Raw genomic sequence first — 57,671 nt, 5'->3', positions numbered from 1 at the left:
TCCAGATGAAGTAGACGTTATGCTGCAATCTGAAAATGGATTGCTGGGCATCGGCAATTACCCACACGCTGATCATGTTGACCCAGATCTAATCAATGCAGGCAAAGAGACAGTAACAACGAAAACAGGCGCATCCTTTTTTGATAGTGCCGAATCCTTTGCTATGATCCGCGGCGGTCATATTGATCTAGCTATTCTAGGCGGAATGGAGGTCTCTGAAACGGGGGACTTAGCCAATTGGATGATTCCAGGTAAAATGGTCAAAGGCATGGGCGGTGCGATGGATCTTGTACAAGGTGCGAAAAGAATTGTCGTTATAATGGATCATGTAAATAAGCATGGCGAATCGAAGGTGAAGAAGAGTTGTACCTTGCCTTTAACAGGAGAAGCCGTTGTTCATTGCCTAATTACTGAAATGGCTGTATTCCATTTTACAGACCACGGAATGGAGTTAGTGGAGCTGCAGGAAGGCGTGACGATGGAAGAACTGAAGGTAGCGACAGAAGCTGACTTTATCGTAAAATCTTCATCGTTAAACGTTTAAATAAAGTTGGAAAGGCTGTCGGGAAAGCTCGGCGGCTTTCTTTGTGAATCGGGAGGGAGTGACTAAAAAAGAGGAAGAGTGACTAAAAAAGAGGAAGAGTGACTAAAAAACCAATACGAGTGACTAAAACCGACACCCAAGTGACTAAAAAGCCAGAAAAAGTGGCTAAAACCTGCATTCAACTGACTAAAAAACTAGAGAAAAATGATTGAAACCCGCATCGAGCAATTAAAATTCCATATCAAACAAGCTTGAAAACTAAAATCTCAGCAGGATTAATATAAACCCATCCAAAATCCCCCTCGTATCACAACAACCAAACAAAAAGGCTTAGCGCAAATTACTGGCGCTAAGCTCTTTTATTTAATCCTTCTTCAATTTCGCTGCCAAATAGTTTCCTAACGATTGGAGTCCTTGAACGAGAATAATCAATAGAATCACAGTGATATACATCACATCAACCTCGTACCTCAAGTGGCCGTAACGATAGGCAAGGTCTCCGAGACCGCCTCCGCCAACCAGTCCTGCCATGGCAGTTGCTCCGATCAATCCGATTGTAGCAATCGTTAAACCTAGTACAATCGACGAGCGGGATTCTCTGACCAGTACATGCCAAATGATATGTCTTGTTTTAATTCCCATTGCCTCATATGCCTCGATGACACCACGGTCCACTTCAAGTAGAGCGGATTCCATTAATCTCGCAATATAGGGAGCTGTATAAACGACAAGGGGGACGATTACTCCTTTTACACCGATGGATGTACCAACGATATACTTAGTGAATGGCAGAATGAAGAACAACAGAATAATAAACGGTACCGAACGAATAACGTTGATGACGATATTTAAAATATTATAAACAAACTTATTGCCTAAGGCTTTTCCTGGTCTAGTTAATACAAGGAGTATACCTAATGGCAAGCCAATTAATACGGAAATGGCTAAAGAGATGCCAACCATTTGAAAGGTTTGGAGGGTGGAAGTCCATAGATCAGCGCCCCATAGATCAAGAAACTCGTTTATTTTCGCCACTGATCTTCACTCCTTCCACATGTACATTCTGTTCCTTTAAAAATTGCACGGCTTTTTCGATTTCTGCTTGATCGCCTTTTAAATGGACTAAAAGCTGACCGAACGATTCATCTTTTAATCGCGTAATACTTCCGGATAAGATATTCGGATAAATATCAAACTTTTTGCTGATTAACGCCAGAGCTGGTTCTCCAGAGGATTCTCCAAAGAAGGACAGTGTAGCTACATGACCGGATTCATTTAGGTTTGTCAGCAATTCATCAGGGATATCGTGAGAGAACAAGCTATTCACGAAACGTTTTGTTGTCGAATGCTTAGGTGATGTAAAGACATCCTTCGTTTTGCCTTCTTCAATCACTTCGCCATTTTCCATGACTGCCACGCGATCACAAATGCGTTGAATGACGTTCATTTCATGAGTGATCAATAAGATTGTAATCCCCAGTTCTTTATTAATCTTTAATAGTAGATCTAGAATCGCTTCAGTTGTATCAGGATCAAGTGCACTGGTTGCTTCGTCACTGAGAAGAACTTCTGGCTCATGAGATAAGGCGCGGGCAATTGCGACCCGCTGCTTTTGACCACCAGAAAGTTCAGCTGGATAAGCGTTTTGTTTTTCACTTAGTCCGACGATATTTAAGTATTTCTCAACCCGTTCCTTCACCATCTGTTTACTCAAGCCTGTTAACTTGAGTGGAAGTGCGATGTTATCATAAACAGTTGCCGTTTTAAGTAGATTGAAGCCTTGAAAAATCATGCCGATATTACTTCGCGCTTCACGGAGCTTTCCAGTTGATAATTTAGTTAAATCTACATTCTTTACTTTTACAGAACCTTTATCAGGTGTTTCTAAAAGGTTAACACAGCGGATCAAGGTGCTCTTACCCGCACCGCTGTATCCGATTACTCCATATATTTCGCCTTGCTTCACTGAAAGCGAGACATCTTTTAGCGCGTAAATTGAACCTTGTTTAGCTGTAAAAGTCTTTGAGATGCCTGTTAGTTCAATCATGTGTAAAACTCCCTCCGTTAAGCAAATTTCCAGTCTTTCTTAATCCCAAGAAATAATAACAGACCCTTCAAATGTTTCTTCAATGAACTTGGCTACTTCTTCACTGCGATAGATGTTAGCTAACTTCTCGATGGCTTCATCATCTTTATCTGCAGTTCTTACTGCTGCATGGTTTACATATGGAGAATCCTTAGGTTCGATGAAAATCGCATCTTTAGATGGAACGAATCCTGCTTCGATGGCAAAGTTTGTATTAATAGCTGCTGCATCAAGTTCTTCCAGCTGGCGAGCGATTTGCGCTGAATCCAGCTCAATGAATTCATAATCTCCGTTGTTTTTAACGATATCTCTTATTGTTGAGTTAATGCCTTTTTCGGGGTCTAGTTCGATTAGCCCAGCTTGTTCAAATAGTAGCAGCGCACGTCCACTGTTTGTTGGATCGCTTGGCAAACCGATTTTTGCACCGTCTTTTAATTCAGCAACATCCTTTACTTCTAAAGCATAGATGCCCATCGGGAAAGTGACTGTATCAAATGATTTTACAAGATCTAGATTTCTATCTTCAATAAATGCGTTAAAGTATGGCTCTGTTTGGAAAATGTTGATATCAATGTCTTTTTCAGCTAAAGCAACATTAGGCATTACATAGTCTGTAAATACTTTAGGTTTAATGTTTAAGCCTTCCTCTTTTCCAAGTTCAATTACTTTTTCAAGAATTTGCTCATGAGGACCTGCGGTCACACCCACTACTAACTTTTCATCTCCGTATAATCCGCCTGTTTCTCCGCTGTCTGCTTCATCGCTGCCACAAGCAGCAAGTACTGATAATGCTAAAACGAATCCACTTGCTAATAACCATTTTTTCATGATATTTTCCTCTTTTCGTTTGTTTGTCTTTTGGATGATATTAATTAACTGATCTTAGAAAGATTCAATTTTTCCACTTTTAACATGGCGTCTTTAAGTGCATCTTCCGTGATTTCCTGTTCCATTAGATGAATGGATTCTTGCGGTAATATCATTTTTTGAATGATACAGCTTAATAGCACTTGATTTTCCACATCGATGGCGAGTTGCTGCAAGCAGCTGGGCAGCTCCCATACGCTGTAGTAGTCTAGTAATTTTTTTAACTCTTCGTCTTTTTTCTCTAATGCCAGCTGAACTAAAATGCCATATGCAACCAGCTCGCCATGTAAGAATGGTTTGACTTCTTTGGCTTCAGTTAGTCCATTATGCACAGAGTGTGCACCAGCAACTCTTCCAGCTTTCTCTCCGAAACCGCCGACCATTCCACCTGTCATAATGATGGCTTCAATCACTCTGACCAGTGCAGGGGATATCATTTTTTGATTCGCACTCTCAATGGCTGCTTGACCATCTTTAAGAAGGACGTCTCTGCAAATGGCTGCTGAAAATTGCGAAACCTTCAATGGTACTGGCAGCTCTTCATTTTTATAAAAAGAAGTGATTAAGGCTGCAGCTTCGTAATATTTAGCGAGAGTGTCTCCAATTCCAGCTTTTAAATATTGCACAGGTGCGTGAGCGATGATGGCTGGCTCAACGAGTACAAGAGTAGTAGCTAGAGGGAACTCGGTGTAATGAGTGAAAGCACCTTGTTCGTCATAAAACACACTGAGTGGTGTCCAGGCAGCACATGTTGCGGCAATGCTGGGTATCAGGATGGATTTAACACCGGCTTCAACTGCTGTCGCCTTCGTAATGTCCAGTGCGGTCCCGCCACCGATTCCGATCACCACGTCAGCAGATTGCAAATTCAGTTTTTCAGCTAACCGCTTAACGGTTTGCAATGTAGTATGGCCTTCAACAAATGTTAGCTGTGATTCTTCTAATCTCACAATATTTTTTGGCAAGTAAGGCTTTACGGCTTCCCATGCTTTTTTACCAGAAATTATTTGAATGTTCTTTACTTGAAGTTCCTCAATAAAGGTATTAAATTTTGCAAGAATTCCCTCATCGATTTGATAATGACCGGGAGCTCCTTTCACAATAGATGTTGGCATTTTTCTTCCCCTCTTCTGTCTGTGAAATTATGGCAATAAACAAAAAATGCCTCTCAAAAAGAGAGGCATAAGTATATTTAAATAATTAAGTACCTCTCTTATTTTTCAAAATACAATTGTATTTTGCAGGATTTAGCACCTGTTCATGAATAGAATCCACAAATGGTTGCCGGGCGTCACAGGGCCAGTCCCTCAGCCTCTCTCAATAAGAGAATAGATTTATTAAATTTTTATATTCATAATATTACTGTTATATAGAAAAGTCAATAATATTTTTGTGTTTTTGTAGTTTGGAGGTTTTTACAGTTGTATTTGCTTAATGATGTTGATGCTCTGTTGTTGGTTCATCGATTTCAATCTGATCGTTGGGATTGTTTGTTTGCAGTATACCAATTGTACAGATAATGGAGATGCTCAAAAGAAAGGAAAGGTAAAAGGGTGCGGACTTACTTTTTAGCACATTTTTTACTTTTAGCTCCTTGCTTATTAATAACATCATAGAGAAGACACTTAAAAGATAAATGATATCCATTGCAATAATCATCAAGGTTATCTCAGAAGGTGCAAGCATGATGCCGAGCATTGCTCCCATCATCGCACCCATTAGGCTGGCCGACTGTGCTTCAACCATTCCATTGATTCCGAAAGGCCTTCCAATTAAGGTGGCAATTGCTGCACTCATGAGGATCGCGATGATTGTGGAAAGCCCCATCTGCGGAATCCATAGTGCAACTACAAGACCGATTGTTAAACTGCCCGTCATCCCCAATACCATAGGAATGCATTTAGAGAATGTTTTTTTCACTGCATTATTCTTTGCTCTAGTGCTGATAAAAAAATAGATGCTGTAGGAAAGCACCATTAGAAATGTGATGAATAATAACATGTAAAAACCCCCTCGATTTTTTCGTCCCCTTTATTTATATTGAGTTAAAAAATTTATATTCCGCTATGTAAAAGGACAATTCATTAATTTTGTGAAAATATGGAACCTTTTGGTTGGTATATTCGTAATAAATATAGAAGAGAAAAAGAGGTGGTTGTTTTGTGGGAAGATATGAAGCGAGACATATTTTTTTAGCATTAAGTATTGGTATAGGAGTTTTATCAGCGTTATCTATCGCTTTTATTCCACAAATTGTGGGTACGATTGTTCACCATGATACTGGAATTTGGAAGGTATTCGTTCCCAAATCAGCACACTACATGTATGGAATCGGATTTTTCCTCATTACGATAGCCATGCTTATCATTGCGTTAATGAATGTGAAAAAGCTTTCAATTGTATTAGCTGTTGGACTGACTCTCGTAAGTATGATTCCTTTTTATATTGGTGCACAAGCCTATGTTGTTTTTTCGCATGATAAAATTTCCTTTTCGCAGCTTTTGTCCGGTGATAAATATGAATATTCATGGGATGAACTGGATGCTGTGCATTATTATGAACCGATTGAAGATAGAAGAGGTCGTTTCGAGTTTACATTTCATGATGATAATCATTTCTCATTAGAAGATAATTTGTATTTTAGTGATATTATCAATCCCCTCGTTTTGAAGCTTGATTCAATTAATTTGGCAATTACTAGAGTTGATGAGAAAGACACCTAATGGAGTAGAAAATACAGCCTTCTCCATTAGGTGTCTATTAAGCATGTTTATGTTGTTCCCAGCGCCGGAGTTTTTTTAATAATGTTGTATGGTGAATGAAATATATGAGGCGGTAAATGCTCTCGTTGGATGTTTCTTTCCGGGATGGATACGACTAAGCTTCCCATGATATTTTTTATCAGCATATATTTCCAGACCAATGGCAAGATTGCAGCACCCGCTTGGTTTCTGGTAAATGCTCTTTCTAATGCGGTATTGTTCTTTAAAGTACAAATCAATATCTTCTATTTACTCTTCATGGAGGAGTATCCAGCGTAATAACGGCAATGCGATAGAATAAATCCTCTCGAAATTCTCCATTTTTCATTTTTTTCTCTAAAGCTTGATTCGTTGCAGATATGATGGGGAACATTAATTGGTTAGGATTGTGTGCTGGCGATCCTTTGTATCTTTTTCCAGGACATGCAATCATTTTTCTCGTCGTAAAAGGGGGAATTATACTGACAATAGATAACTTGTTAAGCGGTGTCATGCCATTAGAGGAAATAAATGAAGGATTTGACCAGCTGGCTACTGGAGAAGTTAATCGAATGATGGTCATACCATAAAATCTTAATGCTGGTTAGGTCAGCAGCCTAATCGTGTTGGGTTATTCTTTTTGCCACTAAATATTTGTTTCTGTTTAGAATATCTACAGTTGTAATAAATAGAGCAAATCGCTATTTCATTTATATATCCGCCTTGTTCGAAAATAACCCTTGAATTTACCAGTTATCATAGGTATTTTTAGTAAAGAAACAACTATTCTTTTTATAACAAAAGGGAAAGCTAATCATTCTATTATGCAAAACCGATTCTCTCCATAAATGATGATAAATGCAGCAACTTTACAGAAGGGCATTCTTATAAGTTTATTTCTTTATAACTGGGGGAAAATGAGTTGAAGCATTTACGTATACGTCCCATTAGAAGAGAAGATGCCATTTCTATAAATAAAATAAGGCGACAGCCGTCTGTCATTAATCACACGATGTCATTTTCATCTGAGCGAATGAGTGCAACAGAGGCTTACATCGAAAGCTTGGGCACGGATGAACATTCTTCTTTGTAGCAGAGGTAGAAGATCATGTCCTAGGGTATGGTATGCTTGAAGTAAGAACTGGTAAATTGAGGTATAGCGGAACTATATCCATATCTATTGATGAACAATGGCAGAATAAAGGAATAGGAAGCCGTTTATTAGATGCCTTGCTTGAGCTGGCGGACTTGCATTTAGGATTGACCAGGATTGAATTAGAGGTAACGTCAGCGAATAGCGCTGCCGTCCATCTATACGAGAAACAAGGGTTTGAAAAGGAAGGTTTGCTTAGTAATGGAGGTTTTCATGATGTCATCATTATGGGAAGAGTGTTATAATCAGGGTTTTAATAGAAGAAGGCTCTGTTTAATATAGTGTTTTAAATGAGTTAATAATCAAGGGAGAAGAAAGTATAGGTATACTTAAGTATATTTTGCAGTTATATTGTCTTCCTTCCCACTAATAAAACCAATAATCAAAGGAGAACTACTGCTTTGTATCACACGATAATTGAACAGTTAAAAGGATACTTTAAAGGAATCGATCCAGCCGCTTTGAAAGCGGAGCAGATGGAATTTGAAGAGGAAGTTTTTGATATATTATTGGAGGAATGGGGAGAATCTGTTGGTTCGGTCCGCTTTGATGAGGTAGGGATTGCAGAATTCTTTATTTATACAGATGAAATCGATTCATTGCCTAGGACTGCATCGAAGTTTGAAATGATTATGCAGGCGGAAGGTTTTATTGAGAAATTCTATGATGAAGATTTTAGAAAAGGTCTCTATTTATCCGCATACATTGACTTAGGTGAGTATCACATCATTATTTATAATCGCAAGGATGATCAGCTTGATAAGGAGCTGCCGAATTCAGGGATTAGCTTTACTATGCTGCCTAATGGCTTAATCAGCTCAGTTGAAAGAGAAGAGTTGGGCTATGAGGTCCAATATCCGCAAAAAAGCATCACTGCCAGTATGGCGAAGGAAATCTATCTCGATCAATTGCAGCTTACCCCTGTTATAGCAAAGTATGCAAAAGATACATTCTTATCCGGGGATAATCAATATCATTATGTATATGAATTGGAAGATTATATTATAGAAGTCGACACAAATGGAAAAATACATACCACTGAAGTCTTAGGATTCCCGCAGCAAGTAATTGAACCGCTGCCCGCACTCGATTCATTCACAGATATCTATACTCTAGCTGGCTTAACAGAAGAGCATATGAAAGTGGCTGAAACGAAAAGCAGGCATGGCAGATTAGAAGTGTGGAGCCGTTTGAAGAAGGAGGAGCTTCGGGTAAGTGATGAAGATTTAGTAGATACTGAATTGGAAATTCCCGAAGTAATTAAATTTTTATTTCATCAAGATGGTAGGCTTTTGAAGCTTATGGGAGAAGAGGAGTCGCTGCCAGGAAGGACCATTTCATATGAAGAAGCACTTCATAATGCCATATCGCTTCTATCCGCAATTGCCGTACAGCCAGATATCACTTTTAAACTGCAGAAGTCTAATTTGACAAAGGAAGTGGAGGAGGATGATGCTCTCCGTCTATTCTACTTTACTTTTCTCCGTTATGAGCGTGGTGTTTGTATTGCAGATGCTACAGTCACAGTTGAGGTTGATGCAGATACAGGGCTTGTAAAGAAAGCAGACGTGGATCAAGAGGTTTTAATAGACTTCTCTCTTATTTGTCTAGAAGAGAACCTTTCCATCTTAGAAGCGAAAAAGATTATTAAGGAAGCTTTACTGATGGAGCTTTCGTGGGTGAAAGACTCGCAGCATCAGATCTACACGCTGTCTTATTTGCCTTCCTATCCTTTAACGACAGGGCATATAAAAATGATTCACACAAAAACAGGAGAACCATGGGTGATTGACACATCATGTATGGATCAATATTAAGGACGACTTTCGATTAAGAAAGTCGTTTTTATTTTGGTGAAGATAATTGACATTAAACAAACAAAATAATAAAATGTTTGTTATAAGACAAACAAAATGGAGAAATGATTACAATGAAACAATCCGAAGTATTCTGGAATGCATCGCTGAGTGAAATGAAACGAGGGTTCGTTGAAGAAAGCGAGAATTATATTTGTCTCTTATGTGGAAAGACGACAGAAAAAGGAATCATCTATGGGAAAGATGATATTTTTTATGATGCAGAAAAGTTTTTGAAAAAGCATATAGAAGACATACATGGATCGGTCTTTGAGTTTTTAATTGACCTTGATAAGAAGCTAACAGGGCTGACTGATCATCAAAATCGATTGCTTCGTCTTTTTTATGAAGGGAAATCAGATAATGATATTCGACAGTATTTAGGTATAGGAAGCGCATCAACCATTCGCAATCATCGTTTCGTGTTAAAGGAAAAAGAACGTCAAGCAAAACTGTATTTAACATTGATGGAATTGTTGAAGGAGAAGGATAAGCACAAACCGAGCTTCATTGATATCCATCAAACAGCTCGGATGGTGGATGATCGCTACAATGTAACGGAAGAAGAAAAAGACGAAATCGTGATGAAGTTTTTCCCTGAAGGTGTTCTGGCTGCGCTGCAAAGCTTCCCGCCAAAAGAGAAGCAAAGACTCGTTGTGTTAAGAGAAATTGCTGAACGTTTTATTCCGGAAAAGGAATACGAAGAAAAGGAAGTCAATCAACTATTAAGCGCTGTCTATCATGACAATGTTTTGCTAAGACGCTATTTAATTGAGTATGGATTAATGAATCGAAAATCTGACGGCAGCAAATATTGGCGGAATTAATAAGAAAGAGGGCAGGTTAAATGGATCGGAAAAAGGAACTCAAGCAATTGTATAAAGAATCGGAAATAGAGGCTGGAGTCTATCAAATCAAAAACAAACAAACTGGAAAAGTGTTTGTTGCAAGTACACCTAATCTTAAAACCTTGAATGGCAAAAAGTTTATGCTGAAAAACGGTACATTTATTAACAAGGAACTGCAGGCTGACTGGAATCGTGCCGGTGAAGATGCCTTTGAAATTACGGTATTAGAGGTGCTCAAAAAGAAAAAAGACGGTTATTTTAATGAAAAGATAGAGTTGGAGAAGCTTGAAGAAAAGTGGCTGGAACAGCTTCAGCCATTTGGTGATAAGGGGTACAATTAGAACCGCTATTCAAAGCGGTTTTTTTCGTTTGAAAAGAAAGGAATTTGGTTAAATATTTGAAGGCAGGCAAATTAAAGAGCGTTGTGCACGCCATGCAGGTTATCTATCCAAGCCCATAAGAAGTAAGATAAACAAGAAATATATGCATTAGACCCTCATTCCCTTAAATAATTGTATGCAAAAAAATAGGCGAAAAATAATCCATACTTCTATTGACCCTCACGCAACGTCATACTTTATAGTAACTATTGAAGGGAGGCAAAGACAATGATGAGAGTAAAGGAAGTAGCTGATTTAGTCGGAATAAGTGTGCGCACACTGCATCATTATGATGAAATTGGATTGCTCGCTCCTGAGGAGACGACTGAATCAGGCTACAGAATCTATTCAGACAATAATTTAGAAACGCTGCAGCAAATATTGTTTTTTAAAGAGCTCGGTTTCCCTTTGAAAAAAATAAAAAACATTATCAACAGTCCGGAATTCGATCGGCAGGAGGCTTTGGCTCTTCATAAAAAGATGCTGCTTGAAAAGCGAATGAGGCTCGACAGAATGATTGCGACAGTTGATAAAACATTAAAATACGCAGAAGGAGAGATTGAAATGTCGAATGAAGAAAAGTTCGAAGGCTTTAATTTTAGCCATAACCCATATGAACAAGAAGCGCGGGAACGTTGGGGAGATAAAGCGGTCGATAAAGTAAACGATAAATTTAAAAATGAAGAAGATCAGAAAAAATATGCAGATGCGTTCAATGATATTTACCGGAGACTTGCAGATATCCGTCATCTTTCAGCCAGCTCAAAAGAAGCGCAGGAAGGCATTAAGGAATGGTATGTTTTCCTGAATCAAATGGGCAGTTATTCATTAGAAGCTTTCAAAGGACTGGGACAAATGTATGTTGCAGATGAGCGGTTTACAAAAAATATCGATCAGTTTGGAGAGGGACTTGCTCAATTTATGTGTGATGCAATGTCCATCTATGCAGACCAAAATAAGTAAACAAATAACATTAGAAAACGAGAAAAAAAGGCTTGCAAATGTCCGCCCCTCGTTATAAGATATTGACACTAACATGCGAAAGGGTGGCCATAGAAAATGATCTTATAATCCTGTTCTCAAAAACATTCGTAATTACTACGGTGTCATTTTGAATGGGATTGGTCTGCAATTTTTCAAAGGAAAAGAGTGTTGATTATAAGTACAATTGCTTGTACTTCATCTTTTTCTATGGCTTAGACTGCCTCCTATCCAAAGTGACGGATAGGAGGGTTTTTTTGCGCAGATACTAACCGTGTCTGTGATTAATTTCATCTGCAAGGATAGAGAAAGAGTGGGATTTTCTTATGACAAGAGAACAGAAGAAGAAGTTATTTATATTAATGATCAATATGTTTATTACTATTGGAAGCTTTGGAATTGTCATACCCATCCTGCCTGCTTATTTGGCATCAATTAACCAAGGAGGAACGGCAGCTGGCTTAATGATAGCGATCTTCGCTTGTGCACAGCTGATCTTTTCTCCAGTTGCCGGTAAGTGGGCGGATCAGTATGGACGGAGAAAAATGATTATTTATGGCTTGATTTTAATGACAGCCTCCATGTTTATTTTTTACGGATTTAACTCAATCTGGGTACTTTATTTCTCACGCGTGATTGGAGGGATTGGGGCAGCGTTACTCGTTCCAGCAATTTTTGCTTACGTGGCTGATATCACTACAATTGATCAGCGGGCAAAAGGGAATAGCTATGTATCTGCAGCCATGTCATTAGGTGTGGTTGTTGGTCCAGGAATCGGCGGCTTTTTAGCTGAGCTGGGCTTGAAAATGCCGTTTCTTATATCGGCTCTTGTTTCACTGGTAGCTGTTTTATTCTCTATCATCGTTTTAAAGGAAAGCCGTACTGTAGAACAAACAGCTGCTATGGCAATCAACGACGAAGAACCGATGGTGAAAAAGATGATTCGCTCAGTGAAAATGCCTTACTTTATTCCACTAATCATTACTTTAGTGATGAGCTTTGGGCTTATGTCGTATGAGTCGGTATTAGGTTTGTTTGTTGATAACCAATTCAATGCCACGCCAAAAGATATCGCAATTATGATTACAACAACAGGTATCATTAGTGTCATCGTTCAGTTGTTTATTGTTGATCGATTAGTCACTCGTTTTGGCGAAGGCGCTATTTTGAATATATTTATCGCGATTGCAGCAGCAGGTTTCTTCTTATCCTTGTTTGCTTCAAGTTACGCGTTATTCTTTGGTGTGACCTTGCTCATATTCCTAGCAACCTCCATCTTGCGTCCAGTCTTAAATACGCTGATTTCTAAAATGGCGGGTAATGAACAAGGGTTTGCGATGGGGATGAATAATATGTATATGAGCATCGGTAATGTATTAGGGCCAACGATTGCTGGAATGCTTTATGATGTGAATATCGTCTATCCGTTTATATTAGGTCTTGCTTTCTTACTGGTTACATTGAGTACAACGATTGTATGGCAAAAGCGTTCACTGGACAAAAAAACAAAAGTGAAACTTCAAGGCTCATAAAATGCAAAAGTCAGCGCAGAGAAGCGCTGGCTTTTTTAGTTTAGGCTGTTCTCATATACTTTGTTGCTTTTCGCAGGTAGTCATTGATTTCCTCTCCAGGTGCTCGCTTTCCGCGGGGCGGGCGGTGAGTCTCCTCGTCCGCTTTACTCCTGCGGTGCGGGCTCTCATCTGTCCCGCTGCTCCCGCAGGAGTCTCGCACATCCTCTCCAATCAACTTTTTTATCAATGGTTTGTCTTATCAAAACCTACAAAAAAACAACAATCTTTTAGTTAATAGGGTTGCCGCGGCAACGACAAGAACGATCTTGTGGATTTATTCAGTTATGTTAAAAACCAACGTATCAAATAATTCATTATCTGTGTAAAGAAATATTGCCCATTTTCCCGGTTGTGGTATTTTTACGCTAGATGGCATATGTGCATCCGCACCATTATTGGGCCCACTAAGTTCCGTTGTCCAACCGTCTATTAAAATTTGATGTACAGTTTCGGTTTCTTTATGAAAACCGCCAACTGTTAACTTTGTTGATTCAGGATTTTTAACTCCCCAATGATGCCACATCCACTTCTGAACATCCAAACCTGGCATGTCAGAACCTATTACACTGTTTTTCAGATGAGAATGCGAGGGATTCTTATCTCAAATCAAGCGAAATCTGTTTTTCAGATGAGAATGCGAGGGATTCTTATCTCAAATCACGTGAATTCCGTTTTTCAGATGAGAATGCGAGGGATTCTTATCTCAAATCAAGCGAATTCCGTTTTTCAGATGAGAATGCGAGGGATTCCTATCTCAAATCAAGCGAAATCTGTTTTTTAGATGAGAATGCGAGGGATTCTTATCTCAAATCAAGCGAAATCTGTTTTTTAGATGAGAATGCGGGGGATTCTTATCTCAAATCAGGCGATATCCGTTTTTCAGATGAGAATGCGAGGGATTCTTATCTCAAATCAAGCGAATTCCGTTTTTCAGATGAGAATGCGTGGGATTCTTATCTCAAATCAAGCGAATGCTGTTTTTCAGATGAGAATGCGAGGGATTCTTATCTCAAATCAGGTGGTATCCGTTTTTCAGATGAGAATGCGAGGGATTCTTATCTCAAATCAGGTGGTATCCGTTTTTCAGATGAGAATGCGAGGGATTCTTATCTCAAATCAAGCGAAATCTGTTTTTCAGATGAGAATGCGAGGGATTCTTATCTCAAATCAAGCGAAATCTGTTTTTCAGATGAGAATGCGTGGGATTCTTATCTCAAATCAAGCGAAATCTGTTTTTCAGATGAAAATGCGAGGGATTCTTATCTCAAATCAGGCGATATCCGTTTTTCAGATGAGAATGCGAGGGATTCTTATCTCAAATCAAGCGAAATCTGTTTTTTAGATGAGAATGCGAGGGATTCTTATCTCAAATCAAGCGATATCCGTTTTTCAGATGAGAATGCGAGGGATTCTTATCTCAAATCAGGCGATATCCGTTTTTCAGATGAGAATGCGTGGGATTCTTATCTCAAATCAAGCGAATTCCGTTTTTTAGATGAGAATGCGAGGGATTCCTATCTCAAATCAAGCGATATCTGTTTTTCAGATGAGAATGCGAGGGATTCTTATCTCAAATCAAGCGATATCCGTTTTTCAGATGAGAATGCGAGGGATTCTTATTTGTTTCCAATCAATATTTTGGAAATCATTTTTTGTAACCAATTCAGGAATGTCTTCATCTGACTCTATTTCTTTAAGTATGGATTCTTTAGTGCAAGCCGCCATAACGAGGAGCAAACTGAATATAAAAAAATATTAAATCCATTCTTTTCAAAGAAAAACCCTCCTTTTTTATAAAAAGCACCCTCCTAATTATTTCTCAGCCCTCGGAAAAATGCGCTTTTCTTGAACTGCAATTCCATGAGCCTTGAAAACAAGCTTAATAAACAAGAATATAGATTGTTTATAAAGTTAGTTTTATTGCCTTTTTCTTGCCAAAAAAATCAAGAAAATTTAATGAACAAAACGTTGTTAATAGATTTAAAGGATTTTAAATGGTTATTCATTCAATTTCAGAATTTTTATGTAATATTATTAAAAACGCTTACAAAGGGGGAAATACAATGATTTCACTTAAAAAAGTTTCAACGCTTTTTCTTGCTGGCACACTTGTATTTGGATTGGCAGCTTGCAGCGGCAGCAAAGAGACAACCACTGGTGAAAAAGGTGAAGGTGGTACTGGCTATCCTAAGAAAGCGATTACAGTGGTAGCTCCTTCAGGTGCAGGTGGAGGCTGGGACTTAACTGCCCGGTCAATCGCTAAAGTATTAAATGAAACGAAACTTGTGGATCAGCCTATGACTGTAGAAAACAAGCCGGGTGGGGGCGGAGCTGTATTCATGGCTGAGTATGCTACGCAACAGGTTGAAAACAACGACATGCTGTTAGTCAACTCTCCTCCAATCATCATCAATAATCTTAAAAAAGAGGGCAACAGCCCATACGGATATAAAAATACCACGCCATTAGCTCAATTGACTAAGGATTATGGCGCTATCGTAGTTAAGGCAGATTCCGAGTTTAAAGACTTGAAATCAGTACTGGAAGTAGTCAAGAAAGATCCAAAGGAGCTTACTTTCGCAGGTGGATCAGCACCAGGTTCTATGGACCATTTAGTGTCCATTCTGCCAGCTTATGAGTATGGAGTGGATCCAACAAAGATTAAATATGTATCCTACGACGGAGGCGGTGAGGCAATAACGGCCTTGCTTGGCGGGAATGCGGATGTAATTGGTACAGATGCATCAAGCGTAAAAGAGTTCTTGAAGTCAGGCAAGGTACGAGTGCTCGCGATTACTTCACCAGAGCGCCTTTCTGGTGATTTTGCTGAAATCCCTACTGCAATTGAAGCTGGCGTGAATGCAGAATTTACAATTTGGAGAGGGCTGTTCGGACCGGAAAAAATGTCTGATGAAGCAAAAAAATATTGGGAGACCACGCTTGATAAGCTAGTCGATTCTCCTGAATGGAAATTAGAAGTAGAGACGCAAGGCTGGGAACTTGAGTATAAAAATAGTGCAGATTTCAGTAAGTTTTTAGATGAACAAGAGGCTCAGGTTCAACAATTATTGGAAGCATTAGGCATGCAGAAGTAAATAATCAGGGAAGGAAATTATCTTTCCTTCCCTGATATTTTTAATTGAATGGGAGGATATTTGATGGACATCAAATTCGATCGATTTGCAGCTGTTCTGTTTTTGGCTGTAGGTTTGCTCTGTGTGATAGGAAGCAGGGGCATAGCAAGTTCTTCATACGGCAGTGTAGTAGGACCTGATATATTCCCATTGATCCTTGGAATATTGCTCATGCTCCTTGCTATTCGTCTATTCTATGAGACATTTCAAGCTTCGGGCAGTACAGAGAAGAAAGAGAAGCTTCAATATAAGCCTTTTCTTATTATTTTTATAGCTTCATTACTTTATATTTTGACCTTGGAGACGGTTGGGTATGTCATTACGACCTTCCTATTTCTATTCGTTTGTTTTCAAACGATGGAACGAAGCAAGTGGGTGACATCATTCATCATTTCTGCTGGTTTCTCATGCTTTATTTATTACCTATTTGTCAACGTATTAAAAGGAACACTTCCAGGTTGGCCAATCTGGTTTAGTTGATAGGAGTGTTGGATAGTGGACACAATTGAATATTTAATGAATGGATTTGGCACTGCACTTATTTGGTATAATTTACTTTTTGCTTTTGTCGGAGTGTTAATTGGTACGGCAGTTGGGGTCTTGCCAGGTATCGGTCCGATGAGCGGCGTTGCGCTGCTCATTCCTGTCACAGCAACTATAACAGGCGGATTACCGCCGGAACAAGCTGCAACGAGTGCAATCATTCTTCTAGCAGGCGTTTACTATGGGGCGATGTATGGAGGTTCTACGACCTCGATCCTGTTAAATACACCGGGGGAGTCATCTTCTGTAGTCACGACATTGGATGGATATCAAATGGCTAAGAAAGGCAGGGCAGGCAGTGCACTGTCAATTGCGGCGATCGGCTCCTTCGTGGGTGGGGTAGTCACAATTATTGCCATGGTATTGCTGGCTGAGCCGCTATCAAATATAGCCCTCAAGTTTGGACCTGCCGAATACTTTTCCCTGATGTTATTAGGTCTGGCTGCTGTCAGTGGATTAGCAGGAAAATCTGTAACCAAGGCTTTAATGATGACAATATGTGGTCTCCTATTAGGAACGATCGGGATTGATAATGTTTCAGGGATTGCCCGGTTTACGTTCGATGTTCCTTGGCTCTATCAAGGTATAGAGTTTCTGACCATTGCCGTCGGTTTATTTGCCTTAGGTGAAGTATTTAAAACCATATTGGAAAAAGATGAGGAAGAGGAAGATATAGCAAAAATTAATAATTTGCTTCCATCTAAAGAAGAATTCAAGGAATCGGTTGGACCGATCGCACGTGGATCAATATTGGGATTCTTTATTGGAATTCTACCTGGAGCAGGGGCAACCTTGGCCTCATTTTTCTCCTATTTGACAGAAAAACGGATTTCAAAAACACCTGAAAAATTCGGTACTGGAACGATTGCAGGTGTCGCCGCACCAGAAACGGCGAATAATGCTGCCTCAGGTGGTGCTATGATACCGCTGCTGACATTGGGTATTCCTGGTTCGGGAACAACGGCCATTTTAATGGGGGCACTTATGATGTATAACGTCCAACCAGGTCCCTTATTATTTGATGATCATCCGGATGTTGCCTGGGGATTGATAGCGAGTATGTTTATTGGAAACATTATGTTGCTGGTTTTGAATCTTCCTTTAGTAAAAGTATTTGCTAAAATCATCCTTACACCAAAGAAATATTTAATACCGATTATCATAGCCATTTCTATTTTTGGGGTATATGCCGTACAAGTATCGACTTATGATTTATTGTTGTTGCTTGCTTGCGGGGTATTGGGCTACTTTTTAAGCAAGAATGACTACCCCATTGCACCGCTGGTTTTGGGCTTAGTATTAGGCCCAATGATTGAGAATAATATGCGCAGAGCATTGACTATTACTGATGGAGATTATAGCATCTTTTTCACTCGTCCGCTTTCGCTTACATTTTTGATCATTACCGTTTTGTGGCTGTTAGTACCGGTATTTATGAAAATGAAAGGGAAGAAAGTCATAATAAATGTAGAGGGATAAAAACTGAATATTTAAAAGACTCCTTTCTAATGGGAGTTTTTTTTTATATGATGATATATGAGGTGGATGAATGCGTTTACATACGAAATTAATGCTGGGCATTTCTTTATTAATTATATTAATAGGCTCTATTTTTGAGTTTTCTTTTACAAGTCTTATGGAGAAGACATTGAAACAGGAAAAAGGTGAACAGGCTTTGTCAGTTGCACAATCGATTTCCCATATTCCAGAGATTAAAGAAGCTTTTCTGACAGATGATCCTGCCATCATCATTCAACCCATTGCAGAACAGATACGCAAGCAAGTACGTGCGGAGTTCATAGTCATTGGGAACCGTGAAGAAATAAGATACTCACATCCCAATTCTGAACGATTAGGCGAAAAAATGGTAGGAGGGGACAACACAAAAGTATTTGAAGGAAAATCGATCATTTCCGATTCAGTGGGAACATTAGGACCATCTTTAAGAGGGAAGGCACCGATCTTTTTAGAAGGAGAGGTGATAGGTGTCGTTTCGGTCGGTTATTTACAGGACGAAATAAAAAAGGAAATTTCCAATATTCGCAGGCAAATGTTCTTGATCACATTTTTAGTCCTAATTGGAGGCGTTTTTGTTGCCTACTTCATTTCGAGGAATATGAGGAAAGCGACCTTTGGTTTGGAGCCAAAGGAAATTGCCTGGATGTATCAAGAAAAACATGCCATTTTAGAGTCAATACATGAAGCGATTATTGCCATTGATGTCTATGGGAAAATAACTGTGGTTAATGAAACGGCGCATAGGATTCTTCAAGTGGACAATGAGATTTTGCTCCGAGGAAGAAGAGTGGATGATCTGCTTGAAAATACAAGGCTGCTGGATGTCGTTAACACCGGCAAGGCGGAGTATGATCAAGAATATATGATTTGCGGCGAGGTTTACTTAGTCAATTCGATCCCTATTTTAAGTAAGAGAGGGATGGTAATCGGTGCAGTTGCCAGTCTGAGAAATAAATCTGAATTGGCGAATCTGCTCCAGGAGTTATCACATGTAAGGGCATATGCTGAGGGTTTAAGGGCTCAGACTCATGAATATTCTAATAGGCTCTATACACTCCTCGGTTTAATTCAACTAGGTTCATATAAGGAAGCCATCGATTATATCTCTAAGGAAGTGGATGTTACCCAGAGTTTAATCCGTTTTTTAATGAAGGAAATTCCCGATCCGATCATCGCAGGATTTATTTTAGGAAAAAAAAGCTTGGCGAGCGAGATGAAAATTAGTTTTGACATTGATCATCATAGTAGTTTTAAAGATTTGCCAGTCGATATAGACCGGGAAAAATTAGTGACGATTATCGGGAATTTGGTTAACAATGCATTTGAGGCTGTAAGAGAGAATGGAAAGGATTCTAAGGAGGTTACCCTATTTCTAACAGACTTAGGTAAAGATTTAATTATTGAAGTAGAAGACAATGGAAGAGGGATTGACTTAGTGCATAGCGAATCAATATTCCAAGAAGGATTCACAACGAAAAATACAAATACAAATGCAGGAATCGGATTAAGTTTAGTGCAAAGGGCAATTAGTGAAATGGGCGGATACATTACTTTCACTTCAGATAAAGAGGAGAATACAATTTTTACAGTGGCGATACCAAAGAAAAGAGGTGGGTAATGAATGAGAGATGGCCGTGTGATTGAAGTATTAATAGTGGAGGATGATTTACGGATTGCGGAAATACAGCGCCAATATATTGAAAATATTGATGGCTTCAAGACAATCGGTATTGCGACAAGTCATTTTGAAGCGAAAAAGTTTATGGATGTTTTTCAGCCCGACCTTATTCTGTTGGACGTTTACTTTCCGGATATGAATGGGATAGATTTATTAAAGGAAATAAAACAGCAGGATAAACAAATGGGTGTCATCATGATCACGGCAGCCAGGGAATTAGTTAGGGTACAGGAAGCCATTACAATCGGTGTATTCGACTATATGATCAAACCGGTTGTGTTTGATAGATTTAAACAATCATTAGCCAGGTATCAGGATTTTCATTATCAATTATTGGATTCTAAAGGTAATGCCTTCCCGCTTACACAACAGCAAGTAGATAAGTTATTACAGAAAGAAAAACGGTCAACAGATAAAGAGAAAGAAGAAAAATCAATGGTTCAATTGCCGAAGGGGATCGATAGACTCACTTTAGAAAAGGTCTTGGGTGTCTTGGGCAATACAGAGCAACAAGGATTGACTGCAGAAATCATTGCGGTGGAAATTGGAGTAAGCCGAACCACGGCAAGGCGATACTTAGAGTATCTCATGTTTGAAGAAAAAGTTGATGCGGATTTATCATATGGTCAAGTGGGACGCCCAGAAAGAGTTTATTCAGTAAGAAAATGAATGTATAAACCGCATTAAATTTGAAAAGGTGATGCTTAAATAGCGTCATCTTTTTAGTTTGTTAGTGAAGTGTAATTGAAATTAACTGCTTCTCAAATCTTTTTGTAGAATATCTACTCAAGCTGAACCCATGCCTATACAACAACCAACCTTAATGAATACAATAAGGTGAAATAAGAAGATCATTAAGGGGGGGACAACATGTCCGAAGAGAAGAAGAAAAAAGTCATCCATGTGGATAAATTAATCATACACGCAAAAGAAGTTGAAGTTAATCAAGAGAAACCATCTCATAAACCACCGCATAGAGAAGAAGTTCAAAGAGAAGAAAACCATGGTAAGGAACAAGAGACAGATCGCAATCGCGATCCATGGGGATTCTTTTTTGGTGGACGCAGACAGGCAGAGAGAGAGTTGGAGAGCTCTGAGCATGAAGAGGGATAATAGGTTAAAATCAAATCTCTGTATTAGTAAGGATTGATTTAAGATCACATTGTTGTTATGATGAAAGTAACTTTTAATGAACGGAGGTTTCCTAATGTCAAATTTTTGCAGACTACGCATCCAAAATTTGAACCAGTAATTTTATATGGTCAAATCTCTGTCTGTGTACAGAGTAACGGGATTGGTCTGCCTTGAAAAAGGAAACCTAATTTACAGTTTTCATGTAAAAAAGGGGAGACGTGTCTCTCCTTTTTTTGTTGTCTTTTTATTGACTCACGCACTCTCGAGGCTAGTGATTTTAGTCTGATCTGCGTCAATAAAGACGATATGAGCGCTGTATGATTGCATGAACACTACATCATTTTAGGGGAAATTGTTATTTTTTTGCATTTTTTTGCGAGGAATAGCTTTCCTATACCCACTTAATTATTTTTTGCATCCCTGATACTAAAAAAACACAGGCAGAGTCTGTGTTTTTTTTGTTGTCTTTAACAGGAAGGCACAGTATAAGAATTTAGTTAATTGGAGGAGATTGTATGAAAAGAAAAGCAATATTAGTTGGAGCAAATGTAAGCCAAACACAAGTGGATTTTGATTACTCTATGCAAGAATTAGAGAACTTGGCAGAGGCATGTGGAGTAGAGGTACTCGGGCATATCGTCCAAAACCTTCATCAAGTGAACAAAAAGCATTATGTTGGTGCAGGAAAAGTAGAAGAGCTCGGGCTGTTTATTAACGAAGCAGAAGCAAATATAGTCATCGCAGATGATGAATTGTCGCCTTCACAAATCCGTAATTTGGAATCGGCACTTGATTGTGAAGTAATCGATCGAACAATGCTTATTCTTGAGATTTTTGCTAACCGGGCAAAGACAAAAGAGTCGAAGCTGCAAGTAGAATCAGCAAGGTTAAAATATATGTTACCTCGTTTAGTTGGAATGAGGGAAGATCTTGGCCGCCAAGGCGGAGGTGTTGGCTTGAATAACAGGGGCTCGGGTGAAACAAAAATTGAGTTAGACCGCAGGAAAATAGAAGAGAAAATCTCCGCACTTAATAAAGATCTCGTCAAATTGGCAGACCATAGAAAAACACAAAGAAAACAAAGGAAGAAAAACGATATTCCTGTTGTCTCTTTGGTGGGATATACGAATGCGGGGAAATCAACTCTTATGAATGTAATGCTCAATACTTTACATGAAGAACCAAGCAAGCAGGTTTTTGCAAAGGATATGCTATTTGCAACATTGGAGACATCTGTTAGAAATGTGAAGTTAAAGGATCATCGGAGCTTTCTTCTAACAGATACGGTCGGTTTTATTAATAAATTGCCTCATCATCTAGTAAAAGCATTTCGTTCAACCCTGGAGGAGGTCATCGAAGCAGACTTGCTTCTTCATGTGATTGACTCTTCCAATCCTTATCATGAAGAGCAAAGGAAACTGACCGAAGATATATTATCGCAGCTAGGTGCAGGAAATATCCCAGTTGTTTATGTCTACAATAAAGTGGATTTAATTGGGAGAACAACCCCATTAGTTGATGAAGGCAAAGTTTATTTATCTGCAAAACAGCGGATAGGAATGGAAGAATTAACAGAAATCATCACAAATGAAGTATTGGCTGAACTGATGAAATGTGAATTTCTCATCCCTTACGTCAATGGGGAGATTGTTTCATACTTTACTGAAAATAGTACAGTGCTATCTACAGAATATAAAGAGGAAGGCACGCATATAATCGTTGAATGCCAGAAGGAAGATGCTGAGAAATTTAATCATTATCTTTTAAAGTAAACAAAAATTGGAGGTTGGAGATATGTCGAAAACAAATATGGAATTAGTTAATTTAGCCAAAAGACATGGCTTGAATATTAGCGTAGACTCTTTAAAAAAGAATGAATCAGGTTTGGATTTTTTAGTTGTAATGACAACTGACGAAAAGGGCGATAGATGGGTCCTTCGAATCCCAAGAAGGAATGATGTCATTCCAACGGCTAAAAAAGAGAAGAAAATACTAGAATTAGCTGGTCCTAAGCTTTCTGTTCAATCCCCAAACTGGGAGGTTTATTCAGAAGAGTTGATTGCATATAAGCTTTTAGAGGGTGTACCTGCAGGAACAATTGATCCTGAAGCTAAAGCTTATATATGGGAGCTGGATGAAAAAAATGTCCCGGACTCTTTTCATAGCAGTTTAGGGAAAGCTATGTCAGAATTGCACAACAGCATTTCACATGACGATGCAATGAGAAGCGGCATTAAGGTTCTAACTCCAGAGAATGTAAGAACTTCGATGGAAGAGCGAATGAGATTGGTAAAACAAGAATTTGGCGTGGGGGAAGAACTTTGGCAGCGATGGCAAAGATGGCTTCATAACGATTTACTATGGCCCCAGCACACAGCATTTATTCACGGCGACTTGCATGCAGGCCATATCCTAATCAACTCTGAGGCATATGTGACAGGGATTATTGATTGGACGGAGGCGCGTGTGGACGATCCAATAAATGACTTTTCCGTTCACTATGCAGCATTTGGTGAAGTGGCAGTAAAGAAACTGTTTAAAGAATATGAGGCATTTGGAGGGAAAACATGGCCAAATATGTACCAGCATCTACTCGAGTCTCAAGCAGCATATCCTGTCGGGATCGCAGAATTTGCTTTGAAATCTGGGTTAGAAGAATATATGAAAATGGCTAAAGAAACGCTACAGGTGTAGTCTGATTATCGAATAAAAAGAGTCCATGCGAATCAAGCATGGACTCTTTTTGTTGTTAATGAACATGCATAAATATGGTAGGTGAACTAGAAAAAGGGTGGGCAACCTCCATGGAAAAAGAATACAGCCACTACTTAACAAAAAGAAGAAAGTTAGGGAAGTAAAAACACAATTGTCCAAACACATGTCGAATTGAAAAGTTAGGAAATTAAGAAAACCTTCCAATACTTACTATTCATTAAGTTATTTCAAACGAAAATCCTAAAAAGAGGTTTACCAACTCCATGTTCGGGTATATTGATTCAGTGATTTAAAATTAGTTTTATGCATTAAAAGGTACGCTAAGCTATTTACATAATTAATTCCGTTTTTTTAACATAATTTCACTAATTTTTTTGCAAAATAGAGAGTGAGGTACGGATATTTCTTAAAAACACTTATCGAGTAAAGCTTAGACGGAGAAAGGAATATTCTATGAAAAAGGTTTCTAATGTATTTTGGATTTCTGTGGCTATTGTAATTGTATTTGTTCTTATTGGTGTGATTATGCCAGAAAGCTTTGAACGGGCGACAGGTCAGTTGCAGAGCTTTTTAACTGATACCTTTGGCTGGTACTATCTTATTCTGGTATCAATTCTTGTTGTATTTTGTGTTTTTCTTATATTTAGTCCTGTTGGTGCGATTAAATTAGGGAAGCAGGATGAGAAACCGGAGTTTTCAAGAGCTACGTGGTTTGCGATGTTATTTAGTGCAGGGATGGGTATTGGCTTGGTCTTTTGGGGGGCTGCTGAACCTGTATCACATTTTATGACTCCTCCGCTTTCAGATGGCGGGACGGATGCGGCCTATCGAGAAGCGATGAGATATACCTTCTTCCATTGGGGAATTCATGCATGGGCGATTTATGCGCTAGTAGCCTTAGTGCTTGCGTATTTTCAATTTAGAAAAGGTGAGCCAGGTTTAATATCTGCTACATTAAAACCGATTTTTGGGAAAGAAAGAATGGAAGGTCCTTGGGGCACTGTTATTGATGTATTAGCTGTTTTTGCCACAGTTGTTGGTGTAGCAACGACTTTAGGTTTTGGTGCCTCGCAAATAAATGGCGGTCTAACCTATTTATGGGGAATTCCAGATAGTTTTGGCGTCCAAGTAATTATTGTTGTGGTTGTGACCATCCTATTTATCTTTTCAGCATGGTCAGGCTTAAGTAAAGGGATTAGAATTTTAAGTAATACAAATATGGTTTTGGCTGTGGCCTTAGTTATTTTAATGTTTATTATTGGACCGACCATATTAATACTTAATATGTTTACAGATACAATTGGCGGGTATATCCAAAACCTTGTTCAGATGAGTTTTAGAATTTCTCCACTTAATGACGAACATCGGTCATGGATTAATGATTGGACGATTTTCTATTGGGCTTGGTGGATTTCCTGGTCCCCATTTGTAGGAATATTTATCGCACGTGTGTCAAGAGGGAGAACCATTCGCGAGTTCGTGATTGGTGTTCTATTGTTGCCAGCGTTAGTCAGCTTCTTCTGGTTCACAGTATTCGGAACTTCAGCGATTGAGGTTCAAAAATCTGGAGCAGTTGATTTATCCATATTCCCAACTGAACAAGTATTATTTGCCGTATTTAGCGATTTTCCTTGGTCTCTCCTACTATCTGTTATTGCGATTGTTCTTGTGGCTATATTCTTTATTACTTCTGCTGACTCAGCTACCTTTGTATTGGGGATGCAGACGACATATGGTTCATTAACTCCTCCAAATGCGGTGAAGATCACATGGGGAATTGCGCAATCGATAGTTGCGTTAATCCTATTATACAGCGGCGGTTTACAAGGTCTGCAGAATGCCTTAATCATAGCTGCCTTTCCATTCTCCTTTATTATGGTGCTGATGATGCTATCGCTATATCGTTCTTTAGTAAAGGAAAAGAAAGAGCTTGGGTTATACTTCAAGCCAAAAGTAAAAAGCAAACAGCCTAAATAAGCAAGTTTAGATGCCATCCCAAGAAGTGATTATTTGGGATGGCTCTCTTTTATTTAGTTGAATCACTGTTTTTGTAAGGATCCAGCTTTATTTTAGCTTTTTTAAATCCTTCGTAGCTTGAATAAGCAGAAGTCAGTATTACACTTGCAATTGAAATGCCGATTACTAACTGCGCAACACTTTCAACCTCAGCCAGCGTACTGTTAAAGATTTCTCCCATATAGTTGAAAAAGTCTGGATGAAATAGATTTGACTGGAGTATGATGAACAAAAACAATCCGGTATATAAAATGTGATATATCGTATTCACCATGGCTAAACGCTGTGTCCATTGCCCTTTAATCCATTTGAAAATGGTTAGTGCAATTTCTACACCTAGAAAGACAACAATAATTGGCCAGCATGATAAAAGGAGAGATTGATTAAATATGGGAGTAATTAATTCGAGTCCTGGCTGCCCTCCGGCTCCACGATAAACACCAATATAGTCAATAGCTGTAAAATAGACAGTGCCCCAAATAGCAGTCCACAAAAGGCTGCTAAATACCTCCCCTTTGTTAATCGCTTTTTTCTTAGGGATCACTGTTACGTTCTTTAAGTCTTCTGGTTTCCACTCTTTACCTGTACTTGAAAGCTGGTAGGGGGCTACCCCTGATCGTTCAATGATAAAGAAGACGAGAGTTATCCAAAATAATGCCTGTATACCAACATTTATCACGTTCCAAATGCCCTCACCAAAAAAATGAAGTAGAAAGGTCCAGTCATTTGCTGTTTTGGCAAATTGGATATAACTTTCAATGAAATAAATGCTTAAGGTGAAAAAAAGAACAATCGGCATCACCATCTTTAAAGTAGAGAGATAACCATCATAAAAGCCCGGTCCGATTAAGTAAGTGGGCTTATCTCGATATTCATCAGCCATTGCTGCAGGATCACCCAGCTCTGCTAATGCAGATTTTTCATCTTCCTCAGAATATTGGTCAGGCAGCATATCCAGTATGGTCGACTTCAACTCCAGTGCAATATCCTCACGAGTATTTTCAGGTAATCTTCTTGACACTTCATGCACATAGATATCAATCCATTTCATTTATTTTCGCTCCTTTCAAGAGAAGGTTAAGTTCACCTGACATCTTATCCCACTCATTTTTTAGTTCAATCAATACTTGCTTTCCTTTATCACTTAGCACATAGTATTTTCTTGGCCTGCTTTCCGTTGTATCCCAGCTGCTTGTGACAAGCTCTTGCTTTTCCAGGCGACGCAATAGCGGATAAAGGGTACTCTGTTCAATGGCTACACCAGATTGCTCTAAGCATTGAACTAATGAATAACCATATTGTGGAGAGTCTAGTTGACTGAGTACAGCGAGAGTCAATGTTCCTCTGCGCAGTTCTGTCGTAAAAGAATTAAGCAAATCATGCATTCAATACTCACCTCGTTTCTATAGTGTATATCATACAGTATTATCAAATCAACATTATTGTTACATAATTTTTGAAAAAATTTTTGGATTGCTTAAGGTTCTTGCTGAATTAATTGCACAAAAAAAGATTTGCACAAGGATATATATTCCATTTTGCTGAATTAATTGATGAATTCGCCGGAATGTTTGAGGATATGGCCGGAATAATCTCATTTCTGTCGGAATGTTAAAGGTTTTTGTCGGATTCATCTTATATTAGCCGTCTGTTAGAGGTTTTCACCGATGCTATTTTAAAAATTGGAGGGGTTAATGGCCATTATCATATTTTTATATCTCAAATCATTGGTAGATTGGGATAAGAAAAGACCAAATCAATTGGCGATTTGGTCTTCTAATAACGATGCCTGTTCCAGAATGACTCGTTAAGTTAATTGTTGCTCAGCAAATTCCCGATATAAATCATGATTGCTGATTAGTTCCCGGTGAGTACCAATGCCGGTGACTTCACCATTTTCGATGAAGATAATTTGATCTGCGTCAACGATTGTTGAAAGGCGGTGGGCAATGACGAAGGTTGTTCGTCCTTCCATTAATCTTGAGAGTGCTTGTTGGACAATTCCTTCAGATTGACTGTCAAGACTCGCGGTGGCTTCATCCATCATCAATATTTTCGGATCGCGTAAAAAGGCTCTGGCAATCGCAATTCGCTGTCTTTGTCCTCCGGAAAGCTTCACTCCGCGCTCACCAACTTCGGTATCCAGTCTGTTTGGAAAAGATTCAATAAATTGATCTGCGTAAGCCATTTTACAAACTGCCCATAATTGATCATCTGGTATATCATCTGCATGTTCAAGACCGTAGCAAAGATTCGCTCTAATTGTACCTGCCATCATAGCGCTTTCTTGCGAAACATAACCGATTTGACTGCGCCAGGATGCCAATGATAATGCATGAATCGATGTTCCGCCAATTGTAATTTCCCCGCCAGTCGGTTCATAATACCGCTCAAGCAAGCCGAACATTGTTGTCTTACCGCCCCCACTGGGACCAGCAAAGGCAATCATTTCTCCAGGGTTTGCATCAAACGATATATCTTTTATAACCGGTGAATCATCATCACTGTAGGAGAATGAAAGGTTTCTCACTTGAAGCGGTTCGTTGGATATATCCATTTGTTTTCCATCTTGCCCATTCTCCAAAGGGATATCAAGTATGTTAATGATTCTTTCTGTTGCTCCTTTTGCCTTCTGCAGCTGAGTGAAGAACATCGCAAATGACGTAATCGGAAAGACAATTTGAAAGAGGTAGAGCAAGAATGCGACAAGGGAACCGGTGGACATCGTTCCGTTGGATACACGAATGCCTCCATAAGCAATGATCATGACGATGACTACCATTACGACAAGATACATAAATGGACCGATAAGAGCAAAAATCTTCGCCTCTTTAAGACCGAATCCCAGCAGCTTTTTAATTCCGCCAAAGCCTTTGTTTTCTTCAAATTGTTCCGCATTGGAGGATTTCATTAAGCGGATCTCACCTAGTGTTTGCTGGATATTTCCAGAAAAAGTAGCTGTTTCATCTTGTAAGCCGCGAGATACTTTTGCCATCGTTTTTCCAAGCGGAATCATAATGATCAATGTGAAGGGCACGGCTAATAGCATGATTAATGTCATTTTCCAGTCCATAATTAACAGAATGGTTACGGCTCCAATAATGGAAATCAGACCTGAAATAAACTGAGGGAAATGCTGAGAGATTAGATCCTTAACAATCCCTGTATCGTTCACAACCCTGCTGACAGATTCACCGCTTTGCTGTTTATCAAAATAACTAATAGGCAAACGAATGAGCTTCGTCCACATTTTTTCACGAAGCTGGGCAACAATCTGCTGACCTGCAGCAGCTAACAAATAGGTTGACACGCCATCAATGACAGCTTGAAGAATAAAAACAGCTGCAATGAGGAATATGAAGGAGAGGCTAAGAGATGCCAGGGAAAAACCATCGACAAGCTCCCGTGTCAATAGTGGAATCGCCAGACCTACGATCGTCGTAATGACGCTGGCGATTAGCCCTACAATAATAGCGAACTTCGGTATTTTTGTAGATAAAATGAGTGAGAAAAATGGTTTTAAGCCATTCTGCTTTTGATCCATATAATTGTAGCTCCTGTTCTTTGTATTTAATAAGAAGTGAAGAGGAAAAATCTTCACTTCTTTATTTTTACATTGTTTGAAGGAATGAGCCAGTATAAGACTCTTTTGTAGCAGCAATTTCAATAGGTGTTCCTTCGGCTACAATTTTTCCACCTTCTGTGCCTCCATCAGGTCCGATATCAATAACCCAGTCTGATTCCTTGATTAAGTCGATAGTATGCTCTACAACTATGACAGTATTGCCAGCATCCACTAGTCTATTGAGAAGCAGGAGCAATCTTTTGACATCTGCGGGATGTAAACCGGTCGAAGGCTCGTCCAGCAAATATAGAGTGTGGCCAGAGGATTTCTTATTTAATTCCTTTGATAGTTTCAGCCGTTGCCCTTCACCGCCTGATAATGTTGTAACTGCAGATAGCCTAAACCAATCTCTGTCAACAGACGAGTCGTTTCAGCTAATTTCTTTTGATCTCCAAAAATCGGCAGACTTTCTTCGACTGTTAAATCTAGAAGAGATGAAATGGTGTGGCCATTAAAAGTTACTTGTAAAATTTCATCAGTAAACCTTTTTCCGCGACAGGCAGGGCATGTCACTTCAAGATCTGGAAGAAAGTGCATATTGATGGATACAAAACCAAGACCGGAGCAATTTTCACATCTACCGCCTGGGGTGTTAAAAGAGAAATCCTTTGGTTTAAGATTCAATTCTTTAGCTTCCGGCAAACCGGCAAATAAATTTCTCAATAAGGTAAAGGCATCTGTGTAAGTGGCAATATTTGATCTTTGCATTCTGCTGAGCGGAGACTGATCTACCTTGATGATTTTATTCACAGCCTCAAAGCCGGTGATTTTTTCATAGCTATGTGAGTGAGATCCATTATTGTCTCCAGAGGAAAGTACATCAAATATCAAGGTGGATTTTCCAGATCCTGAAACACCTGTGACAGAGATTAAGCAGCCAAGCGGAAAAGATGCCGTTACATTTTTTAAATTATGCTTTGTTGCATTATGCACTGTTATATATTTGCCTGTACCTTTTCGAACGGCCTTAGATATGCTGGTTTCAGATTTTAAGAACGGAGCGGTAATAGAGTGCTGCTGATTAAGCAGGCCCTTCCAATATCCTTCACCGATGACGGTTCCTCCTTGAATGCCTGCTCCAGGTCCCATATCAATGATGTGGTCGGCTTGTTTCATTACATCCACATCGTGTTCGATGACAAGCACGGTATTTCCCAAATCTCTAAGATCCTTCATGATATTCACTAATCCGCTCGTATCTTTCGGATGAAGACCAGCAGTGGGTTCATCGAGAATATAAAGAACTCCAGTTAGTCCAGATCCTAGAATTGAAGCTAGTCGGAGGCGCTGAGCTTCACCACCTGATAATGAAATGGTCTGCCTATCTAGTGTCAGATAACCTAGACCAACCTTGTTTATCCTGGTTGCTTTGACAATTAAGTCGTTTAGAAAGGTTTCAACAATTTCAAGTTTATCTGGAGTCAGGTTTTGCTCTAAATCAGTTAACCAAGTCAGCATGTTTTCGATAGATGTCCTTGATATTTCAGAGATAGACTTGTTAGCTACCTTTACTTGGCGAATTCCTTTTTTCAGTCGTTCCCCTTCGCAATCATAGCAGGTCTCCTCAAAGAAATAGGCAGCATCACTGGATTGTCCTTCTTTTTCCTTATATCTCCGCCACATACCAGGAAGCACCCCTTCAAATTTGCCTTTACTCACTGTTTTAGGAGCCTGTATATCAGGGAAATGCGCTTTGAACTCTTCACTTTCTACGCCGTAATAAAGGAGATCGTGTTGAACATTTGTGTAATCCTTTAAAGGAAGATTTGGATCAAATTCAAAGCCGTAGTATTTTGCGGATTCTGATAATATGGTCATTTGATACTCGCGATAGGATTCATACCAAAGCGTAACGCATCCTTCGCGCAAGCTCAGATCAGCCTCGAATACAGCCTCTTTGTCAATACTCACAACATTTCCTAGTCCGCTGCAAGTTTCACATGCACCTTCAGGTTTATTAAATGAGAAATGGGATCGTGTGAATTTCTCGAGTTTTGTGTGACAGTGGGGACAGTTAATAAAGGTTTTAAACCCGACTGAATCCTCTTCAAATGAATCTTTATCTGGATAAGGAATGATGACTGCATCACATTGTGGGCAAGGGCGTTCGCCAAGTTTTTCAAAAATCAATCGTAAATACGTGTACATATCAGTAACCGTACCAACGGTGGAGCGAGGGTTTCTGTTAGTGACATGCTGGCCGACGCTGATGGATGGTGACAGGCCGGTAATTGAATCTACCTTAGGCTTACTTAAGGAATCAGTTGTCATTCCCATAGATTCCATATACTGTCGCTGACATTCTCGTTGCAGAGTATCCATTGCTAAAGTTGATTTACCTGACCCAGATGGTCCTGTGAGAACAACCAGCTTGTTTTTTGGGATAGCCAACGATATGTTTTTTAGATTGTTTTCTCTTGCTCCTTTTATATCGATCTTATCTTTCAATTGATTTCCTCCTTTAAACTGAATCACTTGCTATTTAATTGTATAACTTTAATGCAAATGCTAAAGTTTATTAACAGTATTGCCTAGGATAATAGAATGAATAATAAATAAGCCGTCATGCAGATTTAAGTTTTTTTAATAATGTTTAGGAGGAGCATATGCTAATAAGACCGATTGATATTGCCAAGAAACTGAATATAAGTACAAGTTCATTAAGGCACTATGAAACTTGGGGGATTGTTCCACTACCAGAAAGAATGCCTAATGGCTACAGAATATATACAGAGGAGCATGTGGCCTATTTTGAATGCATCCGTGCGATGTTTCCGGGATTTGGTGTCCCCCTCACATCAAAGGTAATGAAGTTTCTGCAAAATAAAGAGCTGGATGCTGCACTTTGGCTAGTCAATCAAGCCCAAGCAGATCTTCATCGTGATAAAATGATGGCTGAAAAAACAATTAAGATTCTAGAAAATGATGCTCTGGAAGAAATAGATTCGCGAGGGAAACCCAGATGGATGACGATTGGTGAGGTATCGAAAGCTGCAGCAGTACCAAGTTCAGCGATTCGCCATTGGGAAAAGGAAGGGCTTTTCTCACCGGATAGAGATTTGGAAAATGGCTATCGAAAATATAAACGCTCTCATGTTAGGCAAATCATGATTATCCGCACTTTAAGAACAGCAGTTTATTCATTGGATATTATTAAAGAAATCATTCATGAGCTTGATCACAATAATATCGAGCACGCTAGAGAAATAGCCCGTGATTCCATTTCTTATTTAAATAAGATCAATCAAAATCAGTTGAAGGGTACACATTATTTATTCACATTAAGTTCCATGTTAGGGCTGGTTGAGTCGAATGATTAGGTGTACATAAAAAAATTAAGTATATGCCTCTTTAAAGTGGCAAGCAAGCTGGATTTTTAATATGTTTTCCGGGTCTTCGAATGATAGATTCAGTATTTCCTCTATTCTCTTGATTCTTTGATAAAGAGTATTTATATGAACATGCAGTGTAGCAGCTGTTTTTGTCGCGGATCTATTGCATTTAATATATGTAATCAGAGTTTCTTCAAGCTCTTGCTGTTTTTGATGCAATGGAGAGAAGATTTCCTCTGTAAATTGGAGTAATTCAGTAGCAGTATGATTTAAAAATAAACGATTGATACCTATTTCACTATATTGAATCACACCGCTCGTCTGCTTGGATTGAAGATAATATAAAGCCTTCTCGGCTTCATTATGAGTTTTTGAAATGGAAGGAATTCCACAATAAATCCTTCCGATACCTGCGTAAAGTTTGATATTTTCACTTTGCTGCCAGCTGGCGAGAATCGATTCAAATGTCTTAACAATAAATAAAAGCTCTGCAGGTGAGTCCAATGATAAAAGCAAGGTCACCTTATTATGATTGCCAAATACTAATTTGGACGTTTCTGTTAGCCTCTGTTTAATCGTCCATACAAAATGGTGAACCTTAGCTTCAAGTACTTGAAGATCCTGAAAGTTTGATAGTTCTACGATTATGGATACTACATGATTGTTTAAATCAATACCAAGATCCAGCCCTTGTTTATATAAGAGGTCAGAGTGCTCGTTATTTAGAAGTTCGTGATAGTAATCATGAATTTTTTTATAATAGACTTCAGCGATTGAATGTCGCTTAGCCAACTCCAAAGAAAGAAAAACGCCTCCCCGTTCAACAATCATATGTTCAAGCTGAACGAGCGGCGGTTCTCCTAAAACAATTAAACAGCCTGCACATACATTACCTACATATATGGGGTAAATTAGAAAGGTCTTTTCATCTATATCATATTTCTCGATATAAAAAGGCATATGGCGATGGCTAATGAACTTATATAACTCTTCTACTGTAAAATACTGTTTATGCATTTTAGGATAGTACTCTTCTTCAAGTAAATCTACGAATGTCACAGATGGCTTAATCATTCGGTTCAACTCTGCAGCTATGGCTCCTACACCCTTGTTTTGCAATGACAATTTCGTCAAAGAAGCATGAACTTCATTTCTCTTGATTAATACTTGATTTTTTCTTTTTATTTCCGTGAACATGTGTGCATTTTCAATTGCGATCGCAATTTGAGCTGCGAGTGCTTTGATTAGCTGGATATCCCATTCTGTTAGTCTTCGTGCTTCACTATCTTGATGAATCCCCAAAACACCTTTTATTTCATCATGAAAATTTACAGGAACGGTTACTGTTGCTTTTACTCTTCCATTATGAAAAGCGGCTTTCAATAACTCTGCGTTGCTCTTGGAAGTACCTTTCATTGCTTCATTTGCTTTGCGAAAGGAATAATAAACTCTTGGCTTTCCATCTCTGTAGGTTTTTCCAGTCACACTTTCACCGATTTTATATTGAACTTTTTCAATTTCGGCTTGCCACCCTCTGTAAGCTTTACAAACTAAACGATCGATTGCAGGATTATATAACCAAAAGGCAGAGGTATTGGCTCCAGGGATGACAGCTGCTACATTGTCGAGAATTTTTGTTAAAAGCTCATCTAAATCTAGGGAGGCGGTTATGTTCTTTATTCCTTCAATTAATTTATCTAATTCGATATCCTTACTTTTCATCGTGAAATACGAGTAGATAGGGTGTAAAAGGTGATATATGATTTCTTTGGTTTCTTGATCAACTAGCGCTTTGGTTTTAAAAACAAGCTTGACTCTATACTCTTGCGGATATTCTAAGATTAGGCAATTATCCGAAGTCTCAGGAAGGGTATGCAAAAAAACATGTGAGGAAATATGCTTAAATGGTTCAAGTTGATCAATAAAAATCCATCTCTGCTCCATAGGATGATACATCCAAATTTGGCATGCAGTAATTGCTGCTGTCTTCTTGAGATAAGACTGTAAAAGTGAGCGATTATACATTTCCAAAACGACCTCCAATGTAAATTTATACAGTTTTACATGAATATTAACAGAAAAAACAACATTGTATTTATTTTAGCAAATGAATAAGATTAACGAAAGAAAATTCAGATTATTTTAAATGTAAACGCATTCATTTTTGAGGAGGTTGAAGGAATGGGGCAGGTTAAATCAACTATGGCAGGAACGGTTTTTAAAATCTTAGTCCAGGCAGGTGAAGTTGTTGATGCTGGCAGAGAAGTTGTGGTCCTTGAATCAATGAAGATGGAAATTCCTATTATTGCTGAACGGGAAGCGAAAGTTAAGGAAGTAGGGGTAAGTGTAGGGGACTTTATTAACGAAGGGGATGTTCTTCTTGAGCTTGAATAATGGCTATCAGCCGCTTCATTATTTTCTTCGCCATCATGCTCAAGTAGCACCTGACAAAGCAGCGATTATATTCTATGGATTTACGGTAACGTACAAGGAATTGGATGACTGGTCCGATAGATTTGCCTGCTTCCTGCATTCAAGAGGAATTAGAAAAGGGGATACTGTTGCGTTATTTTTGCCTAATTGCCCACAGTATATTATCAGCCATTTCGCCATTCAGAAGATAGGAGCTATCGTAGGACCATGCAGTGCGATGTTTAAAGAATGGGAGCTTGAGTATGAGGTGAAGGATCTGTGTGCGAAGGCTATTGTTACTCTTGATGAATTTTTTCCAATTGTTGAGAGTGTTAAGCCGAAGACGATGCTTGAAACCGTTGTTACTACTAGTTATAAAGATTTCTTACCCGATGTGCCATTTCCTGATTTTCCTGAAGCTGTTTATCCAAAGAAGTATATTCCAATGACTGAGGATCTTCATAACATCATTCAGCAATATGATAACGTTTGTCCCAATGTGGATATTAATATCGATGAGGATGTTGCACTAATTGTCTACACATCCGGTTCAACAGGGCTGCCAAAAGGAGCCATGCTGACTTATCAAAATGCTCTCTATAAAACACGAAGTATGGCAACAGTGAGGGGAATGAATAGCAGCGATGTTTCTTTATCCGTCATGCCTATTTGTCATATTGCCGGAATGCTAGGGATGAATGTAAGTATTTATACTGGAGGCACGATCGTGCTGCTAAGCAGGTTCTCCCCAGAAGCAGTGATGAAGGTGATTGAGCTACATAAAATAACTGCAGCTCAAACAGTAGTACCAATGAATGTGGCAATTATGAATCATCCAATGTCAAAACAGATAGACTTTCGTTCATTAAGGTTAAATGGCTGTACGAGTTTTGGCATGCAGTTAACTGAGTCTATCTCTAAGCAATGGGAAGAGCTTACAGGCACTTGTTTATTTGAATCCGCTTATGGTCTCAGTGAAACACATACTGCCGATGCTGTGACGTCACCAGAGACGGTTAAATTCGGAACAACTGGCAAGGCACTTCCTGGAACGGAAATAAAAATATTAAGTTTAGAAGAGCCCCGAAGAGAGCTGCCAATGGGTCAAGAAGGAGAGATTATTGTTAAAAATCCAGGTGTTTTTAAAGGCTATCTCAATAAGCCTCAAGAAACAGCGAAAACGCTTCAGGATGGATGGGTCTACACGGGTGATATAGGAAAAATAGATCATGAAGGGTTTCTTTACTTTTTAGGACGTCAAAAAGAGATGATTAAGTGCTCAGGCTATAGTGTATTTCCTGAGGATGTTGAATTGATGATTAATAAACATCATGCAGTCATTGAATCAGCTGTAATAGGTGTGAAGGACCCTGTCCGCGGTGAATCAGTTAAAGCCTTTGTTGTTTTAAAGGGGGAATATGAAGAAGACGTAACAGCGGAGGAACTTATTTTATGGTGCAAGGAGAAGATGGCTGCCTATAAATATCCGCGTCAGATTGAATTGAGAACACAACTCCCAAAGACGGGGACAGGGAAGCTGCTAAGAAGAGAGCTTGCTGGGAAAGAGAAAATCAAGTGAATGAGAGGTGGATCATTATGAAGCGATATAGGAAATGGATTTATATTTTCCTAGTAAGTTTGTTGTTGATAGCAGGCGGGTGCTCAAGTAATTCTTCAACAGAATCTGGAGTTACAGTGAACGGAAGTAAAGACGGCGATAAGAATGACGGTAAACCAAAACACGGTGGCAGCTTATCTATAGCTTATGATTCAGATATTAGTAACTATGATCCGATATTGGGTAATTCGGGAAATGATCATTCATTGCTTTATCCAGTTTATGACACTCTTGTCAGTTATAACAGTGAGCTGGAGCCTATACCAAATCTTGCAGAATCGTGGGAGACACCTAATGAGAAAACGATTCTTCTTCATTTAAGAGAGGGTGTAACCTTTCATGATGGAACGGCATTTAATGCCGAGGCAGTCAAATATAATCTAGATCGTGTTCGTTCAGAGGATTCGAATATATCGGATTTATCGAGTGTGGATTCAGTGGAAGTGATTGATGACAATACAGTTCAATTAAATCTTAATCGTCCGGATTCATCTATCATACTAGCACTTTCTGATCGATCAGGAATGGTTGTATCCCCTGCTGCAGTAGAAAAGCATGGGGAGGACTTTGCACAAAACCCGGTTGGTGCCGGTCCCTTTAAAATGGTCAAATGGGTGAGAAACGGGGAAATTCAGTTTGAAGCATTTAAGGATTATTGGCAGGATGGCCTTCCCTATCTAGATAAAATAACAGTTAAAATTATGCCAGACGAAAATACGAGATTGAACTCGCTTAAATCTGGTCAAGTGCAATTTTATTGGAACGTATCACCTGACAATAGCCAGGTATTGAAAAATGATCAAAGCTTGGCGTTAGATACAAAGATGAAGTTGGCATTTTACAACATTTATTTAAATACAACAATGGCCCCATTTGATAAAAAAGAGGTACGGCAGGCATTGCAGTATGCAATCAATCGTGAAGCTCTAGTAAAAGCGCTAACATTTGATGAAGGTGAAGCTGCTTATCAAACTTTTCCGAAGGATTATTGGGCAGCAAGCTCAGAAATAACGATACCTTATGATGCTGAGAAATCGAAGTCGCTACTGAAGGAAGCGGGAGAGGAAAGAGTGAGCTTTGATATGTTTGTTCCCTCTACACCGTTTTATCAACGATTAGCAGAGGCAATAAAAGGTCAGGTAAAAGAGGCTGGTTTTGATTTAAATATTGAACCGATGGAGTTAACAAAAGGTGTGGCGCTTTATTTTAACGAAAAACAAATACCATCCAATTTAACCTCATGGACTGGAAGGCCGGACCCGCATCAAACCGTTCAATTGTTGCTTAGCGGAAATGGTTTTTATAATGCAGGCAGTGAGACTTCAGATGAACGGGAAGAATTGATTGCAAAGGCTGCTTCCGCTTATGAGCATGCTGACAGAGCAAGAATTTATGAGGAAATAAATAAGTTAACTATTTTAGATGACTCGATGATTGTTCCTATTATGTTTGTTCCATCTACTGGAGCGATGGCTCTTAATGTGAAAGGCTTTGAAGGCACCCTGCTTGGTAAGCCTAAATTTTCATTCTTGTGGTTGGACGATAACTAAAGAAGGGCGGGATTGCTATGTTTTTTAAGTTTTTATTTAGACGGCTATTTTATGTGATACCGATGCTGCTCATCACTACGCTAGTCGTCTTCTCTCTCATCTTACTCATTCCTGGTGACCCTGCTCTTGCCCTTCTTGGTGACAATGCAACCGAAGAAAAATTGACTCTGCTAAGAGCACAGCTAGGTTTGGATCAGCCTATCATGCTGCAGTATTGGAGCTGGCTTACCCATGCTGTACAGGGTGATTTGGGAAGATCATTATTTACAGGAGAATTTGTAAGTGAAGCAGTTTTCTCAAGACTTGGGGTCACTTTTCAAGTTGTTGCTACAGCGATGGTTATCTCTTTCATATTGGGTCTTCTTTTTGCGATTACATCTGTTATTAAGCCTAATAGCTGGATAGATTATCTTGCAAGATTCTTTGGAGTTTTAGGAACTGCGATTCCTAACTTTTGGCTGGCGATGATCCTTGTTGTTATTTTCAGTGTCAATCTAGGCTGGTTACCTGCCACAGGTTTTACGAGCATAACTGAGCATCCCGTTGGTTTTTTTAAAAGTGTTTTGCTTCCAGCTTTTTGCTTAGGTTCATTCGGAGCTGCTCAAATTACCCGTCAGCTCCGCTCATCTTTATTGGAGGTTCTGGAATCAGACTATATACGCACTGCTTATTCAAAAGGTTTACTATTGTGGCCAGTTATTTGGAGACACGGATTAAGGAATGCTTTGCTGCCGGTTGTCACAACAGCAGGTCTATTATTTGGAAATATGCTTGGTGCGACAGTTGTGATTGAGAGTGTATTTGCAATTCCTGGTATGGGGCAATTGGCTGTTCACTCGATTTTGCAAAGAGACTTCCCGATGCTTCAAGGAGTCGTTTTAATCATGGTGCTCATGATTTTGATTATCAATTTTATAACAGATGTTATTTATGGAATGCTTGATCCGAGAATTGAGTTTGAGTAAGAAGGGGTGAATGGGATGCGATATCGAGTCATCGTCCAGCGGCTGTATCATGAGAAGCTAGCATTTATTAGTTTAGTCTATTTACTCTTCCTAGTGGTTTTATCTATCATTGCTCCTCTTATTGTTCCATATGATCCCGAGGCTCAAGACTTAACGAACGTAATGGCAGCACCTAATTGGGCACATTGGTTTGGAACAGATGAACTTGGGAGAGATATCTTTACAAGGTTACTTTTGGGGGGGCAGGCAGCTATTCAGGCAGGGATGATTGGTATATTAATTCCGCTGTTTATAGGTGTACCCTTAGGAATCATCTCTGGTTATGTTGGCGGGGTTATTGACGATATTTTTATGAGAGTTGTTGATGCAATGCTTTCTTTTCCAGCAATTCTACTTGCTTTAGCCATAACTGGCGCTTTAGGTGTCAGTTTATGGAATGCAATGATTGCGATTGGAATTATTTTCACACCCCAATTTGCCAGGCTGGCAAGAGGGCAAACATTGCAGGTCCGTCGTGAACCATATGTAGAAGCGGCAAAAATCTCTGGTTCGGGTGCATCCTGGATCATGCTAAAGCATATTTTGCCTAATATTGCTTCTCCAATTATTGTGCAAGCCTCTTTCAGCTTTAGTTTAGCTATTTTAGTAGAAGCATCCTTGAGTTTTTTAGGGATGGGGGCTCAATCTCCACAAATCAGCTGGGGAGGAATGCTGCATCAAGCCTATAGTATGATTTTCGTTAATCCATTAATGATGTTTTTTCCAGGGCTAGCCATATTGGTTTCAGTACTAGCAGGGAATTTCTTAGGAGACGGGCTGCGCATAGCGATAGATCCAAAGATTAAACGAACATAGGAGGGGTGAGATTTGAAGAATCGAGAGAAATTGTTGGAGGTTAAGCATCTTCAAGCTTGTTTTCCAACTCAACGGGGTGAAGTTAAGGCAATTAATGATGTATCTTTCTCTATCGATAAAGGAGAGATTGTGGCTTTAGTAGGAGAGTCTGGAAGTGGTAAGAGTGTTACTGCATTGTCTGTTATAGGATTAAATACTCCTTCCATAAAATATGAGAAGAATAGTGACATTTCTTTCAAGGGAAAAAATCTAATTTCAATGAAAAAAAAGCAGATGAAAAAAATTAGAGGCAATGAAATTTCAATGATATTCCAAGATCCTCTCTCTTCCTTAAACCCGCTTCATCCAATCGGTCGCCAAATAGCCGAGCCGATTCAATTACATCAAGGTCTGTCATATATAAAGTCTCGAGAAAAAGTGATTGATTTGTTAAAGAAAGTAGGGATACCTGAGCCTGAAAAGAGGCTGAAGGATTATCCCCATCAATTGTCAGGAGGGATGAGGCAACGAATTATGATTGCAATGGCTTTGGCCTGCAACCCATCTCTTCTTATTGCAGATGAACCAACCACTGCATTGGATGTGACCATTCAGGCGCAAATTCTGAATGTGATGAGAGAGCTTCAGAAAGATACAGGTATTTCTATTCTCCTTATCACACATGATTTAGGTGTCGTTGCTGAAATGGCCGACCGAGTGTTAGTAATGTACGGTGGTGAAATCGTAGAGGAAGGCGATGTATTTTCCATTTTTCAAAACCCAAAGCATCCATATACAGAGGGCTTGCTGTCCAGTGTACCAAAGCTGAGGGGAGCCTCAGAAAATAGGCTCAGAACCATTCCAGGAACAGTGCCTAATCCACTTGAACTTCCGAAAGGCTGTAATTTCCAAACCCGATGCAGCTACGCAACAGAACAGTGCAGTGACCTGTCTCCACAATTGGTGAGCAATGAAATGAATGGTAAGGTGGCATGCTGGCATCCTCTTGAAAAAGTGAATAAGAAGGTGACGAATTTTGTCTGAGCCATTAGTAGAAATTAGAAATATAAAGAAGCATTATCCGGTAGGTAGTGGATTATTTGGCAAAAAGGATAAGTGGTTAAAGGCGGTTGATGGGATTACCCTTGAAATTAATAAAGGAGAAACTTTAGGATTAGTTGGCGAATCAGGTTGTGGTAAATCAACACTAGGAAGAATAGTTGTAGGTCTGCTCAATCCAACAGAAGGAGAAGTGTTTTTTGAAGGAAAGCCATTGATGGGAAAAGGAAGAAGCAGACGTGAGTTAGGCAAAAAAATACAAATGATTTTTCAAGATCCTTACGCTTCTCTTAATCCTAGAATGAATGTGTCTAATATCATTGGTGAACCCCTCCTTCTTCATAAAATTGGCACGACACGTGAGAGACAGAAAAGGGTGGATGAGTTATTAGAGAGAGTTGGCTTAAGTTCAGCACACGGAATAAGGTATCCCGAGGAGTTTTCCGGCGGACAGCGCCAAAGAATTGGTATTGCTAGAGCGCTAGCTTTAAATCCCCAGTTAATTGTCTGTGATGAACCAGTCTCAGCTCTTGATGTATCAATACAGGCACAGATATTAAATTTGTTAAAGGATGTTCAGGAGGATAGGGGCCTATCATATATTTTTATCGCTCATGGTCTTCAGGCCGTAAAGCATATAAGTGATCGAATTGTTGTGATGTACTTAGGAAAGGTTATGGAAATATCTCGAACAGAAGACCTGTTTGACAATCCCCTGCACCCTTATACAGCGGCTTTAATTTCTGCGGTGCCTGAGCCTGATCCAACACTCCGTGACAGAGAACGAGTGTTACTTAAAGGAGATTTGCCTAGTCCTGAGAATCCGCCAATTGGCTGTCGTTTCAATACGAGATGTCCATTAGCAGACCAGCGCTGTAGACAAAAGGAACCTCCGCTTGAGGAAGTTTCACCAGGAAGATGGGCAGCATGCTTTTATCATGGATGAATAAGATCAAATAAAATAAGGATTCGAAAGGGAGGCAGATCATAGGTGAGTTGGGAAAAGGAAATTAAAGAGCTTCGTTATAGAGAAGAATTAGCCCATAGAATGGGGGGTGAGGAGCGTGTCCAAAAGCATAAATCATTCGGTAAGTTAACTGTAAGAGAAAGAATTGCTAGTTTGTTGGATGAGGGTTCCTTCCATGAGACAGGCGCGATTTCAGGTAAAGCAAAATATGATGATAATGGTAAATTAATAGACTTTACTCCTGCCAACTCTATATTAGGTACGGGAAGGCTGCAAGATAGAAAAGTAGTGGTATCAGGTGACGATTTTACGGTTCGTGGAGGGGCTGCTGATGGTGCGATACATGGCAAGCAGGTTTATGCCGAACGACTCGCCCATGATCTGCAAATTCCAATCATTCGTCTAGTAGATGGAACAGGGGGGGGCGGCAGTGTAAAAACACTGGATTCTAGTGGTTACACCTATATCCCTGTAAATCCGGCATGGGACCTAGTTGTTGCAAATATGGAGAGGGTGCCTGTCGTTGCAGCATGTCTTGGATCAGTAGCAGGGCTCGGTGCAGCGCGAGTGGCCGCATCCCATTTTTCGGTTATGGTGGAGGAAACTTCGCAATTATTTGTAGCAGGTCCACCTGTTGTTAAGTATGGTATGGGTCAGGACTTAACGAAGGATGAACTCGGAGGAATTCAAGTTCATCGATCAAGTGGTGCAGTAGATAATGTTGTTCAATCTGAAGAAGAGGCCTTCGAACAAATACGAAGCTTCCTATCTTATTTGCCTTCTAGTGTTTGGAGGCTTCCGCCAGTTATATCTGCAGAAGATAACCCTAATCGGAGAGAAGAAAAGTTAATATCCTTTATCCCGAAGAATCGTCGTTCACCATATAAAATCCGTGAGCTTCTTCCGTCTATTTTTGACAAAGCTTCCATCTTTGAAATGGGTCGTTACTATGGGGGAGGAACTTTAACTTGTTTTGCTAGATTGGATGGGCATCCGGTTGGGGTATTGGCGTCTGATCCATATGTAAATGGAGGGGGTCTGACCGCTGAAAGTTCGGAAAAGATAGAAAGATTTGTTGATCTTTGTCAGACCTTTCATTTGCCGATCGTAAATCTCGTTGATCAGCCTGGTATGGTGATTGGCCTGCCTTCAGAAAAGAAAGGAACGATTAGAAAAGGAGTTCGGGCAATTTCAGCTGTCTATCAAGCAAAGGTGCCAATGATGGAAATTATTCTTCGCAGAGTCTTTGGTGTTGGAGGGGCGGGCATGAGCAATGGTCACGGACTTAACCAAAGGTATGCCTGGCCATCTGGGGATTGGGGATCCTTACCTGTTGAAGGTGGCGTCCATGTAGCCTATCGTCGTGAGCTGGAAGCCAGTGAAAATCCAGAGGCATTGTTAAATGAGTTATTAGAACGAATGGAATCTATCCGCTCGCCATTTCGTACGGCAGAAGCATTTGGCGTAGAGGAGATGATTGATCCAAGAGATACGCGTCCTCTTTTATGCGAATGGGTGAAGGATGCCTATGAGCTCTTGCCGCAGCAATTGGGCCCTTATCAGCATGGAATGAGACCATAATTATGGGGGAGGGGAAGATAGTGAATACAGATGTATTGCTGAATGAAATGGGCGTGAAGGAAGAGGTTGTAACGAAGTGTATAGAGCATTGGGCGAATGTATCTGGTGAGAAGCTATTTTTATATTATGGTGAATCAGGAAAGAAGCTTACCTATTGGCAGTTCAATCAAATAACTAATAGTATCGGACACTCTTTAATGGAGAAGGGAATCAAAAAAGGCGATAGAATATCAGTATTTTTGAAAAATCCGTTTATCACTACGATGGTTATGTTTGGAATTTGGAAATGCGGGGCAATTTTTAGTCCAATTAATTTTAATTATAGAGGGAAATTGCTCAGCTATCAGCTTATAGATACGGAGCCGCAATTGCTCATAACAGAGAGAGCAATGGTTCCCATCCTAAATGAAATTTCATCAGAAATACAAGGACTGCAAGCAGCCGTCCATAATTCACTGGAAGGGGACCACGACTATATTGCAGAAATAGCTGAGCTGCCTCTCAATCAAAACTTTATTGAATTTCCTTTTGAGCGATTAATGCAAGGTCCAACTAATAATCTAAATGTAGAGATCAATTATTGGGATACTGCAAATATTATTTATACATCAGGAACTACAGGTCCAGCTAAGGGAGTAGTACAGTCCCATCGGTGGATAAATGGTTATACCTTAAGAATGAGATTATTTATGACCCAAGCGGATGTCGTATATAATGATTTACCTCTTTATCATGTTGGTGGTGCCTTTGCTAATATAGCCAAGGCTGCGTATTCTGGCTGTACTGTTGCAATTTGGGATAAGTTCAGTCCAAAGCAATTTTGGAATAGAATTGAAACATGCGGCGCCAGTATGGCCATCTTACTGGATGTAATGATTCCTTGGCTGGTGAATGCCCAACCATCAGAGAATGATAGAATGAATACGCTTAATAAAGTCCATATGCAGCCCCTTCCTAAATATCATCATGAGGTGGCTAAACGGTTTGGTATTGATATTGTTTCAGCTGGATTTGGTCAAACGGAATCGGGTAATCCGCTAGCAGGGATGATTATCGAATTAGAGCCAGGCAAAGGGTCACCGGAGCATTTTAAAAAAGGCATGGAAAGACATGAGATTCTTGAGCGCTGTAACACGTTCCAAATCCCGGTTATTGAAGGGAATAAGAAATTAGATAAAGGCTTTATGGGGAAACCAACCAAATTCTTTGAAGTTGCCGTACTGGATAATCAGGACTTAGAAGTCAGTGCAGGCAAGGTCGGTCAGATTGCCTTTCGTCCAAAATTACCGCATCTTATTATGTCTGAATATTTCAACAAACCGAATTCCACGACAAAAGCCTTTAAAAATCTGTGGTTCCACACTGGTGATGCCGGATATTTGGGGGAAGATGGATATTATTATTTTGTAGATCGCTTAGGTGGAGTTATTCGTTCTCGCGGAGAGAAAATTTCATCCTATCAGCTAGAGGATATCATTACGAGCCACTCAGAAATAGATTTTTGTGCCGCCTTCCCTGTACCAGCAGAAGAAGGAGATGAGGACGATGTAGCCATTTATGTTGTAAAAAAAGCCAATTCAGAGATAGATGAAGAAGAACTCTCGGAATGGGCGGAGGGGCAAATGCCTAAATATATGTGGCCAAAATATATTCGCTTTACAGTCGACCTTCCTCGTACACCTACAAATAAAGTAGAAAAATATAAACTAAGAGATGAATTATTGCAGGAGCTAACAGCGATTAGAGAGAATCAGTCTTCATTGCAAATATAATATGGTGATATGCACAGTGAGAGAGCATGTTTAAATACACGTTCTTTTTTTATTCAAGAATTTATTTTTAAAATACCATTGACTCTTCCGTTTACGTAAGACTTTATAATAAAAACATGAAAGGGTGATCAGGTTGTTCAGTATCGGAAAGCTTTCTAGAAAAACGAATTTATCGGTCAGAACACTTCGTTATTATGATGAGATTGACCTCTTGAAGCCTGCAAAGGTTGCCGACACCGGCTATCGCTATTACGGAGTAGATGAAATAAAGAAACTACAGCATATTACGGCACTTAAAGAGTTGGGTTTTACGTTAACTTCTATAAAAGAAATTCTTTCGTCAGAAGAAGAAGGTAAAGAATCAAGATGGAGAGGTTATTTAGAATTTGAATTGGGAGCAGTTGCGGAACAGCAGAGGAAGCTTGCAGAGATGGAGAGGCTATTGCAGCTGACAAGACATGCGTTAGAAATGAAAAGCGAGGTAAATCCCGAAGATATCTTCCTTTTTGTAAAAGCAATACAATTGCCGACAATTAATCGCCAAGCATTTCGGGATCTGTATTTTAAAGAGGATGAAATAAATATTTTGGAAAATTTGCCTGATCTTAGTACTGCTGATCCGAGGAATATGCAATGGGCGAAGCTAATCCGAGATGTGAAAGCAAACCTTCATGAACCTCCAGATTCAGAAACATCTCAATCTCTTGCAAAACAAATATTAGAGATGGGGAATGAATGGTTTCAGAAGGATGAGCAGCTCATTGATAAGTATTGGGGGCTGATTCGACCCGAAGAGGGGGAGAAACCAAAAGTATATGGTATGGATGCGGAAGTAATGAATTATATTGACCGAATCGTTGATTGGCATCTTGAAAATAACAAAGGAGAGGAAAAAAAGGATGAGTGAGACAAAAGCGTGGATTTACGTGGTAATAGGCGGTTTACTTGAAGTGATTTGGGCCAGTGGGTTCAAATATGAAGCTATTCCTTCCATTGTAATCATCGTTTCATTGCTTATTAGTTTTGATTTAATTATTAAAGCAACTCAAGTCCTGCCGATTGGTACGGTTTATGCTGTTTTTGCGGGAATGGGCACCATTGGCACAACAATAGTAGAAATGGTTATAACAGGCGGAGTCAGCGTAATGCGCATCTTTTTAATCCTCTTGTTGCTCGTTTGTATTGCAGGACTGAAATTAACCGCACAAGGAGGAGAGGGATAATGGATTGGATGATGCTTATCTTGGCAGGATTATTTGAAGTGGTTGGCGTTATAGGGATTAAGCGGACGGCAGTAAAAAATAACTGGACGAATAATATCATTTTGATTGCCGGATTTTTAATCAGCTTTAAGTTCTTGCTAGGTGCGATGGAAACGGTTCCGCTTGCAACAGCGTATGCGGTGTGGACTGGAATTGGTACAGTAGGAGCAGCTGTGGTCGGGATGATTTTTTATAAAGAACCAAAAAGTGGGTTAAGAATGATCTGTATTTTAGGAATCATTTTTTCGGTAGTCGGATTGAAAGCAGCTTAGATAAATTTATTATGAACCTCATAGCATTTTACTCAACCTCTTTTGACTGATATGGTATGATATACATTAGTTTGTAAGGAGGTAAAAAAAAGCGATGAATTGGCCATCTTTTTTTTCATATGATTTTCTATTAAATCTAGGCATTTCAATTGGAATTGTCTTGCTGTTTCTGGTTTTTAGAGGACTATTCTCAAAATATATTTTCTCACTCATTTTAAGATTAAGCAGGAAGGCGCCTACGGATCTCATATCCCATTTCTTCCTCTCATTTGAAAAACCAATACAGTGGTTATTCATTATTATCGGTATCTATGTAGCTTCAGATTATTTTCCGCTGTTTGAACAGGATAATACTTTGTTTAAAGATATAATTTCGTCATCTGTCGTGGCAATGCTTACTTGGGGATTATATAATATTGCATCGGCTTCATCCGTTCTTTTTATTAAGATTAGGGATAACTATAAATTAGAACTTGATGATATCTTAATTCCTTTCTTATCTAAATCTCTTCGTGTAGTAATCGTTGCAATAAGTTTTAGTATTATCGCTCAAGAGTTTGGATATGATGTCAATGGCTTTGTGGCAGGTCTGGGGCTTGGCGGGGTAGCTATTGCTTTTGCGGCTAAAGATGCCATAGGCAACCTTTTTGGAGGATTTATCATTATTACGGAAAAACCGTTCACAATTGGTGACTGGATTATGACACCAAGCGTGGAAGGGACAGTTGAGGATATTTCATTCCGCAGTACAAAGGTGCGTACTTTTGCCCAAGCAGTGGTTACAGTTCCAAATGCAACATTAGCTAATGAATCAATCACAAACTGGAGTCAAATGGGGAAACGCCAAATTAGCTTTAATCTCACAATTTCCCGCGATACTCCTAAGGCAAAACTAGTGAAGATTGTACATCGTATTGAGGACATTGTGAAGAATAATCCAGATATTCACCCTGAAACGGTTTTCGTTAAGTTTGACTCATTTAAAGATAACGGCTATGAAGTATTCTTGTACTTCTTCACAAATACAACGGTTTGGGGAGATTTCTTAACAATAAAAGAGAGCATTAACTTCTCCATTATGGAAATTCTTGAACAAGAAGAAGTCTTAATGGGACTTGAAAGTACGAGACTTTATATGGATTCTGAACTAACATCGAAGGAACAAAAAGAAAAAGAAAAAAATGAGGGTCAACTTTCCTTAAGTAAGGACTCTTAATCTAAAGGCCTGTTTCAGCGTTATGTCAGCTGAAGCAGGCTTTTTTTCACTGCATGATAGGAATGGAGCAGGACCTGTTAATTTCTAAGCTAGAAGTTATAGATTGAATAAATAGAATAATGCGTCTATTATTGGTTATAAAAGTAATTAACTTTAATTATTTGTGGTGATTAGAGCGAAGTGTTAAAAGGGGAGTGAACTACATGAAAAAGCTACTGCTAACAGGATTTGAACCATTTCTTGATTTTCCTATCAATCCAACTATGAAAATAGCAGAAGAATTGGACAGTGAAATAATAGGAGAATATCGCATTCATGCAACGATTCTGTCTGTGGATTTTAAAAAAGCAGGGGGGGAGCTGATTCAAGCTATTAAAAAGGAGCAGCCTGATGCCGTTATTTCTTTAGGTCTTGCCGCAGGGAGATTTAAAATAACGCCAGAGCGCATAGCGGTCAATGTCAATCATGGTCCAGCAGATAATGAGGGTCATATACCAATAGATGAGACGATCCATCTCGATGGTGCTGACGGTTATCTATCTACCTTGCCAATAAGAGACATGGTAGATGCTCTTAATGAAGCAGGTTTGCCTGCAGATGTGTCTGACACAGCTGGTACTTATTTATGCAATCATGTGATGTATCAGGGGCTCTATTATATGATAAAGAGAAACCTTGCTGTCCCATCCGGTTTCATCCATATTCCGGCATCTCATGAACTTGCCATTCAGCATGAAAAAATCCCCAGCTGGAGTCATGAAGATTTGAAAAAAGGAATAGCCATATGTATAAAAGCCTTATCAAATCATATAAGAAAGGCGGAGTCTCATTGAGAGAACTCCGCTTTTACCTTTAATCCCTGTTTCACACAGATGTCACATCAATTGCGGCTGCGGACTTTTTTGTTTTCTTCTTTTGCCTGATCCTTCTCTAGCAAGACTAACAGTCCAGGCAATAATACCCCTCTAATAAGAAAAGTATCTAGCAGAATACCGACTGCCACAATAAACCCAAAAACAAACAACAATTGGATAGGCTGCGTCATCAATACCGCAAAGGTAGCGGCGAGGATAATGCCTGCAGATGAAATGACTCCGCCAGTATTAGCGACGGCTATTTCTACAGCTTCTTTGACGGAATGTTTTCTGCGTTCTTCTTGGAATCTTGATATTAACATGATGTTATAGTCAATTCCCAAAGCAACTAAGAAGACAAAAGCATACAATGGCACCCGATTGCTGACAGTGCTGATATCAAAAATCAAATCAGTTAGGAATATGCCAAGGCCAAGTGCAGCCAAGAAGGAGATCAGTATTGTCCCCATCATGAAAATAGGCATTTTCACAGATCTAGTTAAAAAGATAAGCATGACAAAAATCAGTAAAGTCTCCAATAACACAATGACAATTACATCGCGGTTATTAACCATGCGATCATCAACTTGTGCAGCGGTTTCACCTGCGAAAAATAATTCTCCTTCTAATCCGCTGTCAGTGATGATCTGATCTGAGTTGTCTATCATTGCCTCCATTGCATCAATGGTTTCGAGAGCGTATGGATTCTCAGTAAATGACAAGCTGTATTGCACGACTTGATCAGATTCAGCCGTTCCACTTATCCGAACATTTCCAACAAGCGGCTGGGATAAAAGTTCCTCTTTTAGCGACTCTTGTTGTTCCTCGGTGGTAGCGGTGTCGGCTTCCAATAATACAGTGGAGGGAGCAAGGTCGCCACTGGCGAATTTCTCGTCCAGTATTTCATATCCTTGTCTGGAAGGCATATCTTCCGGGAATGATTTGATCGTGTCAAATTCAAATTCCAGATTAACGATATTGCTTGCAGAGATAAGGAGAATAAGACCGACAGCGGCTACTGAAATACCGGGTTTCTTTACAACAAATCTCCCAGTTTTACTCCAAAAGGATGTTGGTTTTACTTTGGCAGAGCCAACCTTTGGAACTTTGGGCCAAAACGATTTTCTTCCGAAAAGAGTAAATAGTGCTGGCACGAGTGTAATCGATGCAACCATAATGATGGCCATTGCCGTGGCGAATGTTGGTGCAAAGTTACGATAGTCCCCAAACTGGGCAAAGAATAATACAAGCATCGCAGCCAAGACTGTCCCGCCCGAGAAAAACACAGGCATTCCCACCTCGTGCATGGCAGCTCGCATGGCATCATATTTATTCTCGTGATTTTTAAGTTCTTCGCGAAATCTGGAGAATATGAAAAGCGAATAATCAATCACGGCCGCAAATAAGAGGATAGACATGATTGATATCGTTTGATTACTTAATGCAAGTCCTGCGCTTCCTAAAATACCTAGTGTTTTCATGACCACTTCATAGACAAATACGGCCGCTAAAAGCGGGATAATTGCCAGTAATGGTGAGCGGTAAATGACAATAAGCAAAATGAGAATTAATCCAACTGTAGACAAAATCAGAACTAAATCTGCTCGGGAAAATAAATCGAGTGAATCAGCTCCGATTCCTGCAGGTCCTGTGACATACATATGCAATTCAGAGTTATCTGCAGCAACCTCCTTCATTTGTGTTAATGAATCCCGAATCTCTTTATTTTCAAGAGAGGATTTGAACATCAGCGGTATGACAGCGGTTGTTCCATCCTCAGAGAAAAATTCAGCAGTAGCTTGAGGAGGCAAGCTTGCTAATGGAATAATCTCTTCTATCCCATTTATCTCTTCCTTCTTAAATCGATCCAAAACATTAGCTACTTGATCAATAGACAATTCTCCTTCAGTTTGAAACACAAGAATCGCTGGAGTTCCATCATTGTTAGAGAAATACTGATCAACCTTTCCTTGAGCAATAACTGATTGCGCATTATCAGGAAGAGTGGCAATTCTGCTTACTTCATAGTCCTTTGCGTTTGGTGCAAATATCGCAAGCAAGATGGTAACAACGAGCCAGCTAAGGATGGTAATCCACATCCCCTTCTTCGTTGTTACAAATTGGGTTATTCCGTTTAAGAAAGCTCTCATTTCGTTCACTTCCTTTCACATCATTTTTTTATAAAAGTGACAACAATAGGCTGAATGGGAACGCTCGTATATGTGAAACTTGACCCTTGCGATGGATATTCACATCAGAAACAAGTCTTGCATACTAAGAGCGTTTTCAATCAGCCTAAAATCATTTATCTGCTTATATAAATGGAGTCACTTTCATTTCCAATATTTATTATCTTTCAATGTGACAGGAGTGTCAATAAATTTCATGACAGTATTCCGTTGCTAATTACCTCTTTAATTGATTGAACCCATTCTTTACGTGGAAGATTAAAATGGTTTGGAATGGCAACTGATTGGAATATAAAACCTAAAATTAACGTATCAGGAACCTGTGCATTGAGCCTGTCCTCTTTTTTGCCTAAAGTAATGAAGCTTTGTAAACAGGAATACATATTTAAACGCATATCTTCAAACTGTTCTTTATTTAAACGTGCTTTATTATTTGAATTCGATTGGACTTGCATGGTTATTTCTATCAACTCTTGGATTTCAGTTCGTTCAAAAATAATATCCATTAAGTATTCGAATTGTTCATTAAAGTTAGCGTAGGTTTCCACTTTTTTTAGTTTAACTAGGAATTCATTCATTTCATGAATCATAAATTCTGTAATCAATTCTTCCTTGTTTTCAAAATACTTATAGAAAGTGGCTCTTGAAACTTCCATTTTTTCAGCCAGCATGCTGAAGGTGAATCCTTCATAACCAACCAATAGAAGTAATTCCTTTGTATGTTTGAATAATTCATCATTTGAAAACTTTCTTTCACGCCCCATAGTCTCACCTCATCTTTATTATAGTAAATTGGAGATGATAAACAATTAGAAAATATGATTTTAATCAATGTCTATGTGCATGAATGAATTAGTTATTGCTTTTCTCCCTGTTTCCCTCTTCGTTATGCATCAATACATTTAATAAATGGTCTAGTTTCTGACTACACTCTAATGCTTGTTTAGATGTATAACCATGCTTATTTGCTAACTTGATCATTTCAGAACGTGTTTCTTGAATAGAGTGATAAATATTTGTCATGATCAGTCATCCTTTGTCTGAGAGTCTTAAGACCTAAAGATATTTTTATTATTATAACAAAAAAACCAATAATTTACTTTATTTTACTTGAATGATTTTACCTTTTTCTAGTGTTTTTTTCCAATTATCTATAGACTTTCTAATCATTTATAGTTAAACTCTTAAATAGTTCAATAGTGAAACTATATTTTCTGAAGAGGTGTGCTGGAATCAATGAATAATGAAATTAAAGAATTAGTGGATCGATATATTGCCGTTTCTTTCATGGTTAACCGAACGGGAGAGAATCTGATAAAGAACGAAGTAGGCAGTACACTTACGAATGATCAGCATTATACATTGAGGTATATTCATGGTGCTCATTCTTGTACATCGACTGAATTGGCAGAAGTATTTGCTGTTAAAAAAAGTGCGATAACAGCAATCATCTCAAGGTTATGGGAAAAGGGATTCATTTTACGGACACGGAATGAAAAGGATCGCAGAGTTGTCTATTTATCACTTACAGAAAAAGGAGAGCGGCTATTTTTAGAAACAGAAACAAAGATACATAAGCTGGTAGAATCATTTTTAAATGAATTTGAACAGGCCGAAATTCAACAATTTATACAAACCTACGAAAAATTAAATAAGATTTTAATAGAAAGAAAAGAAGTGGAACTGGAGGAGTGTTTGTGAATACGATTATTAATAGAAAGTGGTTCATCTTTATCACATGGATTGTATTGACTATAGGGCTATTCTTTGCTGCGCCAAATATGGCAGATCTCGTTCGAGAGAAGGGTCAGATCACTGTACCTGATGATTATTCATCAAGCATTGCCGGTGAGATGACGAAGGAGATTCAATCCCAGAAGGGCGGGGGAGATGAAACACAGGTAGCTTTAGTTTTTCATGGCGAAAAGAAACTGACGGAATCAGAAATTGCTGAAGCGGAAAAAGCGATTAACTTGCTTGAAGAACAGAAAGAAGAACTTGGAATTACCGAGGTCTTGACACATTTTAATGAAGGATCTCTAAAGGATCAATTAGTGTCAGATGATGGCAAAGCGATTCTGGCTTCAATCAATATCAGCTGGAAAGACCGTGAAGCAGAAGAACTGAGCGAGGCATTATATGCAACGCTTGCTCCTGTAAAGGTTGACCACCATTTTACAAGTGAATGGATGATTAATGAAGACTTAATGAAGAGTTCGGAAGAGGGATTAAAGAAGACGGAAGGTATTACAGTGGTCTTTATTTTGGCTGTATTATTGCTGGTTTTTAGATCAGCAGTTGCACCGCTGATACCATTACTAACGGTCGGTTTTAGTTATTTAGCATCACAATCCATTGTATCCATACTAGTAGATCAATTTAATTTTCCTATATCGAATTATACGCAAATCTTTCTTGTTGCGATTCTTTTCGGCATTGGTACGGATTATTGCATTCTGCTATTAAGTCGTTATAAAGAGGAGCTTTCACAAACAGATAGCATCCAGGAAGCCATTGCTGCTACTTATAAAAATGCTGGGCGAACGGTATTTTTTAGCGGGGTGGCAGTAATGATTGGGTTTGCAGCGATTGGTTTCTCTCAATTTATTCTCTATCAATCAGCAGCAGCAGTAGCAATCGGTGTTGCGATACTTCTTGTTGCACTCTTTACAATTGTACCATTCTTTATGATGGTTCTTGGACGCAAGCTATTCTGGCCTGCTAAAGGAAAAATTGAACATGGTGAAAGCAGAATTTGGGGTATGGCAGGTCGGTTCTCTTTATCACGTCCTCTTATCGCGTTACTCATTGTTGCTGTTGTCTGTGTACCGTTTCTTGTTACTTACGATGGGGAATTGTCTTATGATTCCTTAGAGGAAATCAGTGGCGATGTCAATTCGATTAAGGCATTCAATGCAATTGCGGATAGCTTTGGTCCAGGGGAGTCTATGCCGACACAGATTGTGATTAAGAATGATGAAGAGCTGAACACAGTAGAGTATTTAAATATTGTAGAAAAAATAAGCAGTGAAATTGAACAAATCGAATTAGTGCAAACTGTTCGATCAGCGACGAGACCAACTGGAGAAACCATTGATGATTTCTTTGTTGCCAATCAAGCAGAGACTTTGGAAAGCGGACTGGATGAAGGCAAGGATGGACTCGATCAAATTAGTGCTGGATTAAATGAGGCCAGTAATGAATTGACAAAATCTGAGCCTGAATTATCTGGTGCTGAAAAAGGGATCAATGATCTAATCGATGGTACAAATGAGATTCACACAGGTCTAAAAGCAGTTCAAGCAAATCTTGCAACGATAGAGGATGGCATTCGTCAAGGCTCTGCAGGTTCGGAACAGATAAAAGCGGGACTAGATGAAGCTAAATCTGCTGCAGAAGGATTATTATCTGCTTATGAACAGCTATTAGATGGATATAACAAAACGCAAACAGGTATGGCTGGTTTAATATCAGGATATGAAGAAATCGGTAATGGTTTAATGGGATTATCGCAAAAATTGGATGGGGTATCTACAGGTCTGTTCAGTTATGTGGAAGGAAAACATCCGGATTTAAACGAGGATGGAAGCTATGTGGCGATGAAAGGAGAACTACAATCAATTCAAAAGAGCCTAAACCCATTGGCAGAGAAGATGCAATCTGCTAATGCTGGCCTGAAGGGAGTCCAATCTGGATTAGCTGCAGCGAATGAAAATCTGCAGATGGCGATAGCAGGACAAAGAGAGTTTCCTGCAGGACTTCAGCAGCTTATCAATGGGATTGATGAACAACAGCAGGGACTGAATCAATTAGCTGATGGCCAAGGAGAGATCTTAGCCAATTTCCCGCAATTAACAAATGGATTAAATCAGGTTACTGGAGGGCAAGAACAGCTGCTTGCTGGTTTTAGCGGTTTAGGAAATCAAATGAACGAACTGACTTCCGGTTTGAAGGAAAGCTCGGATGGACTGAATCAAGTATCATCCGGTTTGGGATCAGCACAAGATTATTTATCAGGATTATCCACCTATTCAGATGGTTTTTATATACCTGAGGAGGTTTTGCAGAGTGAAGATTTTGCTCAAGTGTTAGATACTTATTTATCCGACAATCGCAAGATTATGACGTTAGATGTAATATTTGAAGCTAGTCCTTATTCTAATGAAACAATGGCGAAAATCGAGGACATTCAACAATCGGTTGAAAGGGTAACAAAAGGCACGAAACTTGAGAATGCTGAGGTAGCCATCGGGGGGATTACAAGTACTAATATTGATTTAGACACAATGTCCAGTCAAGATTATTCACGCACTGTCGTTCTTATGCTTGCTGGCATCTCGTTAATTTTAATCTTTTTATTCAGGTCGCTTATTATGCCTATTTATATCATAGGTTCATTAATATTAACCTACTATACTTCCATGGGCGTAAATGAAGTAATTTATGTTCATATCTTTGGCTATACGGGAATTAGCTGGGCTGTCCCATTCTTTGCGTTTGTTATTTTAATCGCACTTGGAGTGGATTACAGTATTTTCTTAATGGATCGCTTTAATGAATATAAAGACATGTCAGTCGCGGAGGCAATGCTTCTTTCAATGAAAAAGATGGGGACAGTCATCATATCAGCTGCAATTATTCTCGGAGGCACCTTTGCAGCAATGATGCCTTCAGGTATGTTATCACTGCTGCAAATTGCATCTATCGTCATTGTTGGCCTTCTCTTATATTCAATTGTTATTTTGCCGTTATTCATTCCTGTAATGGTGAAAAACTTTGGAGCTGCCAATTGGTGGCCTTTTAAAAGATAGTAATTAATCAAAAAAAACCGCGAGTGAAGGCGCGGTTTTTTTTGATTATCTGTTTTCGAAAGTATAGCAGAAGTCGGGTTAAACTTTGGGCCGATTACCTTCTATAATGGTCAAGGGATTACGGTTGGTGCTGACAGTGGGATTGATAGCCTTAAAGATTTAGAGGGTGCACGTATTGGTGTTGATACTGGAACAACAACAGAATTGAATCTTGCAGACTTGGACTACAGATAAGTCCGGCCTTGTATCAAGTCAATCAATTATTGTGGATCCAAAAGCGCATAAAATATGAGCTGAGAACCTTTCAAAAGAACCTCTAGCACCTGCGGTTAAAGGCGGGACGATAAGCGGTTTGATGTGATGACATGGATGGCTTATGCAACTATCCAAGCAGAGGAAATCGGCATTATATCTAAAAATGTTGATGAGTTCTTGAAAGATGAGGATCCAGAAATCATGCGTTTGCTTGGTACTGAAGGTGATTTAGGAGAGCAATTAGGCTTGCTTAAGGACTTCGCATAACAAATTATTAAACAAGTAGGGAACTATGGGAATTTTAGGGCGTCACCTTGGTAAAGATACAATCTTTAAGTTAGATAGAGGATTGAATGCTCAGTAATGTCCGATTTGGGCCAGGAAGTGGAAGAAGGATAAAACCGAGAAAAATGCTCGAGAACTTTTAGAGAGAGTTGGAATTCCAGAACAAGCAAATGAGTTTCCAGGGCAACTATCAGGTGGCCCAACAGCAGCGTGTAGCCATCGCGCGAGCACTTGCGATGCAACTGAAGATCATGCTTTTTGTTGAACCGACGTCCGCGCTTAATTCGGAATGGTTAAAGAAGTATTAGATGTAATGAAGACATTTTCTGAATCTGGAATGACAATGCATGTTGTAACTCATGAAACGGGATTTGCTAAACAAGTTGCTGACCCTTGTTCTTTTGGTAATCTGAAGCACGAAAGAACAAAGGTCTTTTTATCACAAATTTTATAGTTGTTAAAAAAAACCGCTGATCACTCAACGGTTTTTTTGATGTGAAAGTAATCAATATATAATAAGGAAGGAACTAGTATTAAATATAGTACGAAAGAATTAATAGCAATAAGAATGCAATAGAGATAACAAGGAATTCAAGAGTAATAATATTTAAAGAAATCTTAAAAGTTATTATGAAAAGTCAGATGAAATAATATCAAGGAATGTACGAGGATATTAAGAATATGGAAGGATTTAATGAGAGATATCATCAAAATTATTGGTGTTGAAAAATATTTTAAAATAGTATTGACGGTGCTAGTTAATCGATGTTATTATATTAAAGCAGTCGTTGATGACGGCAACTTAGAAAAAAGAAATTAAAAAGTTGTTGACATCTAGATTGATAAAATGTTATGATAATATAGTCGCTTCTGAAGCGAACGAGATTGATCTTTGAAAACTGAACGAACAAAAAACGTCAACGTTAATCAAAAAAGCTGATTTATCAGCATTGCACTTTTAGTGCAAAAACGAGCTAATCAAACAACACTTTATTGGAGAGTTTGATCCTGGCTCAGGACGAACGCTGGCGGCGTGCCTAATACATG

51 protein-coding genes, 4 pseudogenes and 1 riboswitch (1 of these 56 running past the window's edge) are annotated in these 57,671 nt (G+C 39.1%); of the genes and pseudogenes, 38 read left to right on the top strand and 17 right to left on the bottom strand.

What is annotated here, in order from left to right; translation table 11 throughout:
• Window positions 1-544 carry the 3' portion of a 3-oxoacid CoA-transferase subunit B gene (locus J2S17_RS22100; protein ID WP_307478105.1) on the top strand. It extends 107 nt beyond the left edge of the window, so only the last 544 of its 651 coding nucleotides appear in the window; its start codon lies beyond the left edge, outside the window; the stop codon is at window positions 542-544.
• A gap of 363 nt (window positions 545-907) precedes the next feature.
• Here the strand turns inward: J2S17_RS22100 and J2S17_RS22095 are convergent, their stop codons facing one another.
• From J2S17_RS22095 to J2S17_RS22075, 5 genes are all read right to left on the bottom strand, one after another.
• Window positions 908-1,579: a methionine ABC transporter permease gene (locus tag J2S17_RS22095; protein ID WP_307478104.1), complete on the bottom strand. Its 672-nt coding sequence runs from the start codon at window positions 1,577-1,579 to the stop codon at window positions 908-910.
• The gene (locus J2S17_RS22090; RefSeq protein WP_307478103.1) at window positions 1,554-2,591 is read right to left on the bottom strand and encodes a methionine ABC transporter ATP-binding protein; all 1,038 of its coding nucleotides are present in this window, start codon (window positions 2,589-2,591) and stop codon (window positions 1,554-1,556) included. Before J2S17_RS22090 ends, J2S17_RS22095 begins: the two co-directional genes overlap by 26 nt.
• 39 nt (window positions 2,592-2,630) lie before the next feature.
• Window positions 2,631-3,458: a MetQ/NlpA family ABC transporter substrate-binding protein gene (locus J2S17_RS22085; RefSeq protein ID WP_307478102.1), complete on the bottom strand. Its 828-nt coding sequence runs from the start codon at window positions 3,456-3,458 to the stop codon at window positions 2,631-2,633.
• A gap of 44 nt (window positions 3,459-3,502) precedes the next feature.
• Window positions 3,503-4,612, bottom strand: coding sequence for an iron-containing alcohol dehydrogenase family protein (locus J2S17_RS22080; RefSeq protein WP_307478100.1), 1,110 nt, complete (start codon window positions 4,610-4,612; stop codon window positions 3,503-3,505).
• 95 nt (window positions 4,613-4,707) lie between these two features.
• Window positions 4,708-4,824: riboswitch (SAM riboswitch) on the bottom strand.
• Window positions 4,825-4,928: 104 nt separating this feature from the next.
• Window positions 4,929-5,498 (bottom strand): hypothetical protein, encoded by a 570-nt coding sequence (locus J2S17_RS22075; protein ID WP_307478098.1) that lies wholly within the window; start codon window positions 5,496-5,498, stop codon window positions 4,929-4,931.
• Between the two features lie 161 nt (window positions 5,499-5,659).
• Between J2S17_RS22075 and J2S17_RS22070 the strand changes: the two genes are divergently transcribed.
• A complete protein-coding gene (locus J2S17_RS22070; protein WP_307478096.1) occupies window positions 5,660-6,220 on the top strand; it encodes a hypothetical protein in 561 nt (186 codons plus the stop codon).
• 47 nt (window positions 6,221-6,267) lie between these two features.
• On the opposite strand, the gene J2S17_RS22065 is transcribed toward J2S17_RS22070, so the two are convergent.
• Together J2S17_RS22065 and J2S17_RS22060 are read right to left on the bottom strand one after the other, a co-directional pair.
• Window positions 6,268-6,498: a hypothetical protein gene (locus J2S17_RS22065; protein ID WP_307478095.1), complete on the bottom strand. Its 231-nt coding sequence runs from the start codon at window positions 6,496-6,498 to the stop codon at window positions 6,268-6,270.
• A gap of 17 nt (window positions 6,499-6,515) precedes the next feature.
• Window positions 6,516-6,632 (bottom strand): sigma 54-interacting transcriptional regulator, encoded by a 117-nt coding sequence (locus J2S17_RS22060; RefSeq protein ID WP_370875100.1) that lies wholly within the window; start codon window positions 6,630-6,632, stop codon window positions 6,516-6,518.
• Here J2S17_RS22060 and J2S17_RS22055 point away from each other — a divergent pair.
• The 8 genes and pseudogenes from J2S17_RS22055 to J2S17_RS22020 all read left to right on the top strand — a co-directional run bounded on the left by J2S17_RS22055 (window position 6,622) and on the right by J2S17_RS22020 (window position 12,988).
• The gene (locus J2S17_RS22055) at window positions 6,622-6,828 is read left to right on the top strand and encodes a hypothetical protein (RefSeq protein ID WP_307478094.1); all 207 of its coding nucleotides are present in this window, start codon (window positions 6,622-6,624) and stop codon (window positions 6,826-6,828) included. The genes J2S17_RS22060 and J2S17_RS22055 overlap by 11 nt on opposite strands.
• A 332-nt stretch (window positions 6,829-7,160) precedes the next feature.
• Window positions 7,161-7,331: a hypothetical protein gene (locus J2S17_RS22050; RefSeq protein ID WP_307478092.1), complete on the top strand. Its 171-nt coding sequence runs from the start codon at window positions 7,161-7,163 to the stop codon at window positions 7,329-7,331.
• 20 nt (window positions 7,332-7,351) lie between these two features.
• A pseudogene (locus J2S17_RS22045) lies at window positions 7,352-7,636 on the top strand (GNAT family N-acetyltransferase); the annotation flags it as partial.
• 156 nt (window positions 7,637-7,792) lie between these two features.
• Window positions 7,793-9,208 (top strand): hypothetical protein, encoded by a 1,416-nt coding sequence (locus J2S17_RS22040; RefSeq protein ID WP_307478091.1) that lies wholly within the window; start codon window positions 7,793-7,795, stop codon window positions 9,206-9,208.
• Between the two features lie 113 nt (window positions 9,209-9,321).
• On the top strand, window positions 9,322-10,074 hold the full coding sequence (locus tag J2S17_RS22035) for a DUF2087 domain-containing protein (protein ID WP_307478090.1): 753 nt from the start codon (window positions 9,322-9,324) through the stop codon (window positions 10,072-10,074).
• Window positions 10,075-10,094: 20 nt separating this feature from the next.
• The gene (locus J2S17_RS22030; RefSeq protein WP_307478089.1) at window positions 10,095-10,436 is read left to right on the top strand and encodes a GIY-YIG nuclease family protein; all 342 of its coding nucleotides are present in this window, start codon (window positions 10,095-10,097) and stop codon (window positions 10,434-10,436) included.
• A 270-nt stretch (window positions 10,437-10,706) separates the two neighbouring features.
• Window positions 10,707-11,438, top strand: coding sequence for a MerR family transcriptional regulator (locus tag J2S17_RS22025; RefSeq protein ID WP_307478119.1), 732 nt, complete (start codon window positions 10,707-10,709; stop codon window positions 11,436-11,438).
• Between the two features lie 344 nt (window positions 11,439-11,782).
• Complete coding sequence (locus J2S17_RS22020) at window positions 11,783-12,988, top strand: MFS transporter (protein ID WP_307478088.1); 1,206 nt, start codon at window positions 11,783-11,785, stop codon at window positions 12,986-12,988.
• A gap of 313 nt (window positions 12,989-13,301) precedes the next feature.
• Here the strand turns inward: J2S17_RS22020 and J2S17_RS22015 are convergent, their stop codons facing one another.
• Together J2S17_RS22015 and J2S17_RS22010 are read right to left on the bottom strand one after the other, a co-directional pair.
• The gene (locus tag J2S17_RS22015; RefSeq protein WP_503128671.1) at window positions 13,302-13,589 is read right to left on the bottom strand and encodes a DUF4871 domain-containing protein; all 288 of its coding nucleotides are present in this window, start codon (window positions 13,587-13,589) and stop codon (window positions 13,302-13,304) included.
• Between the two features lie 1,031 nt (window positions 13,590-14,620).
• Window positions 14,621-14,752, bottom strand: coding sequence for a hypothetical protein (locus J2S17_RS22010; RefSeq protein ID WP_307478084.1), 132 nt, complete (start codon window positions 14,750-14,752; stop codon window positions 14,621-14,623).
• A 338-nt stretch (window positions 14,753-15,090) separates the two neighbouring features.
• Here J2S17_RS22010 and J2S17_RS22005 point away from each other — a divergent pair, with 338 nt between their 5' ends.
• From J2S17_RS22005 to J2S17_RS21965, 9 genes are all read left to right on the top strand, one after another.
• Window positions 15,091-16,122 (top strand): tripartite tricarboxylate transporter substrate binding protein, encoded by a 1,032-nt coding sequence (locus J2S17_RS22005; protein ID WP_307478083.1) that lies wholly within the window; start codon window positions 15,091-15,093, stop codon window positions 16,120-16,122.
• A 63-nt stretch (window positions 16,123-16,185) separates the two neighbouring features.
• Window positions 16,186-16,641 carry a tripartite tricarboxylate transporter TctB family protein gene (locus J2S17_RS22000; RefSeq protein WP_307478081.1) on the top strand — a complete coding sequence of 152 codons (456 nt, stop codon included), beginning with the start codon at window positions 16,186-16,188 and terminating at the stop codon, window positions 16,639-16,641.
• 36 nt (window positions 16,642-16,677) lie between these two features.
• Complete coding sequence (locus tag J2S17_RS21995) at window positions 16,678-18,183, top strand: tripartite tricarboxylate transporter permease (protein WP_370875101.1); 1,506 nt, start codon at window positions 16,678-16,680, stop codon at window positions 18,181-18,183.
• Window positions 18,184-18,253: 70 nt separating this feature from the next.
• On the top strand, window positions 18,254-19,840 hold the full coding sequence (locus tag J2S17_RS21990; protein WP_307478078.1) for an ATP-binding protein: 1,587 nt from the start codon (window positions 18,254-18,256) through the stop codon (window positions 19,838-19,840).
• A 3-nt stretch (window positions 19,841-19,843) separates the two neighbouring features.
• The gene (locus tag J2S17_RS21985) at window positions 19,844-20,569 is read left to right on the top strand and encodes a response regulator (protein ID WP_307478076.1); all 726 of its coding nucleotides are present in this window, start codon (window positions 19,844-19,846) and stop codon (window positions 20,567-20,569) included.
• A 201-nt stretch (window positions 20,570-20,770) separates the two neighbouring features.
• Window positions 20,771-21,013, top strand: coding sequence for a hypothetical protein (locus tag J2S17_RS21980; RefSeq protein ID WP_307478075.1), 243 nt, complete (start codon window positions 20,771-20,773; stop codon window positions 21,011-21,013).
• A 536-nt stretch (window positions 21,014-21,549) separates the two neighbouring features.
• The gene (gene hflX, locus J2S17_RS21975) at window positions 21,550-22,806 is read left to right on the top strand and encodes a GTPase HflX (RefSeq protein ID WP_307478074.1); all 1,257 of its coding nucleotides are present in this window, start codon (window positions 21,550-21,552) and stop codon (window positions 22,804-22,806) included.
• 22 nt (window positions 22,807-22,828) lie between these two features.
• On the top strand, window positions 22,829-23,728 hold the full coding sequence (locus J2S17_RS21970) for a macrolide 2'-phosphotransferase (RefSeq protein ID WP_307478073.1): 900 nt from the start codon (window positions 22,829-22,831) through the stop codon (window positions 23,726-23,728).
• A gap of 474 nt (window positions 23,729-24,202) precedes the next feature.
• Window positions 24,203-25,726 (top strand): glycine betaine uptake BCCT transporter, encoded by a 1,524-nt coding sequence (locus J2S17_RS21965; protein WP_307478072.1) that lies wholly within the window; start codon window positions 24,203-24,205, stop codon window positions 25,724-25,726.
• A 49-nt stretch (window positions 25,727-25,775) separates the two neighbouring features.
• Here the strand turns inward: J2S17_RS21965 and J2S17_RS21960 are convergent, their stop codons facing one another.
• The 4 genes and pseudogenes from J2S17_RS21960 to uvrA all read right to left on the bottom strand — a co-directional run bounded on the left by J2S17_RS21960 (window position 25,776) and on the right by uvrA (window position 31,838).
• Complete coding sequence (locus tag J2S17_RS21960) at window positions 25,776-26,816, bottom strand: HAAS signaling domain-containing protein (RefSeq protein ID WP_307478071.1); 1,041 nt, start codon at window positions 26,814-26,816, stop codon at window positions 25,776-25,778.
• Window positions 26,803-27,150, bottom strand: a complete 348-nt coding sequence (locus J2S17_RS21955) for a PadR family transcriptional regulator (protein WP_307478069.1) — start codon at window positions 27,148-27,150, stop codon at window positions 26,803-26,805. The genes J2S17_RS21960 and J2S17_RS21955 overlap by 14 nt, the downstream gene beginning before the upstream one ends.
• 422 nt (window positions 27,151-27,572) lie before the next feature.
• Window positions 27,573-29,309, bottom strand: coding sequence for an ABC transporter ATP-binding protein (locus J2S17_RS21950; RefSeq protein WP_307478067.1), 1,737 nt, complete (start codon window positions 29,307-29,309; stop codon window positions 27,573-27,575).
• 67 nt (window positions 29,310-29,376) lie between these two features.
• Window positions 29,377-31,838 (bottom strand): annotated as a pseudogene (gene uvrA, locus J2S17_RS21945) (excinuclease ABC subunit UvrA).
• Window positions 31,839-31,996: 158 nt separating this feature from the next.
• Here uvrA and J2S17_RS21940 point away from each other — a divergent pair.
• A complete protein-coding gene (locus tag J2S17_RS21940) occupies window positions 31,997-32,710 on the top strand; it encodes a MerR family transcriptional regulator (protein WP_307478066.1) in 714 nt (237 codons plus the stop codon).
• A 15-nt stretch (window positions 32,711-32,725) separates the two neighbouring features.
• Here J2S17_RS21940 and J2S17_RS21935 read toward each other — a convergent pair whose 3' ends face one another.
• Window positions 32,726-34,747: a helix-turn-helix domain-containing protein gene (locus tag J2S17_RS21935; RefSeq protein ID WP_307478118.1), complete on the bottom strand. Its 2,022-nt coding sequence runs from the start codon at window positions 34,745-34,747 to the stop codon at window positions 32,726-32,728.
• Window positions 34,748-34,903: 156 nt separating this feature from the next.
• On the opposite strand from J2S17_RS21935, the gene J2S17_RS21930 reads away from it, so the two are divergent.
• The 14 genes from J2S17_RS21930 to J2S17_RS21865 all read left to right on the top strand — a co-directional run bounded on the left by J2S17_RS21930 (window position 34,904) and on the right by J2S17_RS21865 (window position 49,063).
• Window positions 34,904-35,116 (top strand): acetyl-CoA carboxylase biotin carboxyl carrier protein subunit, encoded by a 213-nt coding sequence (locus J2S17_RS21930; RefSeq protein ID WP_307478064.1) that lies wholly within the window; start codon window positions 34,904-34,906, stop codon window positions 35,114-35,116.
• On the top strand, window positions 35,103-36,713 hold the full coding sequence (locus J2S17_RS21925) for an AMP-binding protein (RefSeq protein ID WP_307478062.1): 1,611 nt from the start codon (window positions 35,103-35,105) through the stop codon (window positions 36,711-36,713). Before J2S17_RS21930 ends, J2S17_RS21925 begins: the two co-directional genes overlap by 14 nt.
• Before the next feature lie 17 nt (window positions 36,714-36,730).
• Entirely contained in the window at window positions 36,731-38,302 is a 1,572-nt protein-coding gene (locus J2S17_RS21920) for an ABC transporter substrate-binding protein (RefSeq protein ID WP_307478061.1), read from the top strand.
• Window positions 38,303-38,319: 17 nt separating this feature from the next.
• Window positions 38,320-39,267 (top strand): ABC transporter permease, encoded by a 948-nt coding sequence (locus J2S17_RS21915; RefSeq protein WP_307478060.1) that lies wholly within the window; start codon window positions 38,320-38,322, stop codon window positions 39,265-39,267.
• A gap of 15 nt (window positions 39,268-39,282) precedes the next feature.
• Window positions 39,283-40,122, top strand: coding sequence for an ABC transporter permease (locus tag J2S17_RS21910; protein ID WP_307478058.1), 840 nt, complete (start codon window positions 39,283-39,285; stop codon window positions 40,120-40,122).
• Window positions 40,123-40,134: 12 nt separating this feature from the next.
• On the top strand, window positions 40,135-41,145 hold the full coding sequence (locus tag J2S17_RS21905; RefSeq protein WP_307478056.1) for an ABC transporter ATP-binding protein: 1,011 nt from the start codon (window positions 40,135-40,137) through the stop codon (window positions 41,143-41,145).
• Complete coding sequence (locus J2S17_RS21900) at window positions 41,138-42,106, top strand: ABC transporter ATP-binding protein (RefSeq protein ID WP_307478055.1); 969 nt, start codon at window positions 41,138-41,140, stop codon at window positions 42,104-42,106. Before J2S17_RS21905 ends, J2S17_RS21900 begins: the two co-directional genes overlap by 8 nt.
• A 45-nt stretch (window positions 42,107-42,151) precedes the next feature.
• Window positions 42,152-43,708, top strand: a complete 1,557-nt coding sequence (locus tag J2S17_RS21895; RefSeq protein ID WP_307478053.1) for an acyl-CoA carboxylase subunit beta — start codon at window positions 42,152-42,154, stop codon at window positions 43,706-43,708.
• A 20-nt stretch (window positions 43,709-43,728) separates the two neighbouring features.
• A complete protein-coding gene (locus tag J2S17_RS21890) occupies window positions 43,729-45,480 on the top strand; it encodes an AMP-binding protein (protein ID WP_307478052.1) in 1,752 nt (583 codons plus the stop codon).
• A 133-nt stretch (window positions 45,481-45,613) separates the two neighbouring features.
• Window positions 45,614-46,387, top strand: a complete 774-nt coding sequence (locus J2S17_RS21885) for a MerR family transcriptional regulator (RefSeq protein ID WP_307478050.1) — start codon at window positions 45,614-45,616, stop codon at window positions 46,385-46,387.
• Window positions 46,380-46,703, top strand: a complete 324-nt coding sequence (locus J2S17_RS21880) for a DMT family transporter (RefSeq protein ID WP_307478049.1) — start codon at window positions 46,380-46,382, stop codon at window positions 46,701-46,703. The genes J2S17_RS21885 and J2S17_RS21880 overlap by 8 nt, the downstream gene beginning before the upstream one ends.
• Window positions 46,703-47,014, top strand: coding sequence for a DMT family transporter (locus J2S17_RS21875; protein ID WP_307478048.1), 312 nt, complete (start codon window positions 46,703-46,705; stop codon window positions 47,012-47,014). Before J2S17_RS21880 ends, J2S17_RS21875 begins: the two co-directional genes overlap by 1 nt.
• A 94-nt stretch (window positions 47,015-47,108) precedes the next feature.
• Window positions 47,109-48,230, top strand: coding sequence for a mechanosensitive ion channel family protein (locus tag J2S17_RS21870; RefSeq protein ID WP_307478045.1), 1,122 nt, complete (start codon window positions 47,109-47,111; stop codon window positions 48,228-48,230).
• A 203-nt stretch (window positions 48,231-48,433) separates the two neighbouring features.
• Window positions 48,434-49,063 carry a pyroglutamyl-peptidase I gene (locus tag J2S17_RS21865; RefSeq protein ID WP_307478043.1) on the top strand — a complete coding sequence of 210 codons (630 nt, stop codon included), beginning with the start codon at window positions 48,434-48,436 and terminating at the stop codon, window positions 49,061-49,063.
• A gap of 47 nt (window positions 49,064-49,110) precedes the next feature.
• Here J2S17_RS21865 and J2S17_RS21860 read toward each other — a convergent pair whose 3' ends face one another.
• The 3 genes from J2S17_RS21860 to J2S17_RS21850 all read right to left on the bottom strand — a co-directional run bounded on the left by J2S17_RS21860 (window position 49,111) and on the right by J2S17_RS21850 (window position 52,296).
• Window positions 49,111-51,234 carry an MMPL family transporter gene (locus tag J2S17_RS21860; protein ID WP_307478042.1) on the bottom strand — a complete coding sequence of 708 codons (2,124 nt, stop codon included), beginning with the start codon at window positions 51,232-51,234 and terminating at the stop codon, window positions 49,111-49,113.
• Between the two features lie 233 nt (window positions 51,235-51,467).
• Window positions 51,468-52,037, bottom strand: coding sequence for a TetR/AcrR family transcriptional regulator (locus tag J2S17_RS21855; protein ID WP_307478041.1), 570 nt, complete (start codon window positions 52,035-52,037; stop codon window positions 51,468-51,470).
• An 88-nt stretch (window positions 52,038-52,125) separates the two neighbouring features.
• Entirely contained in the window at window positions 52,126-52,296 is a 171-nt protein-coding gene (locus tag J2S17_RS21850; protein WP_307478040.1) for an aspartyl-phosphate phosphatase Spo0E family protein, read from the bottom strand.
• A gap of 213 nt (window positions 52,297-52,509) precedes the next feature.
• Between J2S17_RS21850 and J2S17_RS21845 the strand changes: the two genes are divergently transcribed.
• The 4 genes and pseudogenes from J2S17_RS21845 to J2S17_RS21830 all read left to right on the top strand — a co-directional run.
• Entirely contained in the window at window positions 52,510-52,974 is a 465-nt protein-coding gene (locus J2S17_RS21845; protein ID WP_307478038.1) for a MarR family winged helix-turn-helix transcriptional regulator, read from the top strand.
• The gene (locus J2S17_RS21840) at window positions 52,971-56,084 is read left to right on the top strand and encodes an MMPL family transporter (RefSeq protein WP_307478037.1); all 3,114 of its coding nucleotides are present in this window, start codon (window positions 52,971-52,973) and stop codon (window positions 56,082-56,084) included. Before J2S17_RS21845 ends, J2S17_RS21840 begins: the two co-directional genes overlap by 4 nt.
• A gap of 66 nt (window positions 56,085-56,150) precedes the next feature.
• Window positions 56,151-56,703: pseudogene (locus J2S17_RS29105) on the top strand (type 2 periplasmic-binding domain-containing protein); the annotation flags it as partial.
• A gap of 30 nt (window positions 56,704-56,733) precedes the next feature.
• Window positions 56,734-57,078 (top strand): annotated as a pseudogene (locus tag J2S17_RS21830) (ATP-binding cassette domain-containing protein); the annotation flags it as partial.
• Window positions 57,079-57,671 lie beyond the last annotated feature (593 nt).

The sequence above is a fragment of the Cytobacillus purgationiresistens genome, assembly GCF_030813235.1.
In the GTDB taxonomy this organism is placed as follows: Bacteria; Bacillota; Bacilli; order Bacillales; family Cytobacillaceae; genus Cytobacillus; species Cytobacillus purgationiresistens.
This window is presented reverse-complemented; position numbering and strand designations above follow the sequence as displayed.

Coding starts and splice junctions, on each gene's coding strand:
- J2S17_RS22025 (WP_307478119.1), top strand. CDS start 10,707: ATGAGAGTAAAGGAAGTAGCTGATTTAGTCGGAATAAGTGTGCGCACA.
- J2S17_RS22020 (WP_307478088.1), top strand. CDS start 11,783: ATGACAAGAGAACAGAAGAAGAAGTTATTTATATTAATGATCAATATG.
- J2S17_RS22005 (WP_307478083.1), top strand. CDS start 15,091: ATGATTTCACTTAAAAAAGTTTCAACGCTTTTTCTTGCTGGCACACTT.
- J2S17_RS21930 (WP_307478064.1), top strand. CDS start 34,904: ATGGGGCAGGTTAAATCAACTATGGCAGGAACGGTTTTTAAAATCTTA.
- J2S17_RS21960 (WP_307478071.1), bottom strand. CDS start 26,816: ATGAAATGGATTGATATCTATGTGCATGAAGTGTCAAGAAGATTACCT.
- J2S17_RS22080 (WP_307478100.1), bottom strand. CDS start 4,612: ATGCCAACATCTATTGTGAAAGGAGCTCCCGGTCATTATCAAATCGAT.
- J2S17_RS21910 (WP_307478058.1), top strand. CDS start 39,283: ATGCGATATCGAGTCATCGTCCAGCGGCTGTATCATGAGAAGCTAGCA.
- J2S17_RS21875 (WP_307478048.1), top strand. CDS start 46,703: ATGGATTGGATGATGCTTATCTTGGCAGGATTATTTGAAGTGGTTGGC.
- J2S17_RS21990 (WP_307478078.1), top strand. CDS start 18,254: ATGCGTTTACATACGAAATTAATGCTGGGCATTTCTTTATTAATTATA.
- J2S17_RS22090 (WP_307478103.1), bottom strand. CDS start 2,591: ATGATTGAACTAACAGGCATCTCAAAGACTTTTACAGCTAAACAAGGT.
- J2S17_RS21950 (WP_307478067.1), bottom strand. CDS start 29,309: ATGGATCAAAAGCAGAATGGCTTAAAACCATTTTTCTCACTCATTTTA.
- J2S17_RS22055 (WP_307478094.1), top strand. CDS start 6,622: ATGGGGAACATTAATTGGTTAGGATTGTGTGCTGGCGATCCTTTGTAT.
- J2S17_RS22085 (WP_307478102.1), bottom strand. CDS start 3,458: ATGAAAAAATGGTTATTAGCAAGTGGATTCGTTTTAGCATTATCAGTA.
- J2S17_RS21855 (WP_307478041.1), bottom strand. CDS start 52,037: ATGGGGCGTGAAAGAAAGTTTTCAAATGATGAATTATTCAAACATACA.
- J2S17_RS21970 (WP_307478073.1), top strand. CDS start 22,829: ATGTCGAAAACAAATATGGAATTAGTTAATTTAGCCAAAAGACATGGC.
- J2S17_RS22030 (WP_307478089.1), top strand. CDS start 10,095: ATGGATCGGAAAAAGGAACTCAAGCAATTGTATAAAGAATCGGAAATA.
- J2S17_RS21845 (WP_307478038.1), top strand. CDS start 52,510: ATGAATAATGAAATTAAAGAATTAGTGGATCGATATATTGCCGTTTCT.
- J2S17_RS22035 (WP_307478090.1), top strand. CDS start 9,322: ATGAAACAATCCGAAGTATTCTGGAATGCATCGCTGAGTGAAATGAAA.
- J2S17_RS21995 (WP_370875101.1), top strand. CDS start 16,678: ATGAATGGATTTGGCACTGCACTTATTTGGTATAATTTACTTTTTGCT.
- hflX (WP_307478074.1), top strand. CDS start 21,550: ATGAAAAGAAAAGCAATATTAGTTGGAGCAAATGTAAGCCAAACACAA.
- J2S17_RS22010 (WP_307478084.1), bottom strand. CDS start 14,752: ATGGCGGCTTGCACTAAAGAATCCATACTTAAAGAAATAGAGTCAGAT.
- J2S17_RS21965 (WP_307478072.1), top strand. CDS start 24,203: ATGAAAAAGGTTTCTAATGTATTTTGGATTTCTGTGGCTATTGTAATT.
- J2S17_RS21865 (WP_307478043.1), top strand. CDS start 48,434: ATGAAAAAGCTACTGCTAACAGGATTTGAACCATTTCTTGATTTTCCT.
- J2S17_RS21860 (WP_307478042.1), bottom strand. CDS start 51,234: ATGAGAGCTTTCTTAAACGGAATAACCCAATTTGTAACAACGAAGAAG.
- J2S17_RS21880 (WP_307478049.1), top strand. CDS start 46,380: ATGAGTGAGACAAAAGCGTGGATTTACGTGGTAATAGGCGGTTTACTT.
- J2S17_RS21980 (WP_307478075.1), top strand. CDS start 20,771: ATGTCCGAAGAGAAGAAGAAAAAAGTCATCCATGTGGATAAATTAATC.
- J2S17_RS21940 (WP_307478066.1), top strand. CDS start 31,997: ATGCTAATAAGACCGATTGATATTGCCAAGAAACTGAATATAAGTACA.
- J2S17_RS21870 (WP_307478045.1), top strand. CDS start 47,109: ATGAATTGGCCATCTTTTTTTTCATATGATTTTCTATTAAATCTAGGC.
- J2S17_RS21920 (WP_307478061.1), top strand. CDS start 36,731: ATGAAGCGATATAGGAAATGGATTTATATTTTCCTAGTAAGTTTGTTG.
- J2S17_RS22000 (WP_307478081.1), top strand. CDS start 16,186: ATGGACATCAAATTCGATCGATTTGCAGCTGTTCTGTTTTTGGCTGTA.
- J2S17_RS22075 (WP_307478098.1), bottom strand. CDS start 5,498: ATGTTATTATTCATCACATTTCTAATGGTGCTTTCCTACAGCATCTAT.
- J2S17_RS21955 (WP_307478069.1), bottom strand. CDS start 27,150: ATGCATGATTTGCTTAATTCTTTTACGACAGAACTGCGCAGAGGAACA.
- J2S17_RS21915 (WP_307478060.1), top strand. CDS start 38,320: ATGTTTTTTAAGTTTTTATTTAGACGGCTATTTTATGTGATACCGATG.
- J2S17_RS21850 (WP_307478040.1), bottom strand. CDS start 52,296: ATGACAAATATTTATCACTCTATTCAAGAAACACGTTCTGAAATGATC.
- J2S17_RS21935 (WP_307478118.1), bottom strand. CDS start 34,747: ATGTATAATCGCTCACTTTTACAGTCTTATCTCAAGAAGACAGCAGCA.
- J2S17_RS22060 (WP_370875100.1), bottom strand. CDS start 6,632: ATGTTCCCCATCATATCTGCAACGAATCAAGCTTTAGAGAAAAAAATG.
- J2S17_RS21985 (WP_307478076.1), top strand. CDS start 19,844: ATGAGAGATGGCCGTGTGATTGAAGTATTAATAGTGGAGGATGATTTA.